The organism is Pseudomonas sp. Ma2-10, from assembly GCF_054330215.1.
Window position 1 is genome coordinate 1 of sequence record NZ_JBTEYL010000020.1, and the last position, 57,671, is coordinate 57,671.

At 59.5% G+C, this 57,671-nt stretch carries 40 protein-coding genes and 4 pseudogenes (1 of these 44 running past the window's edge); 24 read left to right on the plus strand and 20 right to left on the minus strand.

Annotation, left to right across the window (positions count from 1 at the left end):
* Positions 1–120: 120 nt before the first annotated feature.
* From glgB to ACXPVS_RS20485, 3 genes are all read right to left on the minus strand, one after another.
* Positions 121–2,352, minus strand: coding sequence for a 1,4-alpha-glucan branching protein GlgB (gene glgB, locus ACXPVS_RS20475; RefSeq protein WP_458511557.1), 2,232 nt, complete (start codon positions 2,350–2,352; stop codon positions 121–123).
* Positions 2,353–2,354: 2 nt separating this feature from the next.
* The gene (gene treS, locus ACXPVS_RS20480) at positions 2,355–5,696 is read right to left on the minus strand and encodes a maltose alpha-D-glucosyltransferase (protein WP_458511558.1); all 3,342 of its coding nucleotides are present in this window, start codon (positions 5,694–5,696) and stop codon (positions 2,355–2,357) included.
* Between the two features lie 98 nt (positions 5,697–5,794).
* On the minus strand, positions 5,795–7,789 hold the full coding sequence (locus ACXPVS_RS20485) for an alpha-1,4-glucan--maltose-1-phosphate maltosyltransferase (protein ID WP_458511559.1): 1,995 nt from the start codon (positions 7,787–7,789) through the stop codon (positions 5,795–5,797).
* 216 nt (positions 7,790–8,005) lie between these two features.
* On the opposite strand from ACXPVS_RS20485, the gene ACXPVS_RS20490 reads away from it, so the two are divergent.
* The 4 genes from ACXPVS_RS20490 (at position 8,006) to mapR (ending at position 11,606) form a co-directional block, all read left to right on the plus strand.
* On the plus strand, positions 8,006–8,182 hold the full coding sequence (locus tag ACXPVS_RS20490; protein ID WP_458511560.1) for a hypothetical protein: 177 nt from the start codon (positions 8,006–8,008) through the stop codon (positions 8,180–8,182).
* Between the two features lie 71 nt (positions 8,183–8,253).
* Positions 8,254–8,487: a DUF3203 family protein gene (locus ACXPVS_RS20495; RefSeq protein ID WP_458511561.1), complete on the plus strand. Its 234-nt coding sequence runs from the start codon at positions 8,254–8,256 to the stop codon at positions 8,485–8,487.
* A gap of 195 nt (positions 8,488–8,682) precedes the next feature.
* Positions 8,683–10,113 carry a cytochrome c oxidase accessory protein CcoG gene (gene ccoG / locus ACXPVS_RS20500; protein WP_458511562.1) on the plus strand — a complete coding sequence of 477 codons (1,431 nt, stop codon included), beginning with the start codon at positions 8,683–8,685 and terminating at the stop codon, positions 10,111–10,113.
* 83 nt (positions 10,114–10,196) lie between these two features.
* A complete protein-coding gene (mapR, locus tag ACXPVS_RS20505; protein ID WP_458511563.1) occupies positions 10,197–11,606 on the plus strand; it encodes a GntR family transcriptional regulator MpaR in 1,410 nt (469 codons plus the stop codon).
* 38 nt (positions 11,607–11,644) lie between these two features.
* Here mapR and ACXPVS_RS20510 read toward each other — a convergent pair whose 3' ends face one another.
* From ACXPVS_RS20510 to tpx, 7 genes are all read right to left on the minus strand, one after another.
* On the minus strand, positions 11,645–12,391 hold the full coding sequence (locus tag ACXPVS_RS20510; protein ID WP_458511564.1) for an SDR family oxidoreductase: 747 nt from the start codon (positions 12,389–12,391) through the stop codon (positions 11,645–11,647).
* 94 nt (positions 12,392–12,485) lie between these two features.
* Positions 12,486–14,567: a bifunctional diguanylate cyclase/phosphodiesterase gene (locus tag ACXPVS_RS20515; protein WP_458511565.1), complete on the minus strand. Its 2,082-nt coding sequence runs from the start codon at positions 14,565–14,567 to the stop codon at positions 12,486–12,488.
* A gap of 117 nt (positions 14,568–14,684) precedes the next feature.
* Positions 14,685–16,184: an efflux transporter outer membrane subunit gene (locus tag ACXPVS_RS20520; protein WP_458511566.1), complete on the minus strand. Its 1,500-nt coding sequence runs from the start codon at positions 16,182–16,184 to the stop codon at positions 14,685–14,687.
* Positions 16,181–19,288, minus strand: a complete 3,108-nt coding sequence (locus ACXPVS_RS20525; RefSeq protein ID WP_458511567.1) for an efflux RND transporter permease subunit — start codon at positions 19,286–19,288, stop codon at positions 16,181–16,183. The genes ACXPVS_RS20520 and ACXPVS_RS20525 overlap by 4 nt, the downstream gene beginning before the upstream one ends.
* Complete coding sequence (locus tag ACXPVS_RS20530; RefSeq protein ID WP_458511568.1) at positions 19,285–22,389, minus strand: MdtB/MuxB family multidrug efflux RND transporter permease subunit; 3,105 nt, start codon at positions 22,387–22,389, stop codon at positions 19,285–19,287. Before ACXPVS_RS20530 ends, ACXPVS_RS20525 begins: the two co-directional genes overlap by 4 nt.
* Positions 22,386–23,702: an MdtA/MuxA family multidrug efflux RND transporter periplasmic adaptor subunit gene (locus tag ACXPVS_RS20535; RefSeq protein ID WP_458511569.1), complete on the minus strand. Its 1,317-nt coding sequence runs from the start codon at positions 23,700–23,702 to the stop codon at positions 22,386–22,388. Before ACXPVS_RS20535 ends, ACXPVS_RS20530 begins: the two co-directional genes overlap by 4 nt.
* Positions 23,703–23,879: 177 nt before the next feature.
* Positions 23,880–24,380 (minus strand): thiol peroxidase, encoded by a 501-nt coding sequence (gene tpx / locus ACXPVS_RS20540; RefSeq protein WP_458511570.1) that lies wholly within the window; start codon positions 24,378–24,380, stop codon positions 23,880–23,882.
* Between the two features lie 302 nt (positions 24,381–24,682).
* Here tpx and ACXPVS_RS20545 point away from each other — a divergent pair, with 302 nt between their 5' ends.
* From ACXPVS_RS20545 to ACXPVS_RS20555, 3 genes are all read left to right on the plus strand, one after another.
* Positions 24,683–24,817 (plus strand): hypothetical protein, encoded by a 135-nt coding sequence (locus ACXPVS_RS20545; protein WP_458511571.1) that lies wholly within the window; start codon positions 24,683–24,685, stop codon positions 24,815–24,817.
* Between the two features lie 65 nt (positions 24,818–24,882).
* Positions 24,883–25,911, plus strand: coding sequence for an HAD family hydrolase (locus ACXPVS_RS20550; protein ID WP_458511572.1), 1,029 nt, complete (start codon positions 24,883–24,885; stop codon positions 25,909–25,911).
* A 284-nt stretch (positions 25,912–26,195) separates the two neighbouring features.
* A complete protein-coding gene (locus tag ACXPVS_RS20555) occupies positions 26,196–28,547 on the plus strand; it encodes a tetratricopeptide repeat protein (RefSeq protein WP_458511624.1) in 2,352 nt (783 codons plus the stop codon).
* A gap of 41 nt (positions 28,548–28,588) precedes the next feature.
* Here the strand turns inward: ACXPVS_RS20555 and ACXPVS_RS20560 are convergent.
* Both ACXPVS_RS20560 and ACXPVS_RS20565 read right to left on the minus strand, forming a co-directional pair.
* Positions 28,589–29,320, minus strand: a pseudogene (locus tag ACXPVS_RS20560) (hypothetical protein); the annotation flags it as partial.
* A gap of 140 nt (positions 29,321–29,460) precedes the next feature.
* The gene (locus ACXPVS_RS20565) at positions 29,461–29,955 is read right to left on the minus strand and encodes a hypothetical protein (RefSeq protein ID WP_458511573.1); all 495 of its coding nucleotides are present in this window, start codon (positions 29,953–29,955) and stop codon (positions 29,461–29,463) included.
* A gap of 254 nt (positions 29,956–30,209) precedes the next feature.
* On the opposite strand from ACXPVS_RS20565, the gene ACXPVS_RS20570 reads away from it, so the two are divergent.
* The 3 genes from ACXPVS_RS20570 to ACXPVS_RS20580 all read left to right on the plus strand — a co-directional run bounded on the left by ACXPVS_RS20570 (position 30,210) and on the right by ACXPVS_RS20580 (position 33,399).
* The gene (locus tag ACXPVS_RS20570) at positions 30,210–31,583 is read left to right on the plus strand and encodes a hypothetical protein (protein ID WP_458511574.1); all 1,374 of its coding nucleotides are present in this window, start codon (positions 30,210–30,212) and stop codon (positions 31,581–31,583) included.
* 101 nt (positions 31,584–31,684) lie between these two features.
* Entirely contained in the window at positions 31,685–32,617 is a 933-nt protein-coding gene (locus tag ACXPVS_RS20575; protein ID WP_458511575.1) for a halovibrin HvnC, read from the plus strand.
* Positions 32,618–32,706: 89 nt separating this feature from the next.
* Positions 32,707–33,399, plus strand: a complete 693-nt coding sequence (locus tag ACXPVS_RS20580; RefSeq protein WP_458511576.1) for an aspartate/glutamate racemase family protein — start codon at positions 32,707–32,709, stop codon at positions 33,397–33,399.
* A 1-nt stretch (position 33,400) separates the two neighbouring features.
* Here ACXPVS_RS20580 and ACXPVS_RS20585 read toward each other — a convergent pair.
* Positions 33,401–33,493, minus strand: a pseudogene (locus tag ACXPVS_RS20585) (GNAT family N-acetyltransferase); the annotation flags it as partial.
* Between the two features lie 87 nt (positions 33,494–33,580).
* Positions 33,581–34,021, minus strand: a complete 441-nt coding sequence (locus ACXPVS_RS20590; protein WP_458511577.1) for a carboxymuconolactone decarboxylase family protein — start codon at positions 34,019–34,021, stop codon at positions 33,581–33,583.
* 207 nt (positions 34,022–34,228) lie between these two features.
* Between ACXPVS_RS20590 and pdxR the strand changes: the two genes are divergently transcribed.
* The 4 genes and pseudogenes from pdxR (at position 34,229) to ACXPVS_RS20610 (ending at position 37,420) form a co-directional block, all read left to right on the plus strand.
* Entirely contained in the window at positions 34,229–35,662 is a 1,434-nt protein-coding gene (gene pdxR / locus ACXPVS_RS20595) for a MocR-like pyridoxine biosynthesis transcription factor PdxR (RefSeq protein WP_458511578.1), read from the plus strand.
* 123 nt (positions 35,663–35,785) lie between these two features.
* Entirely contained in the window at positions 35,786–36,079 is a 294-nt protein-coding gene (locus tag ACXPVS_RS20600) for an antibiotic biosynthesis monooxygenase family protein (protein WP_458511579.1), read from the plus strand.
* 188 nt (positions 36,080–36,267) lie between these two features.
* Positions 36,268–36,678 carry a cupin domain-containing protein gene (locus ACXPVS_RS20605; RefSeq protein ID WP_458511580.1) on the plus strand — a complete coding sequence of 137 codons (411 nt, stop codon included), beginning with the start codon at positions 36,268–36,270 and terminating at the stop codon, positions 36,676–36,678.
* Between the two features lie 228 nt (positions 36,679–36,906).
* Positions 36,907–37,420 (plus strand): annotated as a pseudogene (locus tag ACXPVS_RS20610) (ATPase).
* Between the two features lie 64 nt (positions 37,421–37,484).
* Here the strand turns inward: ACXPVS_RS20610 and ACXPVS_RS20615 are convergent.
* Positions 37,485–42,392 (minus strand): NAD-glutamate dehydrogenase, encoded by a 4,908-nt coding sequence (locus ACXPVS_RS20615; RefSeq protein ID WP_458511581.1) that lies wholly within the window; start codon positions 42,390–42,392, stop codon positions 37,485–37,487.
* A 503-nt stretch (positions 42,393–42,895) separates the two neighbouring features.
* Between ACXPVS_RS20615 and ACXPVS_RS20620 the strand changes: the two genes are divergently transcribed.
* The 7 genes from ACXPVS_RS20620 (at position 42,896) to ACXPVS_RS20650 (ending at position 50,286) form a co-directional block, all read left to right on the plus strand.
* The gene (locus tag ACXPVS_RS20620; protein ID WP_458511582.1) at positions 42,896–43,252 is read left to right on the plus strand and encodes a hypothetical protein; all 357 of its coding nucleotides are present in this window, start codon (positions 42,896–42,898) and stop codon (positions 43,250–43,252) included.
* 176 nt (positions 43,253–43,428) lie between these two features.
* Positions 43,429–44,388 carry an AAA family ATPase gene (locus ACXPVS_RS20625; protein WP_008150800.1) on the plus strand — a complete coding sequence of 320 codons (960 nt, stop codon included), beginning with the start codon at positions 43,429–43,431 and terminating at the stop codon, positions 44,386–44,388.
* Positions 44,389–44,393: 5 nt separating this feature from the next.
* Positions 44,394–45,338, plus strand: a complete 945-nt coding sequence (locus tag ACXPVS_RS20630; RefSeq protein WP_458511583.1) for a DUF58 domain-containing protein — start codon at positions 44,394–44,396, stop codon at positions 45,336–45,338.
* Positions 45,335–45,829: a DUF4381 domain-containing protein gene (locus tag ACXPVS_RS20635; protein WP_458511584.1), complete on the plus strand. Its 495-nt coding sequence runs from the start codon at positions 45,335–45,337 to the stop codon at positions 45,827–45,829. Before ACXPVS_RS20630 ends, ACXPVS_RS20635 begins: the two co-directional genes overlap by 4 nt.
* A complete protein-coding gene (locus tag ACXPVS_RS20640; RefSeq protein ID WP_458511585.1) occupies positions 45,822–46,901 on the plus strand; it encodes a vWA domain-containing protein in 1,080 nt (359 codons plus the stop codon). Before ACXPVS_RS20635 ends, ACXPVS_RS20640 begins: the two co-directional genes overlap by 8 nt.
* Positions 46,898–48,637, plus strand: a complete 1,740-nt coding sequence (locus ACXPVS_RS20645; protein ID WP_458511586.1) for a tetratricopeptide repeat protein — start codon at positions 46,898–46,900, stop codon at positions 48,635–48,637. The genes ACXPVS_RS20640 and ACXPVS_RS20645 overlap by 4 nt, the downstream gene beginning before the upstream one ends.
* Positions 48,634–50,286, plus strand: a complete 1,653-nt coding sequence (locus ACXPVS_RS20650; protein ID WP_458511587.1) for a BatD family protein — start codon at positions 48,634–48,636, stop codon at positions 50,284–50,286. The genes ACXPVS_RS20645 and ACXPVS_RS20650 overlap by 4 nt, the downstream gene beginning before the upstream one ends.
* Here the strand turns inward: ACXPVS_RS20650 and ACXPVS_RS20655 are convergent.
* Positions 50,274–50,966, minus strand: a complete 693-nt coding sequence (locus ACXPVS_RS20655) for an ATP-binding cassette domain-containing protein (protein WP_458511588.1) — start codon at positions 50,964–50,966, stop codon at positions 50,274–50,276. The genes ACXPVS_RS20650 and ACXPVS_RS20655 overlap by 13 nt on opposite strands.
* Positions 50,967–51,167: 201 nt before the next feature.
* Between ACXPVS_RS20655 and ACXPVS_RS20660 the strand changes: the two genes are divergently transcribed.
* From ACXPVS_RS20660 to ACXPVS_RS20670, 3 genes are read left to right on the plus strand one after another with little or no spacing between them, the layout of a single operon-like run.
* Positions 51,168–52,412, plus strand: a complete 1,245-nt coding sequence (locus ACXPVS_RS20660; protein ID WP_458511589.1) for an exonuclease SbcCD subunit D C-terminal domain-containing protein — start codon at positions 51,168–51,170, stop codon at positions 52,410–52,412.
* On the plus strand, positions 52,409–56,050 hold the full coding sequence (locus tag ACXPVS_RS20665) for an AAA family ATPase (RefSeq protein WP_458511590.1): 3,642 nt from the start codon (positions 52,409–52,411) through the stop codon (positions 56,048–56,050). The genes ACXPVS_RS20660 and ACXPVS_RS20665 overlap by 4 nt, the downstream gene beginning before the upstream one ends.
* Positions 56,047–56,643, plus strand: coding sequence for a glutathione S-transferase (locus tag ACXPVS_RS20670; RefSeq protein ID WP_458511591.1), 597 nt, complete (start codon positions 56,047–56,049; stop codon positions 56,641–56,643). The genes ACXPVS_RS20665 and ACXPVS_RS20670 overlap by 4 nt, the downstream gene beginning before the upstream one ends.
* A 7-nt stretch (positions 56,644–56,650) precedes the next feature.
* On the opposite strand, the pseudogene ACXPVS_RS20675 reads toward ACXPVS_RS20670, so the two are convergent.
* The 4 genes and pseudogenes from ACXPVS_RS20675 to ACXPVS_RS20690 form a co-directional block, all read right to left on the minus strand.
* Positions 56,651–56,844 (minus strand): annotated as a pseudogene (locus tag ACXPVS_RS20675) (hypothetical protein).
* Positions 56,841–57,053, minus strand: a complete 213-nt coding sequence (locus ACXPVS_RS20680) for a hypothetical protein (RefSeq protein WP_458511592.1) — start codon at positions 57,051–57,053, stop codon at positions 56,841–56,843. The pseudogene ACXPVS_RS20675 and the gene ACXPVS_RS20680 overlap by 4 nt, the downstream one beginning before the upstream one ends.
* Positions 57,054–57,316: 263 nt before the next feature.
* Positions 57,317–57,496 carry a hypothetical protein gene (locus ACXPVS_RS20685; protein WP_008157047.1) on the minus strand — a complete coding sequence of 60 codons (180 nt, stop codon included), beginning with the start codon at positions 57,494–57,496 and terminating at the stop codon, positions 57,317–57,319.
* 155 nt (positions 57,497–57,651) lie between these two features.
* Positions 57,652–57,671 carry the 3' portion of a lactonase family protein gene (locus ACXPVS_RS20690; RefSeq protein WP_458511625.1) on the minus strand. Its footprint extends 1,150 nt past the window's final position, so only the last 20 of its 1,170 coding nucleotides appear in the window; the start codon falls outside the window, past its right edge — the gene reads right to left on this strand; it ends in the stop codon at positions 57,652–57,654.

Here is a 57,671-nt window from a genome sequence, read left to right on the forward strand (position 1 = left end):
CCGGAACAATAGCTTTGCACGGCTGCGAGTTTTGCCCGCTCTGTGTACTTACCCATGACACCCTCAAAGGTTGTGTCCAACCTTTGGGGGTCAGTTCACGCAGTGGGAACGATCAGAAGCCTAACCCTCCGGACGCAGCATCAACACCGCCAGCGGCGGCAGGTTCAATGCCAACGAAAGCGCCTGGCCATGGCTCGGTTCCTCCTCGGTAAACGCCCCGCCGCTGTTGCCATAGTTCGAACCGGCGTAAGTGGCCGCATCGCTGTTGATCACCTCGCTCCAACGCCCGGCAAACGGTACGCCGATGCGATAACCCTCACGCGGCACCGGCGTGAAGTTAGCCACCACCAACACCGGCCGGCCGTCCCTGCTCCAGCGCATGAAGGCGTAGACGCTGTTGACTGCATCATCACCAATCAACCATTGGAAGCCTTGCGGCGCGTCGTCCTGATCATGCAGCGCCGGCTCTTCGCGATACAGCCGATTAAGATCGCCGACGAGTTTCTGCACACCTTTGTGTTCCGAGTACTGCAGCAAGTACCAGTCGAGTTGTTGATCGTGGTTCCACTCACGCCACTGACCAAATTCGCAGCCCATGAACAACAGCTTTTTGCCCGGATGTGCCCACATGAAACTGAGATAGGCGCGCAAGTTGGCAAATTTCTGCCAGCGGTCGCCGGGCATCTTGTCTATCAACGAGTGCTTGCCGTGTACCACCTCGTCGTGGGAGATCGGCAGGATGAAGCGCTCGGACCAGGCATACACCAGGCCGAAGCTCAGCTCGTTGTGATGATGAGCGCGGTACACCGGGTCCTGCTGGATGTAGTGCAACGAATCGTGCATCCAACCCATGTTCCATTTGTAGTCAAAGCCCAGTCCGCCCTGTTGCGTGCCCTGGCTGACACCCGGCCATGCGGTGGATTCTTCGGCAATCACCAGCGCGCCAGGGGCTTCGAGGTTGACCACGTCATTGAGATGGCGCAGGAAGTCGATGGCTTCGAGGTTTTCCCGACCGCCGTGACGGTTTGGCACCCATTCGCCGGCCTTGCGCGAGTAGTCGCGATACAGCATCGAAGCCACGGCATCGACCCGCAGACCGTCGACGTGGAAATGTTTGAGCCAGTGAAGCGCCGAGGCCAGCATGTAACCGTGTACTTCGGTGCGACCAAGGTTGTAGATCAGCGTGTCCCAGTCCTGATGGAAGCCTTCCTGCGGGTTGCCGTATTCGTACAGCGCAGTGCCGTCGAATTGCGCCAGACCGTGGGTATCGGTCGGAAAATGGGCCGGCACCCAGTCGAGGATCACGCCGATGTCGGCCTGGTGGCAGGCATTGATGAACGCGGCGAAGTCATCCGGCGTACCGTAGCGGGCACTTGGGGCGAATTGCGACAGCAACTGATAGCCCCAGGAACCGCCGAACGGATGTTCCATGATCGGCATCAGCTCGATGTGGGTAAAGCCCAGATCCTTCACGTAAGGAATCAGCCGCTCGGCCAGTTCGTGCCAGGTGTACAGGCGCGCAACTTCGCCCAAATCGTCCAACTCACATTGCCAGGATCCGGCATGCAGCTCGTAGATCGACAGCGGCGCACTCGCCCGATGACGGTCGCCCCGGGATTGCATCCACTCCTGATCCTGCCAATCGATGCTCAGCGGCGAAGCGACTTTTGATGCGGTGTCCGGCGGCAGCGAGGTGGCCAGCGCCATCGGGTCGGCCTTGAGCGGCAGAATGCCGTGGCTGCCAAGGATTTCGTATTTGTACGTTTCCCCTGCGTGCATGCGCGGGACGAAAATTTCCCATACACCCGTAGGATGACGCAAGCGCATCGGGTGCCGGCGACCGTCCCAGTTGTTGAAGTCACCCACCACCGACACCCTTTTGGCATTAGGTGCCCATACGGCGAATCGCACGCCATCGACACCGTCGACCGCCTTCAACTGCGCACCCAGGCAAGCGCTGAGATCGCGGTGATTGCCTTCGGCGAACAGGTACAAGTCCATCTCGCCGAGCAACGGGCCAAAGCTGTAAGGGTCCTCGGAAATCTGTTCGCCGCCGGCCCACCGGATTTGCAGCAGATACGGCTGCGCCCGATCGAAGTGCCCGACGAACAGACCTGGCGTCTGGGTGGCCTCAAGGTTGCCGAGTTCCTCCCCGGAGTCCTTGGCCAGTACCTGCACGCTCAAGGCGTCCGGCAAATAAGCCCGAATGAATTGCCCGCCGGCACCGTCGTCGTGGGGGCCGAGAATTGCAAAGGGGTCGTGATGTTCGGCGCGTACCAGCGCGTCGATGTCCCGCGATCTGGGCAGCAACACTTCTTTAGCGTGACCCTGTTCCTTTTTCGAGAAACTCATGACTACTCTCCACCAAGATCGGAAAAGGGTTTAAGCCCACTCAATAACCCATACAAGCCGTGCAACGGCACGGGCAACCATGTGGGGCGATTTTCTGCCTCATAGGCCACTTCATACGCTGCCTTCTCCAGGCCGAACAACGCCAGTGCGGCGTCCTCGCCTTCCGGATCTTGCCATGCATGAGCAAGACTAGCTGCCGCCAGCCGATAGGCGTCGACAAATGCTTGTCTTGCTTCATTTAAATAGCGATCAGCGACACGTTGACGAGCGGCTTTGGCATCGGCCGAGTTATCGACGTTGTGCACATTGATCGCCATCGCCGCAGCGTAGTCAAAGGAACGCAATACGCCACTGACGTCTTTGTACGGGCTGTGTTTGCCCCGTCGCTCATGCAGCGGCCGCGCCGGTTCGCCTTCGAAGTCGATCAAGTAAGCATCGCCCTTGATCACCAGCACCTGGCCCAGGTGCAAGTCGCCGTGGACGCGAATGCGCAGACCACCAACGGCTTTTTTGCCCAACGCCTGAACATGACTGAGGATGGCTTTTTTGTTGTCCAGTAAACGAGCGACCAAGGCTTTGTCTGCCGGGTTCAATTCGCTTTGATGCTGTTTGAGCAACTTCAGCGCGTGCTCCAGTTGCGCCACCACGTCCTTGGCGCAGGCCAGGGCATCTTTCTGGGTGGTGACGTTCGGGGCGAAGTCGGGGTTGTCGCTGGGCGCCGCCAGCAGCTGATGCATTTCACCAAGACGCTGACCGAGCATGCCGGCGAAGTCTCTCAGCTCACCCAAGGCGTTGTAGTGTTGCTCTTGCTCGGACATGGCGTCGGCCAGTTCGTCGCGCAGAGCCCGTTCGAGGTTGTTCTGGGTCCATTCCCAGGCGTCACCCTGATTGCTCAAATAGCCTTGGGCAATCATCAGCAGACTTTCCTCGCCCGCCGGATCGCGGCGAACGACCGAACCCAGCAGCGGCGAGATGTTGCGGAAACCGGCGAGGGTCAGGAACGCGCTCATTTCCAGTTCCGGGTGCACGCCAGACGCGATCTTGCGGATCAGTTTCAACACCAGGCTGTTGCCGATCACCACCGAACTGTTGGACTGCTCGGCGGACAGATAACGCACGTGTGATTCCCCGGTCAGACCGAGTTTCGCCAGCTCCGACGTCGGTTCGAAGCAGATATCGCCCGCCGTGGATGGCAATACGGTACTACTTTGCATGCCTTGCAATACCGCATGCACAAAGGTGTCGAGGCTGAAGGCATCGGTGATCAAGCCGACCTGACGCACGCGCCGAACCCGAGACAACGCCAGTTGCTGAGGCAACGCGGCACCCACCTGATCTTCGGAGATGAACCCGAATGGCAACTGATAACGGCTGGTCTGGCCGCCGCTGGTGACGTCGATTTCACTCAACAGCACGGGATGCAGCGGATCGCCGAAGCGCACACCGTAAGCGATGTTGACCTGTTCGATGGCCGCGTCCTTGCCGGCAAACCAGCGCCGATTCTGTAGCCAGCTCGGCAAGATGCCCTGCTCCAGCGTCCCGCAGGACGGTGCTTCGAGCAGTTCTTCCATGCGTTTTTTCAGCACCAGCGTGGTGAAGTCCGGCAGGCTTTGAGCCGGTTCCACGTGCCAGCTCGGCATCTGGTTCTCCGCCGCCAATACGAACCAATAGAAGCCGTACGGGGCCAGGGTCAGCAGGAAATTCAGCTGACCAATAGGCGGGAAGGCGTTACCGCCGAGCATCTCCACCGGCACCATGCCGACGTAGGCCGAGAGGTCCAGCTCCGCCGCTTGCGCGCTACGGGACACGTTGGCCACGCACAAGATGATTTCGTGCTTGCCGTCCGGCCCGGTGAATTCCCGGGTGTAGGCCAGGATCCGCCGGTTGCTCGGCGACAGCATTTTCAGTGTGCCGCGACCGAAGGCCTTGGACTGCTTGCGCACAGCGAGCATACGCCGGGTCCAGTTCAGCAGTGAATGCGGGTCGCCAGCCTGGGTTTCAACGTTGACCGACAGGTAACCGTATTGCGGGTCCATAATCGGTGGCAACACCAGGCTGGCCGGGTCGGCGCGGGAGAAACCGCCGTTACGGTCAATCGACCACTGCATGGGCGTGCGCACGCCGTCACGGTCGCCGAGGTAGATGTTGTCACCCATGCCGATTTCATCGCCGTAATACAGGGTTGGCGTGCCAGGCATAGAGAGCAGCAAACTGTTCAGTAACTCCACACGACGACGGTCGCCCTCCATCAATGGCGCCAAGCGGCGGCGAATGCCGAGGTTGATCCGCGCCCGACGGTCAGCCGCATAGTAATTCCACAGGTAATCGCGTTCCTTGTCGGTGACCATTTCCAGGGTCAGCTCATCGTGGTTGCGCAGGAAAATCGCCCACTGACAGTTGGCCGGGATCTCCGGGGTCTGGCGCAGAATGTCGGTGATCGGGAAACGGTCTTCCTGGGCCAGTGCCATGTACATGCGCGGCATCAGCGGAAAATGGAACGCCATGTGACATTCGTCGCCGTTCAGGCCTATGGCGTCGGTGTCGCCGAAGTACAGCTGCGTGTCTTCCGGCCATTGGTTGGCCTCGGCCAGCAGCATGCGGTCCGGGTAATTGGCGTCGATTTCGGCACGGATCTGCTTGAGGATATCGTGGGTCTCGGGCAGGTTTTCGTTGTTGGTGCCGTCGCGTTCGATCAGATACGGAATCGCGTCCAGACGCAGACCGTCAATGCCCATGTCCAGCCAGTAGCGCATCACCGACAGCACGGCTTTCATGACTTGCGGGTTATCGAAATTCAGGTCTGGCTGGTGGGAATAGAAGCGATGCCAGAAGTACTGGCCGGCCACCGGGTCCCAGGTCCAGTTGGACTTTTCGGTGTCGAGAAAAATGATTCGAGTGCCGTCGTACTTTTGATCGTCATCCGACCAGACGTAAAAGTCCCGCGCCGCCGAACCGGGTTTGGCTTTGCGCGCACGCTGAAACCAGGCGTGCTGGTCCGAGGTGTGGTTGATGACCAGTTCGGTAATGACCCGAAGGCCACGTTTGTGGGCTTCCGAGATGAAACGTTTGGCGTCTGCCATGGTGCCGTAATCAGAATGCACGCCACGGTATTCGGCAATGTCGTAGCCGTCATCGCGCCGTGGCGAGGGATAGAACGGCAACAGCCAGATGGTGTTGACGCCCAGATCGGCAATGTAATCGAGTTTGGCGATAAGACCAGGAAAGTCGCCGATGCCGTCATTGTTGGAGTCGAAAAAAGACTTAACGTGAACCTGATAGATGACCGCATCCTTGTACCAGAGCGGGTCCTTGATAAAGGTGGCTGCCTTGGGTTTCTTCGCCATTTGAAACTCCTGTTTAATTCGAAAGTCGCAGAGCCGAGCGCCTGCCTCAAACGCGATGGTTACTTGTGGGGGCAAGCTCGCGTCCACAGGTCCTGCGTTTACACAGTAATTCGCCAGATCCCGAACGGCTGATGCTCCGGGTCGATCCGCATAAATTGGTACTTGCCGTGCCAGGTCCAGCGATGACCACTCATCAAGTCTTCGCCCTGGGTGCTGGCATCGTCGGGCAAGCCCATTTCCCACAGCGGCAATTCGAAACTCGCTTCCTGGACGTTATGCGGATCAAGGCTGACGGCCACCAGAATGAAATTGCTGCCATCCGCGCTGCGTTTGCCGAAATACAGAATGTTGTCGTTCCAGGCGTTGTAGACCTTCAAGCCCAGATGCGTCTGCAACGCCGGGTTTTGCCGGCGGATGCGGTTGAGTTGGGCGATCTCGGCAATGATGTTGCCCGGTGCGTTGAAGTCCCGTGGGCGGATTTCGTACTTCTCGGAATTGAGGTACTCCTCCTTGCCCGGCACCGGTGCCGCTTCGCACAGTTCAAAGCCTGAATACATGCCCCACAGGCCGGAGCCCATGGTGGCCAGCGCCGCGCGGATCAGAAAACCGGCGCGGCCCGACTCATGCAAAAACGCCGGGTTGATGTCCGGTGTGTTGACGAAGAAGTTCGGCCGGAAGCATTCACGCCACGGTGACGCGTTGAGCTCAGTGAAATAGGTGGCCAGCTCGGACTTGCTGTTGCGCCAGGTGAAGTAGGTGTAGCTCTGGGAGTAACCGACCTTGCCCAACCGCGCCATCATTGCCGGGGTGGTGAAGGCTTCGGCCAGGAAGATCACCTCTGGGTACAGCGCTCGCACATCAGCAATCAGCCATTGCCAGAATGGCAGCGGCTTGGTGTGAGGGTTGTCGACGCGAAACAGCTTTACGCCCTCCTCGACCCAACCCACCACGATGTCGCGCAACTCGACCCAAAGACTCGGAATCGCATCGGTGGCATAGAAATCGACGTTGACAATGTCCTGGTATTTTTTCGGCGGGTTCTCGGCGTATTTGATCGTGCCGTCCGGCCGCCAGTTGAACCAGCCCGGATGCTGCTGCAGCCATGGGTGATCCTGGGAACACTGAATCGCGAAGTCGAGGGCGATTTCCAGCCCATGGTCAGCGGCTGCCGCGACAAGACGCCGGAAGTCTTCGCGACTGCCCAGCTCCGAATGAAGGGTTTCATGCCCACCCTCTTCGCTGCCAATGGCATACGGACTGCCTGGATCATCCGGCCCGGCGGTCAGGGCGTTGTTCGGGCCTTTGCGGTAACTGCGGCCGATCGGGTGGATCGGCGGGAAATACAGCACATCGAAGCCCATGTCCTGGATCATCGGCAGTCGCGAATGCACATCGTTGAAGGTGCCATGACGGGCCGGATCGTCAGTGATCGAGCGCGGAAACAGTTCATACCAACTGGCAAACTGAGCCAGGTCCCGTTCGACGTCGAGCGGGTACTCAGGGCTGATGCTCAAATAAACACGATGATTGGCCTGCGTCATCAACTCGGCGCTACGCTGGTGCACAAACAGCTCGACCTGCTCGATTTCGAGCAGGCTCGACAATTCACGGTGCAGCTCCGCCAGTTGTTCACTCAGCGGCCCTTCGGTGCGTTCGGCGGCTTGCTGGACCAGCGTTCGCCCCTCCTGCAACTCCAGGTGGACCGGCACCCTGGCTGCGTGTTTTTTCTCCAGCTCATAACAGAAGCTGGCGAACTGATCGATCCAGGCTTCGATGCAAAACACATAACGGCCCTGGCGCGCGACCCGGAACTGGCCCTGCCAACCGTTATTGCCCAAGTCGGTCATGACTTCGCTTTGCCAGGCCTCGTCACCTTCGGCGTGCCAGCGCACTCGCACGGCCAACGTGTCGTGACCGTCGGCGAACACTTTGCTGGTCACCACCACGTCCTGACCCACCACTGCTTTGACGGCGAACTGCCCACCATCGAGGGTCGGCATGGTGTTTTCGATGGCGATGCGCGGTAGCAGTAACGCCTGCGACAGCGCCATATGAGGGTTGTAGTTAAGCTCTGTGGGTTTTTCAGCAGTCATCGAGCATCTCTCCTTTACGCCCCATGGACGCTCTTGTACCTGATATTCATTGCGTAAGACTGTCCGCCCCGCAATGAACTCACTTAGGTTCCGAGCGACCGGCGCCGGTAAAAGTTCACGGGGATTTGCCTGGGCCTTCGCGGGAATCAATTCCTTTACACCGTGGTCAACACACTTAAGCACGACTTACGCCATGTGCCACTGGAGGTTGAATTTATGAGCATTCCAATCCCTGCCGAAACACCGGATCCAAACATCGACAGCCCGGCGCCGACCGAGCCTGCGCCGGTGCCTGAGCAAGACCCGCCCGGCACTACCCCGCCTCCCCGGGAGGAGCCTGCGCAAACCACACCGCCGGTGGTCGCTACAACGGTGGTCTGCGACGACCATTAATCGGTTACACAGAACGATGATCCTCGACGGTGCCCTAACACTTTAGAACCCCCAGAAAAAAGGACACCTCCATGACGGTGCGCATCGAAAACCAGACCTGCTTTTTTACCCTCGAAAACGGCGAGGAAATTCGTTTGTGTCCCGACGTCACCATCATTACCGACTCGGAAAAAGCCATGTCGGCGGTGGAGCTCAATGACCAGCGCGTCTACATTACCGAAGCAGAAGCCGACGCATTGACCGTAGCAGGCGCAGTCGACGGGCGTAAGCATTTGAAGGCCACCGACAGTGATTCGGTGATTTGACTGACCCGGATCAACAACACCCGCAGACGCTTGTTATGGGTGTCTGCGCCCCCCAGCAGCAGGTGCATCAACTTGTCGCAGGCCGCGGATCAACGCCCATCTGATCCGCTTTTTATTGCAATAGGTGAGTCTGTTATGCAAACAGATCGCCGCTCATAGTGCTCAGGCCTGATGGAGGCTGATGAGCGAAAGACCATGAGCGATAGAATCCCCGTCCGAAGTGTTGAAAGTGCACCGCTAGTGCAAAGCTACGAGCCTTCGCGTCCAAAGATGAAGGCCAAGTCCAGCGACAACCTGATTCACACCCGCAGTTTCACCGGTGTATTCCGCACCCTGCGCATGAGCGGCGCGGTTTTTTTGTTTTTGCTGTTCTTCGCCACGGTGTGGTTGAACTGGGGCGGGCGCCAGGCGGTGCTCTGGGACCTTTGCGAAAGCAAATTCCACATTTTCGGCGCAACCTTCTGGCCGCAGGATTTCATCCTGCTGTCGGCGCTGCTGATCATCGCCGCATTCGGTCTGTTTGCGATCACCGTGTTCGCCGGGCGAGTCTGGTGCGGTTACACCTGCCCACAGAGTTCCTGGACCTGGATCTTCATGTGGTGCGAGAAGCTCACCGAAGGCGAACGTAACCAGCGGATCAAACTGCAAGCCGCACCCTGGGGCCTGAACAAACTGATCCGCCGCTCGGCCAAACACACCTTGTGGTTGGCCATCAGCCTGTTGACCGGCCTGACCTTTGTTGGCTACTTCACCCCGATCCGGCCACTGGCCGAAGAACTGCTGACCTTGCAGATGGGCGGCGTCAGCCTGTTCTGGGTGCTGTTCTTTACCGGCGCGACATACATCAACGCCGGTTGGCTACGTGAAGCGGTGTGCATGCACATGTGTCCGTATGCGCGGTTCCAGAGCGTGATGTTCGACAAAGACACCCTGACCATCTCCTATGACGTCGCCCGTGGTGAAAACCGTGGTCCGCGCAAACGTGACGCGGCGCCGGCTGAAGTCGGCCTCGGTGATTGCATCGACTGCCAGTTGTGCGTGCAAGTCTGCCCGACCGGCATCGACATCCGCGACGGCCTGCAGATGGAATGCATCGGCTGCGCCGCGTGTATCGACGCCTGTGATTCGATCATGGACAAAATGGGCTACGCCCGCGGGCTGATCAGTTATACCTCGGAGCATCAGTTGCAAGGTGGCAAGGCTCACCTGTTGCGGCCACGGTTGATCGGTTACACCGCGGTGCTGTTGGTGATGATCGGTGCGTTTGCCCTGGCGCTGGTGGAGCGGCCGATGGTCTCGCTGGACGTGAGCAAGGATCGTGGCCTGTTCCGCGAGAACAGTCAGGGGCAGATCGAAAACATCTACAGCCTGAAAGTCATTAACAAGACCCAGCAACGTCAGGATTACCGTCTGGCCCTGGTCGATGGCGAAGGCTTCCTGCTTCAAGGCAAGACCGAATTGAGCCTGGCGCCGGGCGAGATTGTGGATGTGCCGGTGTCGGTGGCAATGACCACGGAACGACCGAGCAGCAGTTCGCAGACGCTCAGCTTCAAGATTGTCGACAGCGATGAAGCGCAGATTTATAGCGTGGCGAAGAGTCGGTTTGTGGCGCCGATGAATCGTTGATCCCTTAAACTGCGGTGCCCTATGGCGAGGGGCTGGCCCCTCGCCACAACAGCTAATTGAACCCATTCGATGGCGGGACTTAGATGAAGCGCTACGAAAAATTCGCCGACGACATCGCTGAGCTGATCCGCTCCGGTGTTCTCGGCCCCGGCCAGCGCGTGCCATCGGTGCGCTACGCCAGCCAGACCTACGGGGTCAGCCCGTCCACGGTGTTCCAGGCCTACTACCTGCTCGAACGCCGCGGCCTGATTCGCGCTCGCCCGCGTTCCGGCTACTTCGTCAACGCACACGCACCGAGCCCGTTCTCGGAGCCGGTGATCAGCAGCCAGGTCAACGAGTCCACCGAGGTCGACGTCAGCGAACTGGTGTTCTCGGTCCTCGACTCGATCAAGGACCCAAACACCGTGCCCTTCGGCTCGGCCTTCCCCAGCCCGACCCTGTTCCCGCTGCAGCGCCTGTCGCGCTCCCTGGCCAGCGCCGCGCGAGAGATGGACCCACGCATGGTCGTCACCGACATGTCGCCGGGCAACCCGCAGCTCCGCCGGCAAATCGCCCTGCGCTACATGGTCGGCGGGCTGATGCTACCCATCGAAGAACTGCTGATCACCAACGGCGCGCTGGAAGCGCTGAACCTGTGCCTGCAAGCAGTCACCGAGCCCGGCGATCTGGTGGCCATCGAAGCCCCGGCGTTCTACGCCTGCCTGCAAATTCTGGAGCGGCTGAAACTCAAAGCCGTGGAAATTCCTGTGCATCCGCGCGATGGCATCGACCTTGGCGTACTCGCGAAAACCCTGGCACGGCACCCGATCAAGGCTGTCTGGTGCATGACCAGTTTCCAGAACCCGATGGGCGCGACGATGCCCGAGGCGAAGAAGCAGGAACTGGTTGAGCTATTGCGCAGCCATCAAGTGCCGTTGATCGAGGACGATGTCTACGCAGAGTTGTATTACGGCCAACAAGCGCCCAAACCGGCCAAGTCTTTTGATACCGAAGGGCTGGTGATGCATTGCGGTTCGTTCGCCAAAAGCCTGGCCCCCGGCTACCGCATCGGCTGGGTCGCCGCCGGGCGTTATGCGCAGAAGATCGAGCGGCTGAAACTCATGACGTCGCTGTGTGCGTCGATGCCTGCCCAGGCAGCCATTGCCGATTACCTGCAACACGGCGGCTATGACCGGCACTTGCGAAAACTGCGTTACGCCCTGGAAGAGCAGCAAAGCGCGATGCTCGCCGCTATCGCGCGCTACTTCCCGGCACAAACCCGCGTCAGCCAACCGGCCGGCGGTTACTTCCTTTGGCTGGAGTTGCCACCGCAGATGGATTCGCTGAAGTTGTTTCAGATGGCGTTGGCGCAAGGGATCAGCATTGCGCCCGGCCCGATTTTTTCACCGACCCGGCGCTTCAGAAATTGTATCCGGCTGAATTACGGCAGCCCCTGGGATGAGACAGCCGAGCAGGCGATGGAGACGTTGGGCCGGATTGTGCGTTCGTTCTGAAGGATTGTTCCCCCCTGGGAACGAGCAACGCTGAAGGATTAACGCCCGCCGCCGAGGTCGACGAATGTCCCGGTCGCATAGGACGCCTTGTCCGACAGTAACCACACAATCGCCTCGGCCACTTCTTCCGCCCGTCCGCCCCGAGCCATCGGAATCGCCGACTCCAGCTTGCTGACCCGATCCGGGTCACCGCTCAACGCATGGAAATCGGTGTAGATGTAACCGGGGCGCACGGCGTTGACGCGGATGCCTTCGCCGGCCACTTCTTTGGACAGGCCGATGGTAAAGGTATCGAGCGCACCTTTGGAGGCGGCGTAGTCGACGTATTCGCTTGGCGCGCCCAGGCGTGAGGCTACCGAAGACACGTTAACGATGCTGCCACCCTGCCCACCATGCTTGGGCGACATGCGCAGGATCGCGTGTTTCGCGCAGAGGATCGGCGCCAGGACGTTGGTTCTGAGGATTTTGAGAATACGGAATTCAGACATTTCATCGATCCGGGATTTATGTCCGACGGTGCCGGCGTTGTTCACCAATGCCGTGACCCGGCCCAACTCAGTGTCCACGCGATGGAACAGCGCAATCACTTCATCTTCGATGCTGACGTCAGCGCGCACCGCGATGGCTTGGGCACCGAGGGCGCGGACCTGTTCCAGCACAGTTTGCGCAGCGGATTCGTCGGCCAGGTAATTGATGCAGATCCGATAGCCTTGTTCGGCGGCCAACAGGGCTGTGGCGGCGCCGATACCGCGGCTGCCGCCAGTGATGACGATGACTTTGTCCATGCGAAATTCCCCCCATTTCCAAGCGTTAGCAGTCGGGGGCAAGAATAACCGTCATCACTGGCTTTTGCATGGGCTCACATCAATCACAGTGCTCTCAACTCACCGCCAATTGCTCTGCGTGCAGAATATCTACCATGAAGCGTTCGGCCGGCAACGGGTGCCCGAGCAGATAACCCTGCAGCGAATCACAACCGAGTTGCGTCAGAAAGTCTTGCTGCGAATCGGTCTCCACCCCCTCGGCGACGATCCGCAACCCTAGCGCCTGACCGAGGGCCACGATGGCGGAAACGATGGCGGCGTCATCGCTGTCATGCTCCAGGTCGCGGACAAAACCCCGGTCGATTTTCAGTTCGTTAGCCGGCAGGCGCTTGAGGTACATCAGGCTCGAATAGCCGGTGCCAAAGTCGTCGATCGATAGGTCGACACCCATTGTCGAAAGCTCCTGAAGCACCGTCATGCTCGCATCGGCATCGCTCATGGCAGTGGTTTCTGTGATCTCGAGGGTCAGGCTGTTGGCCGGCAAATGGTGAGTGGCCAAGGCCTGGGCGACGCTCTGGACCAGGCCTGTGTGGCAGAACTGCAGGGCAGAAAGGTTCACCGCGATGCGCCAGTTGGTGTACCCGAGCACGTACCACTCGCGCATCTGACGGCAGGCTTCGTTGAGCACCCATTCGCCAATCGGAATGATCAGCCCGGTCTTTTCCGCCAGTTCGATGAACTTGTCCGGCAGCAACATGCCCTGGGTCGGATGCATCCAGCGCAGCAACGCCTCGGCACCGACCGGCCGGCCATTGTTGGCATCGAACTTGGGTTGGTAATAGAGACTGAACTGCTGCTGATCGAGGGCGAGACGCAGGTCCTGCAACAGTTGCAGCTGTTTGCGCGCGTTGTTGTTCATCGAGGCATCGAAGAAGCTATAGCCGTTTTTCCCCGCGCCCTTGGCGTGATACATCGCCGCGTCGGCGTTCATCAACAACTCTTCGGCGGTTTCACCGTTACCCGGATAAATCGCGATGCCGATACTGGCGGAAATCTGCAAATCATGTTCGGCGACCCGGAACGAACGCGCGATCAACCCGACCTGACGGGCTGCCAGGCTCAATGCATCATCCTGCTCGCCGAGTTGCACCAGCAATACGAACTCGTCACCGCCGATCCGTGCCAGGGTGTCCTGGCTGCGCAAATCTTCGCGCAAGCGCAGACCGACCTCACGCAACAACAGATCACCCATATGGTGACCGAAGGCATCGTTAACCGGTTTGAAACCGTCCAGATCGATGAACATCAACGCGAAACAACTGCCTTGCTCGCGCACCTTCGACATCGCCTGATCGATGCGATCAGCCAGCAACACCCGATTCGGCAGACCGGTCAGGGTGTCATGCAGGGCCAGTTGGGTCAGTTCACGGTTGGCCTCGGTCAATGAGTGGGCAAGCACTGCGGTGCGAGCCTCAAGGCGTGCATCGAGGATCGAGGTCAGCAAGGCAAGGCTCAACACTGCCAAGGTGGTGATCAGCACCAGATTGTCCAGGCCCTTACCGTTCAGGCCGCCGGCGGCCGCGCCACAGAAGCTGCCGTCCGGGAAACGCGCCGCCGCCATGCCGGTGTAATGCATGCCGACGATCGCAAAACCCATGATCACCGCCGCACCGCCACGGATCAGGCTGACATAAGGCGTGTGCTGGCGCAGGCGGAAAGCGATCCACAACGCGGCGCCCGAGGCGGCTACGGCGATAAGCAGCGAGGCGCCGAACAGCGTCGGATCGTAATCGATACCCGGCTGCATACGCATGGCGGCCATGCCGGTGTAGTGCATCGCGCTGATTCCGCTGCCCATGACCAGCGCGCCGAATGCCAATTGCCAGGCTGGCAATTGGGGCTGGCTGACCAGCCACAGGGCAAAGCCGCAGGACAGGATGGCAATCAACAGTGAGAGCAATGTGATGCCGACGTCGTAGCCGATGTCGATGGGCAATTTGAACGCGAGCATGCCGATGAAATGCATCGACCACACGCCAACCCCCATGGCGAAGGCGCCGCCGGCCGTCCATAGATACACGGCACGGCCCTTGGCCGTAGCGATGCGTTCGGTCAGGTCGAGCGTGGTATAGGAGGCGAGAATCGCCACAAAAAGCGAGATGATAACCAGCGTGGGGGAATAGTTACCGATGAGCATGAGACTTCTCGCGACAGCCCTCCTTCTCGGAGGGCAAGTCGAGCGATTGTACTGATTGCGCAAAAGAACGCACTGACAAAATTAGCAAAAGGCCATCAAGTCGATGAACCGTTTATTCTAAGGTTTCACATTAAGTACCGTTTTTTCGCTTACTTGCAACGCCCCATCCCAGCCACCGCCCAGCGCCGCGATCAACTGCACACTGGCAATCAACCGGCTCTGCAACAGGCTCAGCATGCTGCGTTCATTGTTCAACGCTGTGGCCTGAACGACCACCACGTCCAGATAAGCGATCACACCGGCCTTGTACTGGTTTTGGGTCAGACGCAAGGACTCGCGCGCCGCCTCCAGTGCTTCCTGGCGCACGCCCGCTTCGTCTTCCAGAACCTTAAGCTGCACCAGATAGTTTTCCACTTCACGCAAGCCATCGAGCACGGTCTGGCGGTACTTGGCCACTGTTTCGTCGTAGGCCGCTTCGCTGCGGTCAACTTCCGCAGAGCGCTGACCGCCGTCGAACAAGGTCATGGCCAATTGCGGTCCGACCGACCAGAAGCGGTTTGGCACGCTGATCCAATTGGAAGAGGTGCTGCTGCTGTAACCACCGTTCAGACTCAGGGTGAAGTCCGGGTAATAGGCCGCCTTGGCCACGCCAATATTGGCATTGGCGGCCATCACCGAGCGTTCGGCGGAGGCGATGTCGGGGCGGCGCTCGAGCAATTGCGAAGGCAAGTTCAGGGGCACCTGGGGCAACGCAGGGATGTTTTGGGTTTCAGCCAGGCTGAACTCGGCCGGCGGTAACCCGATCAGTACGGCAATGGCGTTCTCGAATTGGGCGCGCTGCCAGATCAAATCAACCATGTCAGCCTGGGTGCTTTTAAGCTGAGTCCGGGCCTGCGCCACAGCATCCTTGCCGGAGACACCGGCGCGATACTGGTTTTCAGTCATCGTCAGCGAGCGCTGATAGGCCTCGACCGTCGCCTCCAGCAGGCGTTTCTGCTCGTCGATCACGCGCAATTGCAGGTAGTTCTGCACCAGTTCCGACTGCTGACTCAAGCGCATCGCCGCCAGATCGGCAAAACTCGCCTCGGCGTTGGCGGTGTCGGCTTCAAGGCCTCGGCGCAGCTTCCCCCAAACGTCAGCCTCCCAACTGACTCCGGCCTGTGCGGTGTAAGTGTCGCGAATGCCACTGGAAGAGCTGGTCAGACTTGAACTGCTGCTGCCGGTGCCCTGGCTGGAGCGGTTTTTTCCGACGGTCAGGTCCACGGTCGGAAAAAACGCGCCACGGGCACTGCGCACCAAGGCCTGGGCCTGTCGGTACTGGGCTTCGGACTGCGCGACAGTCTGGTTGGCACTGTTGAGATGTTCAACCAGGCCATTGAGCTGCTGATCGCCATACAACTCCCACCACGCGCCGCGGGCCAGAGAATCGCTGGGATTGGCCTGACGCCAACCCGCCGCCGCCTTGTATTGCACCGGTGCAGCCGCTTGCGGGCGCTGGTAATCCGGGCCGATGGCGCAGGCGCTGAGCATCGCCACGCACAGCGCCAGGCTCAACAAACGCGAGCCTCGGGCCGTTACCAGCGGTGCAGCCTGAGTGATAAGCGAACGGTCAGTCATAGCGGAGTTTCCAGAGCAGCATCGGTACGCACCCCACGCCAGTGGTTGAATCGATGGCGCAGTTTGTCGAGATAGAGGTAAACCACCGGGGTGGTGTAAAGGGTCAGCACCTGGCTGAAAATCAGCCCGCCGATGATGGTCAGGCCCAGTGGCTGACGCATTTCCGCACCTTCGGCGCGGCTCAGCAGCAACGGTAACGCACCGAGGATCGCCGCCAGGGTGGTCATCAGAATCGGCCTAAGACGTTGCAAGCAAGCGCTGCGAATCGATTCCAGCGGCGTCATGCCCTGATGCCGTTCCAACTGCAAGGCGAGGTCAATCATCAAAATGGCGTTCTTCTTCACTACGCCGATCAGCAGGAACAGCCCGAGCAACGAGATCAGGCTGAACTCACCGCCCAGCGCGTAAATCGACAACAACGCACCGACCCCGGCCGACGGCAAGGTCGAAAGAATCGTCAGCGGATGGATGTAGCTTTCATACAGCACACCGAGCACCAGATACACCGCCACCAGCGCCCCAAGAATCATCCACGGCTGGCTCTTCTGGGTCGCGGCAAAAGCGTCGGCAGTGCCGGCCATTTTCACGATCACGTCTTCCGGCATACCCAGTCTGGCGATGGCTCGCTCGATGGCCGCGGTGCCCTGCTCCACCGCCACGCCTTCGGCCATGTCGAAGGAAATGCTTTCGGAGGCGAACTGGCCTTCGTGGCTGACGCGGTCGTCTTCCAGGCTATTTTCGTAATGAGCGATGGTCGAGAGCGGAATTCGCGCACCGTCAGCGGTGATCACCTGAACCTGTTTGAGGGTGATCGGGTCCTGGGCGTATTTCGGATTGACCTCCATGACCACCTGATACTGGTTAAGGCTGTCGTAAATCGTCGAAATCTGCCGCTGGCTGTAGGCGTTGTTCAGCACCGAGGTCACCATGTCCATGTCGACGCCCAGGCGTTTTGCCTGATCACGATCAACGATCAGGGTCACCTGTTGAGCGCCGCCCCCTTCGCGGGCGTCAATTGCGGTCAGCTCCGGCAAAGCCTTGAGTGCGGTAACGACTTTCGGATACCACTGACGCAACTCGCCAAGGTCGGCGCTTTGCAGGATGTAGGAATATTGGGACGTGGTCTGTTCACGACCGCCACCAAACTGCAGGTCCTGATCGGCCATCAGCATCAGCCGCGCACCGGCGACCTTGGGCATTTCCTTGCGCAGGCGTTCGATGACCTTTTGCGCAGACAGGCCGCGTTCCTTGATCGGTTTCAGCCGCACCAGCATGAAAGCATTGTTGGTGCCGTTGGTGCCGCCGATGAAGCCGGCGACGCTTTGCACCGCGTCATCCTTGAGCACGGCACGGCGGAAGGTTTCCATTTTTGGCTGCATCACGCTGAATGACAGTCCGTCGTCGCCGCGCACAAAACCGATCAACTGGCCCGTGTCCTGCTGAGGCATAAATGTTTTAGGAACAATGATATACAGCGCAATGTTCACGCCGACTGTCACGATCAGGCTGAGCAAGGTCAACCGCCGATGACGCAGCACCCAGTCGAGGCTTGTGGCGTATTTGCCGACCATCCACTCGTTGGCGCGCTGACTCCAGCGCTGCAAACGGTTTTCCTCACCCGGCGTATGCGGCTTGAGCCAGCGGGCGCAGAGCATCGGTGTCAGCGTCAGCGAGACCACCAGCGACACCACGATGGACGCCGCCAGCGTGATGGAAAACTCGCGAAACAGGCTTTGGACAATCCCGCCCATAAACAGGATCGACAGGAACACCGCCACCAGCGAGACGTTCATCGACAGCAAGGTAAAGCCGACTTCCTGCGCCCCGAGGTACGCGGCCTGCATCGGCGGCACGCCTTTGTCGATGTGCCGCGAAATGTTCTCCAGCACCACAATGGCATCGTCCACCACCAGCCCGGTGGCCAAAATCAGCGCCATCAGCGACAGGTTGTTCAGGGAGAAACCGTAGAGGTACATCACCGCAAAGGTGCCAACCAGAGACACGGGCACCGCAAGGGTCGGAATCAACGAGGCGCGGAAGTTACCGAGGAACAGGAACACCACCAGAATCACCAGCGCCACGGCAATCAGCAGGGTCATTTCCGCTTCGTGCAAGGTCGCCTTGATCACCGGCGACCGGTCCATCGCCAGGTTCAGTTTGACGCTGGCCGGCATCACCGCCTGCAACGCCGGTAGTTGAGCCTTGATTTCGTTTACCGTCTCGATGATGTTGGCGCCGGCCTGGCGGTTGATCACCAACAGTACCGCCGCGTCGTTGTTGAAGAAGCCGCTGTTGTAGCGGTCTTCGACGCCATCGCTGACCTTGGCCACGTCCTTCAGGCGCAGGGCCGCGCCGTCTGCGTAGTGAATGATCAGCGACTCGTAATCCTTGGCTTTTTCGAGTTGATCGTTGGCCTGAACCTGCCACAACCGCTGGCCATCTTCGACCGACCCCTTTGGCCTGCGCACGTTGGCGTTGGCAATGGCGTTGCGCACATCGTCCAGGGCCACGCCGTAGTGGCTAAGCGCCTGCGGCTCGAGTTCGATGCGCACCGCCGGCAGGGAACTGCCGCCGATTTGCACTTCGCCGACACCCCGCACCTGAGACAGGCTCTGGGACAGAATCGTCGAGGCCAAATCGTAGAGCTGGCCTTTTTCCAGCACGTCGGAGGTCAGCGACAGCACCATGATGGGCGCCTGGGACGGATTGACCTTCTTGTAGGTCGGCATGCTGCGCATCCCGCTCGGCAGCAAATTGCGCGAGGCGTTGATTGCCGCCTGCACTTCCCGCGCCGCGCCGTTGATGTCGCGGTCCAGGTCGAACTGCAAAATCACCCGGGTCGAGCCCTGACTGGAGCGGCTGCTCATGGTGTTGACCCCGGCGATGGCGCCGAAGGAACGCTCAAGCGGCGTGGCCACGGTCGAAGCCATGACCTCAGGGCTTGCGCCGGGCAGGCTCGCCTGAACCACAATCACCGGGAAGTCCATCTGCGGCAACGGCGCCACCGGCAACAGGCCGAAGCTCACGCCGCCCAGCAGCAGGATCGCCAGGCTCAGCAACATCGTTGCGACCGGGCGTTTGATGAAAGGTCCGGACAGGTTCATGGCTGTTCTGCCACTTCCACGGATTCAGACTTGCGACCCCAGCGTCGACCGAGGCGGTCGAAATACAGATAGATGACCGGCGTGGTAAACAGCGTCAGCACCTGACTCACCAACAAGCCGCCCACCATCACCAGCCCCAACGGTTGACGCAGTTCCGCGCCGGAGCCGGTCGCCAGCATCAGTGGCACCGCGCCGAATAACGCGGCCAGTGTGGTCATCAGAATTGGCCGGAAACGCAGCAGCGCGGCCTGATAGATCGCCGTTTCCGGGTCCATGCCCTGATTGCGTTCAGCGTCGAGGGCAAAGTCGATCATCATGATCGCGTTCTTTTTCACGATACCGATCAACAAAATGATGCCGATAATCGCGATCATGCCCAGGTCATTACCGCTCAACAGCAACGCCAGCAAGGCACCGACCGCCGCCGAGGGCAAGGTCGAGAGAATCGTGATCGGGTGGATGTAGCTCTCGTACAGCACGCCGAGCACGATGTACATGGTCGCCACCGCCGCCAGAATCAGCAGCAAGGTGCTCGACAGCGACGCCTGGAATGCCTCGGCGGCGCCCTGGAACTGGGTCTGCACGCCAATCGGCATGCCGATGTCTTTCTGCACCTGATTGATGATTTCCACCGCATGCCCCAGCGCCACGCCAGGCGCGAGGTTAAAGGACATCATCACCGCCGGGAACTGACCAATGTGAGAGATCGCCAGTTGGGCCTGACGCTCCTCGATGTGCGCCAGACTCGTCAGGCGCACTTGCCCGCCGTCAGTGGTTTTCACGTGAATCTGATTCAGCGCATCCGGGCCGATCTTCTCGCCGGACTGCGATTGCAGCACCACGCGATATTGGCTGGCCTGGGTATATATGGTGGAAATCTGCCGCTGACCAAAGGCGTCATACAACGCATCGGTGATGCTCGACACCGACACACCGACCCGCGACGCCGCATCGCGGTCAATCACCAGATAGACCTGCAAGCCCTTGTCCTGCAAATCGCTGGCGACATCGCTCAGCTCTGGCCGTTGGGCCAGTGCGTCCACCAGACGACCACTCCACAGGCTGAGCAACTCGGAGTCCGGCGACGACATGCTGAACTGGTATTGAGTACGGCTGACGCGGTCTTCGATGGTCAGGTCCTGCACCGGTTGCATGAACAGGCGAATACCGGTGAGTCTGTCCAGTTCCGGTTGCAGGCGTGCAATTACCTCGGTAGCGCTCAGGTCGCGATTGCTGTGGGACTTGAGGTTGATCAGCAGACGACCGCTGTTCAGCGTCGAGTTATCACCGTCGACACCGATGTAGGACGACAAGCTCTCCACTGCCGGATCTGCCAGGATCACTTTGGCCAGTTCCTGCTGACGTTCACTCATGGCCGCAAAGGAAATCGACTGCGGCGCCTCGGAAATCCCCTGAATCACCCCGGTGTCCTGCACCGGAAAGAAGCCCTTGGGCACCACCATGTAAAGGAATACGGTCAACGCCAGCGTGCCGATGGCCACCAGCAGGGTCAGCGGTTGATGCTTGAGAACCCACTTTAACTTGCGCCCGTAAGCCGCAATCATCCAATCAATTACAGCGCCGCTGGCCCGGTAGAAACGACCCTGTTCTTCCTCCTTGGGTTCACGCTTGAGCAGCCGCGCGCACATCATGGGGGTCAGCGTCAGGGAGACGACAAGAGAAATCAGGATGGCCACCGCCAGGGTGATGGCAAATTCGCGGAACAATCGCCCTACCACGTCGGCCATGAACAGCAGCGGAATCAGTACGGCGATCAACGACAGGGTCAGGGAGATCAACGTAAACCCGATCTGTTTGGCGCCCTTGAGCGCCGCATTCAGGGGGCTTTCACCCTCTTCGATAAATCGGGAAATGTTCTCCAGCATGACAATCGCATCGTCCACCACGAAACCTGTGGCGATGGTCAGTGCCATCAGGGTCAGGTTATTGACCGAAAACCCCGCGAGGTACATCACGCCGAAGGTGCCGATCAACGACAGCGGTACGGCCACTGACGGAATGATCGTGGCGCTGGCCCGGCGCAGGAACAGGAAGGTCACCATCACGACCAGCGCAATGGCGATCAACAATTCGTGCTGCACGTCGGTGACCGAAGCGCGGATAGTCTGGGTGCGGTCGGTCAACACGGTGACTTCGAGACCGGCCGGCAGGTTGTCGGTGATGCTCGGCAGCAGGGCTTTGATCCGGTCAACCACTTCGATGACGTTGGCGCCAGGCTGACGCTGGATGTTCAGCAGCACGGCCTGACTTTCGTTGGCCCACGCCGCCAGCCGTTCGTTTTCCGCGCCATCGACGATCTCGGCCACGTCTTTGAGACGCAACGCCGCGCCGTTGGCGTAGGTCAGGATCAGATTGGCGTAGTCCTTGGGCGAGGTCAGTTGATCGTTTGCATCGAGCATCGAAACCCGGGTCGGGCCGTCAAAGTTGCCCTTGGGCTGGTTAACGTTAGACACGCCGATCAAGGTGCGCACGTCGGAGAGGTTCAAGCCATTGGCTGCGAGGGCTTCTGGGTTAACCTTGATCCGCACCGCCTGACGCTGGCCGCCAGCAATGCTGACCATGCCGACACCGCTGATCTGGGCGATTTTTTGCGCCATGCGCGTGTCGACCAAGTCATTGAGCTTGGGTAGCAGCATGGTTTTTGAGGTGATGGCCAGGGTCAGCACCGGGGTGTCCGCCGGATTGACCTTGTTGTACACCGGCGGCGCCGGCAGGTCCTTGGGCAGCAAATTGGTCGCGGCGTTGATCGCCGCCTGCACCTGCTGCTCGGCGACGTCCATGTTGATGTCGAGGCTGAAACGCAGGGTCAGCACTGAAGCGCCGCCGGAACTGGTCGAGGCCATCTGGGTCAGGCCGGGCATCTGCCCGAATTGACGTTCAAGGGGCGCGGTCACGGCGCTGGTCATGACATCCGGGCTGGCACCGGGATACAGCGTCATGACGCGGATGGTCGGGTAATCGACCTGAGGCAATGCCGACACCGGCAATAGCCGATAGGCGATCACGCCCGCCAGGATAATGGCCAGCATGCTCAGGGTAGTGGCTACCGGGCGAAGGATGAACAGCCGCGAGATGTTCATGCGCCGCCCTTTTTCGCCTTGTCGGTGGTCGTCGCGTCAGGTGCCGTAGCGGCCGATTTGCCTTGCAGATGCCCGGTCGGGGTGGTCGGCACATCCTGGGTGTCGTTGACCACTTCCACTTCGCTGCCTTCCTTCAAGCGGTCGGTGCCTTCAAGGACCACGCGATCCCCTGGGGCCAGACCTTCGGTAATCACGGTGTTTTCACCGTCACTGGCGCCGACTTTCAACTGACGAATCGCGACTTTCTTTTCCCCATCCAGGGCGTAGACAAACGTGCCGTTGGTGCCGAACTGAATCGCTGCCGAAGGGGCGAGCACCACGTCTTTGAGGGTGTCGGCCAGCAGGTGGACGTTGACGAACTGATTCGGGAACAGCGCCTGATCGCGGTTCTCGTAACGAGCCTTGAATTTCAGGGTACCGGTGGCAACGTCGATCTGGTTGTCCAGGCTCTGCAAGACACCGGTGGCCTGCAACTGGGTGTCACCACGGTCCCAGGCTTCGGCGGGCAGTTTGGCGCCGGTGCGATAACGGGCCAGCACGGTGCCCAGGCTGTTTTCCGGCAAGGTGAAGGCAACGCTGATCGGTTGGGTCTGGGTGATGATCACCAGTGCGGTGGTGTCGTTGGCTGCCACCAGGTTACCGACATCCAGCTGACGCAAGCCCACACGCCCGGCAATCGGGGCGCGGATTTTGGTGAATTCCAGATTGAGTTTGGCGTCGTTGACCGCCGCCTGATTGGTTTTGACCGTGCCCTGATACTGACCCACTAGCGCTTCGGCGGTGTCCAGGGTCTGCTTGGCGATACTGTCTTCGCGATACAGGCCGCGATAGCGTTCCACATCGACCTGGGCGTTTTTCAGTTGTGCCTGGTTCTGCAGCAACGTGCCTTCGGCCTGAAGCAAAGCGTTCTGGTAAGGGCGCGGATCGATTTCAGCCAACAGTTCGCCCGCCTTGACCATCTTCCCTTCCTCAAAGGAAATTTTCATCAGCTCACCACCGACGCGGCTGCGTACATTAATGGTGTTCAGCGCCGTCACGGTGCCCAGCGCCTTGTAGTACAGCGGGAAGTCGCCCTTGACCGCTGGCGCGACACGCACTGGAACAGGCCCCGTCGCCCCGCCGAACCCCGGACGCATCCCCCCCGATCTGCCGGTATGGCCGGCAACGTCTTTTTGCCCCGCGCCCTCTTTTTGAGCAGTGCCGGCGGGCCAGAATGTCCAGCACAGGCCAGCGATGACCAACAGGACAAGCAGGCCAAACAGCCAGCTACGGGGAGTACGGGAAACGGAGGATTGCATGGAATGATCAACCATTGGGCGCGTGGGCTTCTTCTACAGGAGGCTGAACGATAAGCACTGGCGGGCATTAAGCAAAGCGGCTTTACCGGCAATTTACCTTCGGCTTACGTAACAGGATGTTTGGCCAAGACACTGAATCACAAATGAAAACGGCCTGGACAGTGCCAGGCCGTTAACACATGTAAAAGCTGCTTACTTCAGAACAGCAAGGGCTGCTTCGTAGTTCGGTTCTTCAGCGATTTCCTTGACCAGTTCGCTGTGCAGAACATTGTCGTTTTCGTCCAGAACCACGACAGCACGGGCTGTCAGGCCTTTGAGCGGGCCGTCAGCGATGGCCACGCCGTAGTTCTCGATGAACTCGGCACCGCGCAGGGTCGACAGGTTCTGTACGTTTTCCAGGCCTTCGGCGCCGCAGAAGCGAGCTTGAGCGAACGGCAGGTCAGCGGAGATGCACAGCACGACCGTGTTGGCGATATCACTGGCCTGGGCGTTGAATTTGCGAACCGAAGTCGCGCAGGTCGGGGTGTCGACGCTTGGGAAGATGTTCAGCACTTTGCGCTTGCCGGCGAAGCTCGCCAGCGTCACGTCGGACAGATTGCCGGCAACCAGGGAAAAGGCTGGCGCCTTGGAACCGGCTTGTGGCAGTTGGCCGTTGACTTGAACCGGGGAGCCTTTAAGAGTGACTTGAGCCATGATCGGAGTCCTTCTGAACGTTGTTGTAGAGAATTTTGAAGAGGCCGAAGTTAACCACGAAATGGCCCGACGACCTATGCCCAGATACAAATTGTGATGTCTTGTCGCACACATTGGATACAACCTGCCTCCACAACCGTATAGCGAGCTTGCTGCTGAGAAACGAATCAGGATTCCGGGGCCGAGTTCACACCAGAACTGCGGGAGCAGGAAAAGCGGCGGCTGTCCCCGGTCATCGACCGCTACCTGATCGACCTGATCAATGCCACCCCACGACCACGCCGAACTCCTGGACCCGCCGCATGGGCCTGAAACTGACGACCCTTGGTCCGCGCCTGCACGACCTGTTGCGCGACTGTTACAGCCATCAACCCGTCGAAGATCAGGCGCTGCCCCCCCACACGCAATCCTTGGCTACGCTGCATAGTCAGGCCTAACGCGACACAGCATCAGCTGCACCGGCACTGCGTCCACTCAATCCCGTTCACGAGAAGGAGGTCCCATGACGAACCCGATATCGTTGCGTCACCGTTACGGACTGACGTTGCTGTTAACCCTTGCACTGAGCTTGCCGGCGCTGGCCCAGCCCGGCGAGCCCCTGCCCTCGTGGAACGACGGCCCGGCGAAAAAGAACATCATCGAGTTTGTCCAGGCAGTGACTGATCAAAGCAGCCAGGACTTCGTCAAACCCGCCGATCGTATCGCCGTGTTCGACAACGACGGCACGCTGTGGAGCGAGCAGCCGATGTACTTCGAATTGCTGTTTGCCCTGGAAGAGGTCAAGCGCACCGCACCGCAGCACCCGGAATGGAAAACCACCCAACCCTTCAAGGCCGTGCTTGAAAACGATCACAAGGCCCTGGGCGAGGCAGGCATGGATGGCATCCTGAAAATCTTCGGTGCCACCCACACCGGCATGACCACCGAAGCCTTCGACGACTACGCCAAAACCTGGCTGACCCAGGCGCGCCATCCGAAAACCGGCAAGCCGTACACCGAAATGATCTTCCAGCCGATGCTGGAAATGCTCGATTACCTGCGCAGCCAGAATTTCAAAACCTACATCGTCTCCGGCGGCGACACCGCGTTCATGCGCGCCTTCGCCGAGAAGGTCTACGGCATCCCGCCGGAACAAGTGATCGGCACCACGTTTGTCACCGCCTACCAGTTCAAGGACGGCCAAGCGTCGATCCTGCGCACCACCCAACTGGCCCACAACGATGACGGCCCGGGCAAACCGGAAAGCATCGACGCGATCATCGGCCGGCGGCCGATCCTCGCGTTCGGCAACTCCGACGGCGACCTGCAAATGTTGCAGTGGACTGCCGCCGGGCCGGGCAAACGCTTCATGGGTCTGGTGCATCACACCGACGCCAAACGCGAATGGGCCTACGACCGTCAATCCCGGATCGGTCGTCTGGACAAGGCCCTGGATGAAGCAAAAACCCGCGGTTGGACTATCGTGGATATGGCCGCCGAATGGCGCCGGATCTATCCCTTCGAGGCCGCCCTACCCGAGCACGCGCAATAAAAAAGCGTACACGCAGAACAGCAAGATACGTTTGTCGCGCTTAGACCAAGGCGAACAAACCGTTCTTCGTCTGGATGAACACCACCCGCATGCACGGGTTCACTCACATTCGCCATTCGATGAACGAACAGAGTGACGCTGGCCTTAAAATCGCCGACAACACCATAAACGGCCCGAACCAGTTCTCCTGGTCGGATACCGACGCGAAAGGAACGCTGCTCAAAGGCAGGGCGCCGACTTCTGGCGGCAACCACTTCAATGTCACCCGGACGATGGAAGTCGCCATGCCGAAACATACAAATAAAGCGGTAAAGCCAAGCCCTGATTCGCCACCGACCTTGATTAACCGCTACCTGTTTCCCGTCACCCTCGGCGTCTTGCTATTGGCCGTCGCGGGCATCGGCTGGTTTCTGTTCAACAGCAAACCGGCCCCCGTGACCTATGCACCTGTCAGCACTCCGGCCGCTCAGCCGGCCAAACCGCAACCCGTCGCCATGGCGCCGGCAACAATGGTCGATGAGCAACCATGCCAAGGCTGCCACAGCGAGCAGGTCAAGGACTGGCAAGGCTCTCATCACCAATTGGCGATGCAGGAGGCCAATGCCGAGACGATGCTGGGCGACTTCAATAACGTCACCTTCAAGGCGGAAAACGAAACCACCCGTTTCTCGCGCAAGGGCGACGGGTTCTGGGTCAACGCCCCTGGTGTAGACGGAAATAATGCCGACTTCAAGGTCGCCTACACCTTCGGTATCGCGCCGTTGCAGCAATACCTGATCGAGGTCGGCGAAGGTCGGTTGCAAGCCCTCGGTGTGGCCTGGGATACCGAGAAGCACCGCTGGTTTCACCTCTATCCGGGCGAGGGTGTGAACTTCAAAGACCCGCTGCACTGGAGCAAGCCGAGCCAGAACGCCAACTTCATGTGCGTCGAGTGCCACACCACCGGTTACAAACGCAATTTCGATGCGGCGAAAAACACCTTCGAGCGTCAGTGGAACAGCCTCGGTGTCGGCTGTCAGGCTTGCCACGGCCCAGCCTCCAACCACCTGGAATGGACAGCAAAAAAAGGTGACCTGATCCATGCCGGTTTTGCCGTCGACTTGAAGGACGAGAGCGCCACCATCGAACTCGAAACCTGTGCTCGCTGCCACTCGCGTCGCGCACCACTGAGTGACGGATTCACCGTCGGCAAGCGCCTGATGGATGACTACCTGCCGAGCCCCTTGACCCGCGAGTTGTACGCGTTGGACGGCAAAATCAAAGACGAAGTGTTCGAATACGGCTCCTTCGCCCAGAGCAAAATGTTCGACAAGGGCGTGCGCTGCAGCAACTGCCACAACCCGCACAGCACCGAGCTCAAGGTGCCGGACAACGGGGTCTGCCTGCAATGCCACAACATCGCCGGCAACACTTCAATCGCGAGTGTTGACGGCACAGGCCTGCAAGCGAAGAACTACGATTCCATCGAACACACCCGCCACACCATGGGCCAACCGGGTTCACGGTGCGTGGATTGCCACATGCCCGGCAAGTTCTACATGGGTAATGACTTCAGACATGACCACAGTTTCAGCATCCCCAACCCTGAGCGGGCGAAAAAACTCGGCACGCCGGACGCTTGCCTGACCTGTCACCAAGGCAAGGCTGGCGACAAGGTCGCCGAGCAATTCCAGCGATGGAACACCCCCCTCGCGCAGGTACCGCGTTACGACGAAAGCCTGTGGCTGATTCGCAACGGTCAGCCGGGCGCGGCACAAGCCTTGTACGAGCAGCTTCAGCGCAGCAACTTGCCAGCGATTCAGCGCGCCACCCTGCTCGCCGAGTTACCGCTGTACCCAAGCGAACAGGCATTGAAACTGGCCACCACGGACTTGAGCCACCCGGCACCGCAAGTGCGCGAAAGCGCCGTTCGGGCGATCAGCGCGCTTCTGCCGCCACCGGCGCGCGCGTCGTTGCTGACGCCGTTGCTGTCTGATCCGGTGAAGGCTGTGCGGATTGTCGCGGCCCGGGATCTGCTGAGCGTGGCCCGTAATGGGTTAGGCAGCGCCCAGGTCCACTGGAATGCAGCCATCGCCGAATACGAGGAGGTCCAGAAGAGCCTGGCCGAGCGCGCTGAAGCCAACCTAAACCTGGCCATGCTCTATCAAGCCAGCGGTCGTAGCGGTGAAGTCGAAGCGCTGCTGCGCACCGCCCTCAAGCGCGATCCGGATTTCTACCCGGCGCTGGTGACGCTGGTGCAATGGCTGGAGGCGAACGGGCGCGGTCAGGAAGCTCAGACACTGCTGGAGCAGGGCCTGAAAACACATCCGGATGCCGCCCTGTTGCAACACACTCAAGGCCTGTCGCGGGTGCGCGCGGGCAACTCCGCCCTGGCCATGCCAGCCCTGCGCAAAGCCGTGCAACTGGAACCTCAGAACGCCCAGTACGGTTATGTGTTGGCGGTGGCGTTGCATGACAGCGGCAAGGTCGATGAGGCCTGCCAAGCGCTGGAGCGGCTGCTGAAAGTGCAACCGGCCAATCGCAATGCGCGGTTGTCGTTAATCCAGTACTACCTGGAAAACGGGCAGGCATCGAAGGCACAAGTGCTACTGCAAGGCTGGAAGAAAATAAACAGGGGGGATCCGGCGTTGAAATGATTGGGGTCTTTGGCTCAGACGACAACAATCTCGGTTCTGAATTACCAGGACGACCCACGCTTCGCCGCCAACTCCCGCCGACTATTTGCCCGCATCGCCTTGATCAACGACACCGTGCCCACCAGTAAAATCGCCGCGCCAAACAGGAAGTCAATGTTGTACAGCTGAAAGTCCTGCAACGGCCCGACCAGCAATATCCGGACTGCACCGATACTCACCAGCGTGGCGAGAAAATCGATGCCCGGCTCGTCGCGATAAAACACATGCATCAGCGGCAGGCACATCACCAGCAGCAACAACAAGACGATCACCTTGAACGAGCCTTTGCGCTCGACGCTGAACGCGCATTCCTGGGTGGCGTAGGGTTTGTAGTCTTCCCCGCGAACCAACGAATGTTTCTCGTTGATGTATTCGGCGCGGTTGTACTTCTGAATGGGTGTAAAGGTGTTCGACATCTCCATCACCGTGGTGATGTGGCGGAAGCGCAGGTCGATGCGCTCATTGCCCTTGAGGTAATACAGCACCGGTTTGTAGCCATAACGGTAGGTGTCGAAGGGAAACTCGGTGGCGCGTCCCTGTACGCCGATCGGTCGCGGTTCGAGCTCCGCGTACGCGCTTTTGTTCTCTGAGGCGAGGTTACGGCTCAGGGACTTGATCCTGACCTGTTCGAGGAAAATCGGCGTGGCGCCGTAGGACCATTGCAGCGGTTCCAGGCGCAGGGTCAACTGATCCTTGCCCAGCGACAGCGCATCGGCGGCGGGCGGCGTGCCGCAGGCACGGTGCTGTACATCGCCTCAATGTGGCGCGGCGGGAGGAACTGGCGACGGGCAGGACCGTCAAGGCGTCTGAAGCCACGCCGATCAATGTGGGAGCGAGCTTGCTCCCACAGGGGTCCGTGCCCGTCTTAGAGGATTCAGCTGCGCTCGCGGGGAATCAGGCTCTGCAACTGCTGCGCCAAAAAGTTCGCATCAAAGGCAAAGGTATCCGGGTCTTTTAAGCCATTGGTCTTGCGCCATTGCCAACTACTGGACGGTGGCAGGCACACCAGCGAAATGCTGCCGTAGCGCGCGGCCGTCAGACCCATCACGGCCAGTGAAATCTGACCACCGGCACCCATCACATCCGGCACTACTTCCACCGGTTTACCGGCGATCATAATGGACAGCTTTTCGGTTTTGAAGCCCGACGTTTCGACCGGAACGCTCGGCCCCGAGGCCACATAGACCTCGCGGCTCACCTCCAGCAAATTCGGCACCTGCACCGGTTCCAGCCATTGCTGGATCTGATCAAACAGTTCGCCAATGCGCGTCGCCCACACGGCCGATTGCGACTCGAACAGTTGCTTCTTGTGCGCTTCGCTTTCTGCGTAATGGCGAAGCATCTCACCCAGTTGCTGTACGTCGTCCATTGCGGTGTTCCTTTGTTGAAACGGTGCTGCGGTTTTTGAGCATGGCAGATTGAGCACTGGACTGTTCAATTAAAACTAAAACCAAAACGAAGACGGATGAACGCACGGCACGAAAAATTACGACAAACGGTACCGAATACACAACTTATAAGGCTTTACCTGTCAGATGTGCCAGTAGCCAACTCGCTTGAGCCGGTGTTTGATAGACCCACCACCTACATAAAGGAATGGTGAGCATCTCAAGGAGACAGGTGATGGGCAATCAAACCAACAGCAATGCTCTGGTCCTTTTCCCGGTGATCATCCCAGGGTGGAAAACACCGGTCATTCATGATTCCAATCCACACGGGGGCATTCCCCTTTCCCTTTTCAACGAACATCTTGAGGGTCTCTTATGCATTATGGACCCTTGGCTCAATGCGGCGCCCAACGACCGCGTCGATCTATTCGTCGTCGGCAGAGCAGCGCCCATCACGGGCAAAAATATTGAGGCGGGCAAGGAAAACGATCGTATTCAACTGTACATCCCTCGAGGCATCCTTCACGACGGTGTCAACGAGATCTTCTACAAAGTTCGCAGGATTGGTCAAACAACACCCGAAGAGTCCCTGAAGTTAAACGTTCTTTACCACACCTTTGCCCCAGGAGAACCCGGCCATTCGGCGAGCAAGGTTCAGATCTCCGCCGATGTGCAGACCCACGGCGTGGATAAAGCCCAGGCAGAGCACGGTGTGGTGGTCGGGTTCGACTATCCCAACAGACGCGCCCATGACGACATACGACTGACCGTGGGCACCGCCTATGTTGATCATAACGTTTCTCCCGGCGAAGCCCTTCCAGGCCGTCCGGTTGTAACCGAGACGCTCTACACCGCTACGTTTGAAAAAACCGGCGACAACCCGCGCACCCGCTTCTGGTTCATGGTCACTGATCAACTAGGCAATACATCAGGCATGTCCGCGAGTATCGAAGTAGACGTACACCTGAAAGAAGAACAACTCGATCTGAAGCCACCCAACGTGCTGGAAGCCAAGGAGCAGAACGGTACTGTATTAAACTTCGAAAAAGACTTTTACGACGCCACGTCCGCCACCGTCGAAGTTGCTTTTACCGGCTCCGTCCGCGGACAAACCGTCAAAGTCTATTGGCTCGGGCGAAACTCGACGTATGGCAGCGAGGTACAAACTGTCTCCTTTGCAGGGCAGCGCTTGAGATTCCTGATTCCCAGGCTGGAAGTTGTCGATTGTATTGGCACCGGTGCGCAGGTCAGTTACACCGTCCGGCTGCCAGGCACGACCAATAATTTATCTTCTGAAGCGTTACGCATCAGGGTCACCCACCAAAAGCATCACCTTCCAGAGCCCACGCTTTCCTCAGACAAACTTAACATCAGGGCGTATTACCCCACATTGGATGGCGATTACAAAGTGCGCCTTGCCGTGTTTGGTAAAGTCACTCGTTACAGTGAAGAGTTCAACATTATCCAGCCGTCTTACACCAATATAGCGGTCCCTCGATCATGGCTGACTGAAAACAGCGGCCTCCCGGTCATGTTCAACTGCACGCTTAAAAAGACCGGCGCGAATGAACCGACTATTTTCTCATGGGGTTTGAGGATTACGTTGTAGTCCTCACTTATGCAGATCCATCTTAGTTAAGTCGCGCAAAAAAATTAAACGCGCTATTGAAGCCGCGCCACTTCGGCGACAGCTTCCACCAAGGGATTGTCATGCTTAAAATAATCGGATCTTTTTTATTTGCTTTAATAGCGGGCTGCAGCCATTTCGATCGACAGTCAGAAAATGAAATAGGGGCCATCAACAACGCCAGCACGCTAAATGGGACCACTGTCGCAACACAACTTAATACGTTTTACCGCAGAAAATTTGCCAACTGCAACAAATCCGATTCACAACCTGCGTTCCTGTGTTCGGGCATCACACTCAGGGTGACAGTAAAAGACCCGAACAACCGATATAAAGTATGGGACCCCAGCCCCACGTCGATAAAAAGTGGTGGTGTTTCATTCTCCTATCTAAGAGCAGATACCCACTTTGGACGACTGGCCTGGGGCTACGGTAATGGTTTTATCCTGTACCCCATCTTTGAAGCACCCGCCGACAAGATCGACCTGGATTATTTGTGCTCGTACCCGATGGATGCGTGGACCTGGACCCGAAACGAAACGGCAGTCTGCGTCGCCCATCCTTCTTATCCCGTTCAAAGCCAGATTTGCCATAACGCCAGCGTGACCACTGCTGAACAATGGAAAGCCGTATGGGATTTACCCGGTGGTACTCCAAACCAGCGCTCATGTGGTTTCGACGTCAAGGATAATCGCAACGCATTGGCGGGCCCCGCGTTCTATCAGTCTGTCAGAGCGAAATCCCTGCTGGGTGCCAAGGGATTCAGCGAGCATAACGAAATACTGATCAAAACCTGGACAGCAGGTCGCCCAAACACATTACCGATCATGGCGTTCTTCTTTGTTGCTGGTGGGACAAACGCGGGTCTTGCCGACGCTCAGTACAATCAAAGAGATTTCTATAACTCAACCAACCCGAAAATCGTGGTACCGATCATTCGGCTCACCCCCCCCGAAAGTGCGACCGGCACCGCCTCCTTTGCATACGTGGCCGCAGATCAAGTGGTGACCCAATAAGTATTAACCACTGGTACGCAGCACCAAAGAAACCGACACTCCCCTGCCCGCCTGTCACGTCAAGCAGGCCACTTCATCGGGAGATTGCAATGCGCACCATTGGCCTTATCGGCGGCATGAGCTGGGAGTCCAGCGCCGAGTATTACCGTCTCATCAATCAGCAGGTACGCGACCAGCTCGGGCCGCTGCGTTCGGCGAAATTGCTAATGTACAGCGTCGACTTTGGCCCTGTCGAACAGGCCCAGCACGCCGGGCGCTGGGACGATGCTGCGGCGATTCTGATGGAGGCTGCGCGCAGGCTGGAAGTCGGCGGTGCCGATTGCGTGGTGCTGTGCACCAACACCATGCACAAAGTGGCCGGGCAGATTCAGGCCGCGATCAGTATTCCGTTTCTGCACATCGCCGACCCGGCGGGTCAAGCTGCCGTCGAGGCCGGCGCGCTGAAGATTGGATTGCTCGGCACAGCGTTCACCATGGAACAGGATTTCCTCAAGGAGCGTCTGACTTCAATGGGGCTGACCGTATTGGTGCCGGAGGCCGATGAACGTCAGGCCGTCCACCGGATCATCTATGACGAGTTGTGCGTCGGGGTGGTCAGCGAGGCGTCACGCAAGGTCTATCAGCAGGTCATCGAATCACTGACCCGACGTGGCGCCCAGGCGATCATCCTCGGCTGCACGGAAATCGGCCTGCTGATCAAACCCGAGCACAGCGAACTGCCGCTGCTCGACACCACCGAACTGCATGCGCGGGCGGCGGTGGCGTTCGCGTTGAGTGAGTGACTCAACCGGCCTTGGGTGTGCGACGCAGGCGCGCCATGCTCAAGGCATCAACCCATCCGCCATCACGCACGGCGTAGTCTCGAAACAGCCCTTCGGCACCGGGGCACCACACGCTCGTTGTCCGACCCCCGACCCGTGCGCCAGACCTCGCCTGACGTGACACTCGGGCCGGAAAATCGATTCAGCCTCCAGGGGTTTGCCGAAAACTCACCGCCAGTCGATTCCAGCTGTTGATGGTGGTGACCGCGATGGTCAGGTCGACCATCTCGCCTTCGTTGAAGTGCTCCCGGGCCTGCGCGTAGACCTCGTCCGGCACATGGTTTTCAGAGAGCAAGGTGACGGCTTCGGTCCAGGCCAGCGCCGCGCGTTCTCGCCCATTGAAGAAGCCGCTGTCGCGCCAGACCACGATCGAATACAACCGACGGTCAGTCTCGCCCAGGCGCCGGGCATCCACCGAGTGCATGTCGGTGCAAAAGGCGCAGCCATTAAGTTGCGAGGCACGAATCTTGATCAAGTGCAGCAACGCCGGCTCGATGCTGAGGTTACTGGTCAAGGCCTCCATGGCAATCATCGCTTTCATCGCTTTAGGCGATGCGCTGTAGTAATCCAGGCGGGCGTTCATGGAGTGACCTCGTGGATCGAATGTGTGCCCCCCAAGGTAGACGTTGATACGCAGGCGTTACAGATCCAATTCTGCGAAATACCCGTGGACCATTCAGGCACCAGACCAATCGGAGGTTTTTCGCCCACGCAACTTTTGCGCAGGCGCTCATGCGGGTAATCTGGCCCGACGCACACGCGCCTCAATCGCCCCAGGAGCCTCGCCGGTATGGAACTTCACGTTGTCATCAACGGCCGCAAGGACCTGGCAGGCCAGTTGTACAACCAACTGCGCAGTGCCATCGAATCCGGCCGTCTGGCAGCCGGGACGCAGTTGCCGCCCAGTCGTTTACTCGCTGAACAACTGGGTATTTCCCGAAAGACCATTTCCGACACCTACACGCAACTGACCTACGAAAACCTCCTCACCGGGGTCATCGGCAAAGGCACCTACGTCAACGCCCGACCGGCGAAAGTCACCCGTAAACAGAGCCATTCGGAGTTGGCCAGTGCCGAGGTCATCGAGTCCTGGCGCAACCTGCCGGTGTTTCTGCGCCATCCGACGCTGGAAGGCTCGTTGCGCTATGACTTCATCGGCGGCGCCACCAGCAAGGGCCAGTTCCCCCAGGATGACTGGCGGCGCTGCACCGCTCATGCCTTGCGCCAGATTTCTGCGTCCAAGGGTTTCTACAGCCTGCCCGAAGGGCTGCCGGCGTTACGCAACGCGATCGCCCGGCACATCGCGTTTTCTCGCGGGGTCAATTGCCAGGACGAAGACGTGGTGGTGTGCAACGGCGCGCAACAGGCACTGGACCTGATCTCCCGGGTGCTCATGCGTCCTGGCAGCATTGTCGCCATGGAAGACCCCGGCTATCCGCCCGCACGCCTGTTGTTCGGTACCCACGGCGCTACGGTGATCGGCGTCCCGGTGGATGCGCAAGGCATTCAGGTGGACAAGATCCCCCTTGGCACCCGGCTGATCTACGTCACGCCGTCCCACCAGTTCCCGCTCGGCATGCCGATGAGCCAGGCGCGCCGGGTGGCGCTGCTGGAGCGGGCCCATGAGTTGGGCGCGATCATCATCGAGGACGATTACGACAGCGAATTCCGCTACGAAGGCCGGCCCACCGACTCGCTGCAAAGCATGGACGAACGCGGCATCGTCGCCTACGTCGGGACCTTTTCGAAAACCCTGCTGCCGGAGTTGCGCCTGGGTTATGCGATCCTGCCGCCGGCCATACTCGAAGCGGTCATTCGCGCCAAGCAGCTCACCGACTTGCACACCTCCACCCTGCCCCAATGGGCGCTGGCCAAGTTCATCGCCGAAGGCTGTCTGCTCAAGCACATCCGGCGCTGCCATACGATCTATGCCGGACGCCGTGAGCGGATCCTCCAGCGCATGGCCGGCGATCTTTCACCGTGGCTAGAGGCTGTCCCGACCACCGCCGGGTTCCACATGGTGGTTATGTGCAAAGTGTCTATCGATATTCCATTGGTGATCACACTTGCAAAGCAGGTTGAAGTCGGGGTGTATCCCATCGACAGCTTTTTCTATCAACAAGCGCCGCAAGCGGGGTTTTTCCTGGGTTTTGGCGCCATTGAAACCCTGGACATCGACATCGCCCTGGACCGCCTGCGGGACATTTTGCAGCAGGTCGCCTGATAGATTGGTCTGCGTTTTTATCCCGCGATTGGCTATTGGTGGTCCGGGGATGCAGGCCTATCCTGCATAAGCGTTATCCCTCAATGAGCAGGATTCGTCCGGCCTGATTCAGGAGTGTGAGCAATGTCCTACGAAGTGATCAATACCGTTAAGGTGCAGGCCGCCGCCGGCCGCTCGGACGAACTGGGCAAGCAACTGCAAAAAATTGTCGACACCCTGCGCGAACTACCGGGCTGCGATTCCTATATGGTCGACCGCTGCCCCGAGGACGACAACCGCTGGACGGTCAGCGCCCACTGGCAATCGGAAGCGGCCATGCAAATGCATTTCAACTGCCCTGAAGTACAAGGCTTTATCGGCCTGATCGACAGCCGCCTGGCCAACGCCGTCGATTTCAACAGTTTCCCTATCGTTTAAAAATCAGATCGCCGTCTTCGGCCACTCCTACAGGGCAATGGGTACCCCTGCAGGAGTGGCTGGAGGCGGCGATCTTGTTTTTCCAACGCGCATGATTGGTCCCCTCGCCTTCACGATAATTGGCTGTTTGATTGGCCTTGGTCGAGACTTACTGTGGTCCCTGACGACTAACCAAGCAGGTGATACCCATGAAAGCCTTCCGCTGCTGTGCTGCTCCCCTCACTGCCCTGGCGCTGACCTTTTCCGTCGCGGCATTCGCCCACGACCCTTCGGAAAAAGTCACCATTGTGCAGGACGAAATGCTGCAAAACGTGCCAGGCAAAAAAGCGTTGATGATCGAAGTCGACTACAAACCCGGCCAATCGTCCATCGCCCACAAGCACGAGGGCACGGCCATGGCCTACGTCCTTTCGGGCTCGATCATTTCTCAAGTGAAAGGTCAAAAAGCGATCACCTACAAGGCCGGTAAATTCTGGTACGAACCGGCGGGATCGGAACATTTGGTCTCCAAAAATGCCAGTGCAACCAAGCCTGCCAAACTGTTGGTGTTCATGGTGTTGTCCCCGGACGAAAAAGTATTGATCCCCTTGGAAAACTGATAGCTGAACTCGCAGCCATACATAATCAGGCCTGAACTACGAATTCGGGCCTCTTTATTTCCGGGCGTCATTAACTGGAGAGGTTAAAACCAAATAAAACTATGGATCACACAACACGCAAAGGTGCTGGCCATTCCAATCAGTCGAGACAGGTTTAACCTTGAATCACCGCCACCTGTGTCCGGCATATTAACTTTCCGACTCAAGTTGTTTCACGGGAGAAACACCATGAAACTTGCACTTGTCAGCACCTTGACGATAACGGCTCTTTTAACAGGCTGCTCAATACCCACTGCACCGAAGGCTGTTTCTTCGCTCGACGGCATCTTCACCGAGCCGGTGGGTCGCAGCAGCCGGCACTGGTTTTGGCCAGAGCCTGCTGGTGCAGTCGATTCACGATGCCTACGTCGCCACCGCCAAACCGGACGTGGTCGCCGTCGTTGACACACGCAGCCAACTGATGACGTCGCGCAGTTCGGATATCAGCGCGAATGTCAGCGCCGCGTTCTACGATAGCCATTTCAACTACATCGGCACTGCACAAGGTCATGACGTTAAAAAACTGAGTCCGTTATGGGCGGACTATAAACGCAGCGAAGAAATAGTTGCCGATATAAATGAACAACAGAAGGTGCAAGTCAAGGCCCTGCAACAATTTGATCAGCCGCTCAGTAATTTATTGACCCGACCGACAGATAAAGTGTCGATGCTCAATAACACTATGGGCATAAAGTTGCAGTAAAGATCGTTCAGACAAAAAAAAGCCCCGCCTCTTTCGAGACGGGGCTTCTTCATTCAGCGCCTGATCAGGCAACCGGCTCCAACTCAGCGCCGGCAGTGACAGCGGCAGTAGTAGGCACTACCGCTTGACCACTCAACGCCAGATCCAGCAACTCACGGTTGGCCACCGCATACATGGCGTAATCAGTACCGCTGGCGGCACGGATTTCTACCAGCATGGCGCGCCAGCGTTCGATCATGCCTTCGTGCTCTTGCATCCACAGCTCCAGACGGGTTTCCACGTCCTGGGTGCCGTCGCCCTGTTGCAGGACGGAGATGGTGATTGCACGTTGTTGCCAGTCGACATCATCGCGGAACGCTTCACGGGCCAGGGCCTGCCAGTTGTTTTCAACCGGCAGGGCGCTGATCTGTTGCAGGTACCAGGTGATGTCCAGCGCGCTGCCCACGGCGAAGTAAGCCTTCGCCACGTCGGCTGCGTTCTGACCGGTCACGTCGGACGCTTCGATGATCGGCAGCAGGGTGTACAGGTGAGTGGTGCCTGCAACCATGCGCGCCAGCAACTCAGGAACGCCAGCCGCAACGTACGCCTGATAACGGGTCTGCCAGCCTTCGCGGGTCGGGCCTTCCAGCAGTTCGTCGAGCTTGAGCCCCAGCGCTGCCAGATGTGGACCGAAGTGCGCGACGTCACGGGCAGCGTTCTGCTCGTTGCGACGGCTGCGCAGGAACCAGCGCGTAGCGCGACGGCCCAGACGCATCAGCTCATCCATCAGTTCCAGTTGCACGTCAGCGCAAACCTGGTAGTCCAGGGCTTCTATCTGCCGGAACCAGTGCGGGAGGTGGAAGATATCCCGAACAATTACATAGGCACCCGCTACATTCGCCGGGCTCATGCCGGTCGACTCTTTCAGTCGTTGAACGAAGGTGATGCCCATGTGGTTGACCAGATCGTTGGCGATCTGGGTGCTGACGATCTCGCGCTTCAGACGGTGACGGCGCATGGCGTCGGAGAACTTGCTCACCAGGCTCGGCGGGAAAGCGGTTTCCATGTCGCGTGTCAGGTAATCGTCGTCCGGCACCTGAGAATTGAGCAGCGCTTCCTTGAGGTCGATTTTGCTGTAGGAGATCAGCACCGACAGCTCTGCACGGGTCAGGCCATGGCCCTCCGCGAGGCGCTCGTTGATCGCTTCTTCAGATGGCAGGAACTCGATGGCACGATCCAGCTTGCCGCGGCCTTCCAGATCGTTCATCAGACGTTTGTATTCGGCAAACCGCTCGAAGGCACGGCGTGCCGCCAGAGACAGCGCCTGAGTCTGCTTGTAGTTGTTGCCCAGAACCAGGTTGCCGACTTCGTCGGTCATGCTCGCCAGCAACTGGTTTCGTTGCTTGTCGGTCATGTCGCCGGCATGAACCACTTCGTTCAGCAAAATCTTGATGTTTACTTCATGGTCGGAGCAGTCCACACCACCGGCGTTGTCGATGAAGTCGGTGTTGGAACCGCCGCCATTGAGGCCGAATTCGACACGACCCAGCTGCGTCATACCGAGGTTACCGCCCTCGCCCACGACTTTGCAGCGCAGTTCGTTGCCGTTCACGCGCAGTGCATCGTTGGCCTTGTCGCCGACATCGGCGTGACTTTCGCTGCTGGCTTTGACGTAAGTACCGATACCGCCATTCCACAACAGGTCCACAGGTGCCTTGAGCAAGGCATTCAGCAGCTCGGTCGGGGTCAGCTTGTCCGCCTGAATGTCGAAGCGCGATTTCATCTGCGGGGAAATCGCGATGCTTTTCGCGCTACGGGAGAAGATCCCGCCGCCTTCGGACATGATGCTGGTGTCGTAATCCGACCAGGACGAACGTGGCAGGTCGAACAGGCGCTGACGCTCGACGAAGCTGTTGGCCGGCTCGGGGTTCGGGTCGATGAAAATGTGCAGGTGGTTGAACGCTGCGACCAGTTGCAGCTTGTCGGACATCAACAAGCCGTTACCAAACACGTCACCGGCCATGTCGCCGACACCGACCACGGTGATGTTGTCTTCCTGGACATTGATGCCGCGTTCGCGGAAGTGACGTTGAACGCCAACCCACGCGCCCTTGGCGGTGATGCCCATTTTCTTGTGGTCGTAACCGGCCGAGCCGCCCGAGGCGAACGCATCGCCGAGCCAGAAGCCGTAGTCGATGGCAATGCCGTTGGCGATGTCGGAGAAGGTTGCAGTGCCTTTGTCCGCAGCCACTACCAGGTACGGGTCGTCGTCGTCATGACGCACGACGTTGGCCGGCGGTACCAGTGCACCGTCTTTCAGGTTGTCGGTGATGTCCAACAGCCCCGAGATGAAGATGCGGTAGCAGGCGATGCCCTCAGCCGCGATCTCGTCTCGACCGCCACCCAGTGGCAAACGACGCGGCAGGAAGCCGCCCTTCGCGCCAACCGGCACGATGACCGAGTTCTTCACTTGCTGGGCTTTTACCAAGCCCAGGACTTCGGTTCGGTAGTCTTCTTCACGGTCAGACCAGCGCAGACCACCGCGAGCAACGTTGCCGAAGCGCAGGTGCACACCTTCGACGCGTGGCGAGTAAACGAAGATTTCGAACTTCGGCACTGGCTTCGGCAGCTCTGGAATCTGGTGCGGGTTGAACTTGAAGCTGAAGTAGGACTTGTTCTGACCGAGCGCGTCGGTCTGGTAGAAGTTGGTCCGCAGGGTGGCCTTGATCAGGTCCAGGTAGCGACGCAGGATACGGTCTTCGTTCAACACCTGGACGTCGTCCAGCGCACTCAGAATCGCGTGTTCCAGGCGTTGCTGCTTGTCTTCCAGATCGTCAGTACCGAGCTTGCGAGCCAGGTAGAAACGGGTTTTGAACAACCGGGTCAACTCGCGAGCGATGTCGGTGTGGTTGTTCAGGGTGCTGGCGATGTAACCGAGGTCGAAGCCCAGGCGAATCTGCTTCATGTAACGGGCGTAGGCTCGTAGCAGCGCGACATCGCGCCATGGCAGACCGGCGGTCAGTACCAGGCGGTTGAACGCATCGTTCTCGGCATCGCCGCGCACGATGTGGACGAAAGCGTCCTGCAAGGTGTCATTGAGTTGCTGGATGTCGAGTTCCAGGCCTTCAGCAGCGGTGAACGCAAAGTCGTGAATCCAGAACTCGCGGCCACTGTTGTGACGCAGGCGATATGGGAATTCACCCAGCACGCGCAGGCCAAGGTTTTCCAGGATCGGCAACACGTCAGACAACGCCAGCGGGGTATCCGCGTGATACAGCTTGCAGTGCAGTTCGCGCTGACCGGAGGCCTGACCCATTGGCTGATAGAAGCTCATCACCAGCGGATTGGATTCTTTCAGGCTCAGTAGGTGCTGCATGTCGACCACAGCCGAATGCGCGGCGAAACGCTCGCGGTAACCGGCCGGGAAGCCTTTCGGGAAGTCAGCCAGCACGTTGGTGCCTTGGGCTTCGCCGAAGCTTTCGACGACCAGACTCGCGTAGTCGTCCTGCCAGCTGCGGCAGGCCTGTACCACTTCTTTTTCCAGCAGCACCGGGTCGATGTCCAAACGGTTTTTCGGATCGACACGCAGAATCAGTTGCACGCGGGCCAGCACGGACTCGGAGAAGAAGGTCCAGAACTCGCAGTCCGAGGCTTTCAGGCGATCCATCAGCACTTGCTGGATCTTCTGGCGCACTTCGGTGGAGTAGATGTCGCGCGGCACGTAGGCCAGGCAGTAGCAGAAACGGCCATACGGGTCTTTGCGCAGGAACACGCGAATCTTGTTGCGCTCCTGGATCTGCACGATCGACATCACGGTGGCAAACAGTTCGTCGACCGGGGTCTGGAACAGGTCGTCGCGCGGCAGCACTTCAACCACCTGAGCCAGTTCCTTGCCCAAGTGAGCCTTGGCCTGGAAGCCGGAACGGCGTTCGATTTCTTCGACCTTGCGGCGGATGTACGGGATGACCCGCACGCTCTCGCCATACACCGAGGAGGTGTACAGGCCCATGAAACGGCATTCCTTGATGACGTTGCCGTCGGCGTCGATTTCACGGATCGACACATAATCCGGGTAAGCCGGACGGTGCACACGGCTTGGGTGCGCAGCCTTGGCGAACGACAGCAGGGTCGGTTCGCGCAGGTAGTTCACGGCGTAGTCTTCGATGCGCAGGTCATCGTAGGTCAAGCCGGTGCGCAGCAATTTTGTCAGGCCGAGGAAAGAGTCCTGATCGTAGACGATATGGCCGCCGTCGGCTTCATCGCGAACCACGAATTCTTCATAGCCCAGGAAGGTGAAGTGGTTGCCCACCAGCCATTCCAGGAAGCTTTTGATTTCGGTTTTTTCTTCAGGATCGACAGCGAACTGGCTGTTGTCCAGGCCGGTGAGGATTTCCTGGACCTTGGCTTTCATCGGTTCGAAATCGGTGACCGCGACGCGGACTTCACCGAGAACCTGTTCCAGTTCCTTGCTCAGGACATTCAGTTCGGCCGAGTTGGCGCAACGGTCGATCTCTAGGTACATCAACGACTCTTGCAGCACGTCGTCGCCCTGGGTGCCTTTCGGCAGGACTTCCAGCAGCTCGCCCTTGCTGCCGCGACGCACGCTCAGCACAGTGGTTTGCAGGGTGTGGATGCTGTAGCCGCGACGGTTCAGCTCGGTGCGCACCGAGTCCACCAGAAATGGCAGGTCGTGGTGCAGCACTTCGACCGCGGTGTGGGTCGACTGCCAGCCGTGACGTTCGTAATCGGGGTTGTAAACGCGCACTTGCGGTTGCGCGTGATCGAAGCGCTCAAGCAGGCGCCACGCAGAAAGGGTGCAGCCGGCGAGGTCGGACAACCGACGCTGGGTCAGCTCGTCCAGGGAAATGATGCCGAAAAATTGTTCCGCGAACAGCGCCACTTGTGGCAGTGCCTGTTCACTGATGTGCTGCGCCAGTGCCGCTTGCAGTTGGTGCTGGAAGTCGGCTTTGCTGGCTGCGGTGAAGAACGCCATCTGTGGTACTCCGCTTGGGCTTGTTATTGATGGAAGCGTCGCGTGCAAACCCCTTTGGGGGTGATCCGTCACTCTGTTCCTGATTCTCGGGCAGAGGAAACAGGATGACAGGTGGGTGAAGCTGGACGAGACACTCAGGTCACATTCACCGTCCATGAATGGGCATCTGCAAAAACGACTGGGCAAAGTGCAGCGCAATGCCTTTACAGGTGCTCATCCGTTGCGCAGCTTAACCAGTGCGGCAAGGCCCGTGCTTGCAGCGCTGCGACATATTCGGTCATCGGTACGCAGCTTGCGCCTTGTGCATCGAACAACACTAGCAGTCGCACGGTAAAACGGGGGGATTAAGCCCGGTTTTGCGCCACATCAGTACCAGAAATGACCAGCAACACCCTGGATGATCACGACACACCCTCTAACACTCAGGCGAGCAGAAATTCCCGTCTGCTGGCAGAATCGCCTTTTGTTCGTCTTCACAACGCTCGTCGAGCCAGGAATTCCCCATGCAAATGACCACCGCCCTCTTGATCGTCAACCCATGCGATGACGAAGAAGACAACATGGCCATGCTCTGCTGCCACAGCGATCAGGGCGATATGTTCCTGATGACCCGCTACCCGGACGAGGACGCGCTGGACATCACCCTCGACGGCGAACCTTCGACGCTCGACGGCGTAAAAGTCACCCTCAGCCCCACCCGCCTGCTGATCGAAATCGCTGCCGCTGACGCCGATGCGCTGAATGGTGATGATTCGCTGGAAATCATTCACAGCACTGATGCAGCGGAGTTGGCTGAAGTCGAAGAAACGTTGCAGAACATCCTTAAAGGCACTGGCACTTATATAAGCGAACTGAGCTGACCCCTCCCTTCCCTTCCGGACACAGATCGTTCCTACGTTCGGCGTGGGAACGAACGTTAATCCGCAGATTGCACAAAATGCCGTTAGTCGCCGCCCCCCGCGATAGATTAAAGTAACGCCCCAAGCCCTGGCGTTATTCGAACGTCTTCGGTCACCCTTTCCAGGAACAGTCATCGATGGAACATCGTGAAGCGCTGCTAGCGCTGCGAACCTTTCTTTCAACGCAGATTCTCGGCCAGGAAAAACTCATCGAGCGCTTGCTCATCGCCTTACTCGCCGACGGCCACATGCTGGTCGAGGGCGCCCCGGGCCTGGCCAAGACCAAGGCTATCAAAGAACTTGCCGAAGGCATCGAGGCACAGTTTCATCGCATCCAGTTCACTCCCGACCTGTTGCCGGCCGATATCACCGGTACGGAAATCTATCGCCCGGAAACCGGCAGTTTCGTGTTCCAGCAAGGTCCGATCTTCCACAACCTGGTGCTGGCGGACGAAATCAACCGCGCCCCGGCCAAGGTTCAATCCGCCCTGCTCGAAGCCATGGGCGAGCGCCAGGTCAGCGTCGGGCGCAGCACGTATGAGCTGTCGCCGCTGTTCCTGGTGATGGCCACGCAAAACCCGATCGAGCAGGAAGGCACCTATCCGCTGCCCGAAGCGCAGCTCGACCGCTTCCTAATGCACGTAAAAATCGGCTTCCCAGACGCCGCCGTCGAACGACGGATCCTGCAACAGGCCCGTGGCGAGGCGTTGAATGGCGAAACCAAGCCCGAGCGCCGAGTCAGCCAGCAGGCGATTTTTGCCGCGCGCAAGGAAATCCTCGGCTTGTACATGGCCGACGCCGTGGAGGAATACCTGGTGCAACTGGTCATGGCCACGCGCACCCCGGCCAAGTTCGACCCGGAGATGGCCGAGTGGATCGCCTATGGCGCCAGCCCGCGCGGCTCGATCGCCCTCGACCGTTGCGCCAGGGCCCACGCCTGGCTGGCCGGTCGCGACTTCGTCAGCCCGGAAGACATTCAAGCGGTGCTGTTCGATGTGCTGCGTCATCGCATCATTCTTTCTTTTGAAGCCGAAGCCGCGGGCATCGACCAGGACAGGGTGGTCCAGCGGATTCTCGACGTCGTAGCCGTCGCTTGACCCCGATGAACGCCCTCCTGCCGCCCGAGCCGGGCATCCGTGTCAGCCTCGCCGAGCTGATCGAGATGCGCCATCGCGTGCGTGAAGTGCAACTGTTTTCCACCCCAAGCCAGCGCAGCCCGCTGATCGGCTTGCACCACTCCAAACTGCGCGGGCGCGGGGTGGACTTCGATCAGGTGCGGGTCTATCAGGCCGGCGATGACGTGCGAAGCATCGACTGGCGCGTCACCGCCCGCACCCAGGAACCCCATACCAAACTGTTCCATGAAGAGCGCGAGCGGCCGATTTTCATCATGGTCGAACAAAGTCGCCGGCTGTTTTTCGGCTCGGGACTGATGTTCAAATCGGTGCTCGCTGCCCAGGCCGCGAGCCTGATCGGCTGGGCGGCACTGGGTCATAACGATCGAGTCGGCGGACTGGTGTTCGGCAACAACGAACACTATGAAATCAAGCCACGACGTAACAAACAAAGCCTCCTGCAATTGCTCAACCGTCTGGTGAGGGTCAATCAGTCGCTGCACACGGAAAGCGAGCCGGACCGCGACGCCTTCAACATTGCCCTACGCCGCGCCCGGGAAGTATTGCGTCCCGGCAGCCTGGTGATCGTGATCTGCGACGAACGCACCCTGACCGAGGGCGCCGAACAACAGCTGAGTTTGTTGTCGCGCCATTGCGATCTACTGCTGCTGCCGGTATCCGACCCACTGGATCACGCCTTGCCCGCCGCCGGACTTTTACGTTTCGCCGAACGCGGTGCGCAACTGGAACTCGACACCCTGAATTTCGAGTTGCGCCAGACCTATCGTGCCCAAGCCGAAGTCCGCATCGCTCGCTGGGAGTTGCTGGCGCAGAAACTCCGGGTATTGCTAATGCCCCTGAGCACCCAGAGTGAGATGGTTGAACAGTTGCGCGAGTACCTGAACCCACAGAAACCGGGGAAAGCTCGATGAGCAGCCTCGATCAACTGCAACCGCTGATCTCCCCGCCACCGATCGAGTTCTGGCCACCGGCACCGGGCTGGTGGCTGTTGCTGTTGTTACTGCCACTCATCGGTTTCGGTCTGTGGAAGGTAAGGCGCTTGCTCTCGAACAAACGCCCGATTGTGCGCGCCGAACAACCGCTGGACCCGGTACGCCTCGCCGCGCTGGCCGAACTCGCGCGGATGCCCAAACCCTACGACGGCGCTCCGGCCGGTGCTTGGCTGCAGCAACTCAACGGTTTGCTCAAACGCCTGTGCCGCAACCATTACCCCTATAGCCAGAGCCATACCCTCAACGGGCGAAAATGGCTGGCATTTCTCGACAACCGTTGCCCGGCTGCCGGCCTGACCCGCTGGATGGTGCTGGTCGAAGGCGCCTACAAACCTGAATGCAAACTCGACGACAAGGCCATCGCCGGCCTGACGCAGGCTGTCGACACCTGGATTCGTAAACATGTTTGAGTTCGCCTGGCCGTGGATCTTTGCCCTATTGCCGCTGCCTTGGCTGATGCGCATTGTGTTGCCTGTCGCCGACAGTGGCGAGCCGGCGCTCAAAGTCAGCTTCCTCGGCGACCTCGAAGGCCTGGCCCGCCGCCGCGCCCGGCCCAACCTGCCGGCCTGGCGCCAACAGGCACCGTTCATTCTGCTGTGGCTGTTGCTACTGATTGCGACGGCGCGCCCGCAATGGCTTGGCGAACCGCTGCCCATCGCCGCCAGCGGTCGCGATCTGCTGGTCGCGGTCGACGTGTCGGGCTCGATGGATTTCCCGGACATGCAATGGCAGGACGAAGAGGTCAGTCGACTCACGCTGGTTCAGCAGTTGCTCGGTGACTTCCTTGAAAGTCGCGACGGCGATCGCGTCGGCCTGATCCTGTTCGGCAGTCAGGCGTATCTGCAAGCACCGCTGACGTTCGACCGGCACACGGTACGCGTGTGGCTCGACGAAGCGCGGATCGGCATCGCGGGCAAGAACACCGCCATCGGCGATGCCATTGGCCTGGCCCTCAAACGCCTGCGCCAACGCCCGGCACAAAGCCGTGTACTGATTCTGGTCACTGACGGCGCCAACAACGGCGGCCAAATCGACCCGCTCACGGCTGCTCGGCTGGCAGCCAGCGAAGGCGTGAAAATCTACCCGATCGGTATCGGCGCCGACCCGGAGCAAAGCGGCACTTTGGGTTTCCTGGGGGTCAACCCAAGCCTCGACCTCGACGAGCCCTCCTTGAGGGCGATCGCCGAAGCCACGGGCGGCCAGTATTTTCGTGCCCATGATGACAAGGAGCTGCACGCGATCACGGACACCCTCGACACACTGGAACCGGTGACCCAGCAACCGACTCAGGCTCGCCCGGCTCAGGCGTTGTACCACTGGCCTTTGGCGATCGCGTTGTTATTGAGCATGTTGTTGGTGGCTCGCGAGCGCTGGCCTGACAACCCGTTGCAGCGACTGTTTACCAAGGATCTGTTTTTACAAACGCCACTGCCCGACTGGCGCCAGCGGCTTAAACGCCTGCGTCTGCGGAGGCGCCGATGAGCGCACTCTGGCCATACTTGTTCCGCCCCTGGTGGTTGCTGTTGTTGCCACTGCTCGGCGGGTTACTCTGGCAACTCTGGCATCGGCAGAAGCGCGCCGGGCGCTGGCAGATGATTCTGCCGCCGGCCTTCCATGCGGCATTGCTCAGTGGTGGCAATGGTCGCGACAGCAAATTGCCGTGGGTCATTCTTGGATGTGCCTGGGTACTGACCGTTCTGGCGCTGCTCGGGCCGAGCTGGGAACGTGTCGAGCAAGCCAGCCAGAAACCCGCCGACCCGCTGGTCGTGATCCTTGAGCTGACCCCGCAGATGCTCGCCACCGACGTACCACCCAACCGACTGGAACAGGCCCGGCGCAAGCTGTTCGACCTGCTGGAGAACCGCCGCGATGCCCAGACCGCGATCGTCGTCTACGCCGGCAGTGCTCACACGCTGGTGCCACTGTCGGATGACCTGTCGACCAGCCTCAATCTATTGAATGCCCTCAAACCTTCGCTCATGCCCGAAACCGGACATCGGGCCGATCTGGCGGTGGCCAAGGCCCTTGCGCTGCTGGATCAGGGCGCCCTCGGCGAAGGGCGGATCCTGCTGATCGGTTCAACCTTGACCGAACAGGAACGCGAAGGGATTCGACAGGCGCTGGGCGGCAAGTCGACACAATTTCTGATGCTCGGTATCGGCACAGCCGAAGGCGCGCCGATCACCCGGGAGGACGGCAGTTTTCTGAAGGACGACAAGGGCGCGATTCTGGTGCCACATCTGGACGAACCCAGCCTGAAAGCCTTTGCCAACGGTCTGGACGGACGTTATCGCCACGCGCGCCTGGACGATGCCGACTTGCGCGCACTCGGCTTGCTCGAGGGCCCCCACGCACTGCGCAACGACGGCCAGACCCTGCGCCTCGACACGTGGGCCGATCAGGGTTACTGGTTATTGTTGCCGTTGCTGCTGCTGGCGGCGTGCGCCGGTCGGCGCGGCTGGTTGTTCTGTCTGCCATTGCTCTTGCTGTTGCCACAACCGAGTTATGCCTTCGACTTCAACGATTTGTGGCTGCGACCCGACCAACAGGGGCTGATCTTGCTGAAGCAGAAGCGTCCAGCCGAGGCTGCACAGCATTTCGAAGATCGACAATGGCAAGGTGTGGCGCTCTACGAAGCAGGCGACTACAACGGCGCCGTCCAGCGGTTCGCCAAAGGCAGCGACGCCCACGCCCACTACAATCGTGGCAACGCCCTGGCCAAAAGCGGTGAGCTGGAAGCCGCGCTGGATGCCTACGAACAAGCGCTGGAACATCAACCGGATTTGCGTCCGGCCCTGACCAACAAGGCGCTGGTGGAAAGTCTGCTCAAGCAGAAAAACACACCACCGCCCATTGCCCCAGACAAAAACGCCGGCAACGAGACCGAGCCTCCCACGCAAGAGCCGCCGCCGGGCGCGGCCACGCAATCGTCAGATAAAGGTGAACCGAAAACCGACGGCCAACAAACCACGAAGGATTCCGAGCAGCCACGTACAACGCCGCCGAAAACCGGCACCAATGAAGTCCCGGGCAGCGAACTGGGGGATGAAGACAGCACCCGACCACCGATGCGCCCGGCCAGCGACAGCATCGATGGTGAACAGCGCCAGGCACTGGAGCAATGGCTGCGCAAGATCCCGGATGATCCGGGTGAATTGCTCAGACGCAAATTTTGGTACGAACAGCAACAACATCAGGATCAGGAAAAAACTCGATGACCCGCTTCACCGTTTTCTTGCTCGCACTGCTGCCCGCCCTGTTGCTCTGTACTGCTCAGGCACAGGCAGCCGGGCTGTTCGCCAGTGTCGACCGCAGTCGCCTGAACAGCGGCGAAACGATTGAACTGACCCTGGAAACCAACGACGTGACGCAGTTCGGCAAGCCTGATCTGACCGCGCTGGAGCCGCTGTTCGAAGTGCGCGGCACCCGTCAAGTCAACCAACTGACCACCCTGAACGGCGACAACCGTGCGACCACCCGCTGGATCATCACCCTGCTGCCTCGGCAGAACGGCAGCGTGGTTATCCCGACACTGCAACTGGGTGACGTGCAGAGCCAGCCCATCACCGTGCAAGTGGTCGAGACCGAAACCCAAGACAGCCCGACCAAACGGGCCCCGGTGTTCATCGACGCCAGCCTCGATCACAACAGCGTGTACGTGCAAGCCCAGGCGATCCTGACCTTGCGCATCTACCATTCGGTGTCGCTGTACGACGACAGCAGCCTCCCTCCCTTGCAGATCCCCGATGTGCGCATCGAGCAACTGGGCGAGGCGCGCACCTACGAGAAAGACATCAATGGCCTGCGCCACGGCGTGATCGAGATGCGCTACGCGATCTACCCGCAACACAGCGGTGAGTTGATCATTGCGCCGCAGATATTCAATGCGGTACTCGTGGACGCACAGCCCGCCCAGGACGCCGCCGCGCAGGCACCGAAATCCGGCAAACTGATGCGCGTCAGCTCCGCCGAGATTCTGCTGACGGTCAAAGCCAAACCCATCACCTACCCGGCCGACATGCCATGGCTGCCGGCCCGCAGTCTCAGCCTGAGCGAAAGCTGGAGCCCGGAACCGGATCACGCGCAGGTGGGTGATTCGTTGACCCGCAGTCTGACGGTGAAGGCTGAAGGCCTGTCCAGTTCGCAATTGCCGCCGCTGCCGGCCACCGACGGCAACGGTTTGCGACGCTACCCGGATCAACCGGTGCTGGGCAACCAGAACAGCGAGCGCGGGCTGATCGGCAGCCGCGAAGATCGTGAGGCCCTGGTGCCAACGCGCAGTGGCGCAATCGAGTTGCCAGCGGTCCAAGTGGTCTGGTGGAACACCTTCGAGGACCACCTGGATCACAGCAGCCTGCCGGCCCGAACCCTGTCAGTGGCGAATAATCCGAGCCTGATGGCCGACACCCCGGCCGGCACGCCACAAGCCATTTCCGCTGCCGACAACGAAGCCCTCTGGTGGTGGAAACTCAGCACCCTGATCCTGGCCGGCACCACCCTGCTGGGCTTCGGTCTCTGGTGGCGCGCCCGCTGGCAACCGGCGATCCTGCGCGCGGCGCAGACCGGCCCGAGTCCACGCACCGTGCTCGACGATCTCAAGCGCGCCTGTCAGGCCAACGACTCCCACGCCACCCGCCAGGCCCTCGACGCCTGGGCCCGGCAACAACCGGAAACCCTGGCCGAGATGGCGGCGCGTTTTGTGCCGTTGTCCGACGCCCTCGACGGCTTGAACGGCGCGCTCTACAGCGAAACCGGCCAACATTGGCAAGGTGACGATCTGTGGCGGGCGATCAAGGCGATTCCGATTGCCGAGCGGGTTCAGGACCCGGTGGGTGACAGCGGGTTGCCGCCGCTTTATCCAAAGTAACGGCCCGAGCTGTCGTCGAGATGGAACTCGACGTCCAGATGAATGGCCTGTAAAAAAGCGCCGTCGTGGGAGACGACGATCAACGCCCCTTGGTACTGATTGAGCATCTGCTCCAGCGCAATTCTACTGGGCAAGTCCAAATGGTTGTCCGGCTCGTCCAGCAACAGCAATTGCGGCGGCCGCTGTGCATATAGCTGCGCAGCCAGTGCTATTTTCAGGCGTTCGCCACCGCTCAACTGACAGGTCTTGAGCATCGCACGTCCCGCATCAATGCCCATCTGCGCCAACCGGGTTCGCGCCTCGGCGATACGTTGTTGCTGCTGCTCCTGGGCCACCTGTTGATTGAGGCGCAATTTTCCCTGACTGTTTTCACTGCGCTCTTTCTGGGCGTTGGTGATCAGCTTGGTCTGATTGCCGTCGCGGGCCTGACGGTCGCCACGCGCATTACGCCGCTGCTGACGCTGCGCCACGGCGTAAACCCGCCCTTCACGGCGAACGATGCCGCTGGTGGGCAGTTGCTCCCTCGTCAGGAGCCGGCCAAGCAAGGACTTGCCACAGCCATTGGCGCCCACGATGCCAGTGGCCCTGGTATTGAAGGTGTGGTTCAAGTGATCGAACAGCACGCGCCCGCCGGGCAGGTTGAACGACACTTGATCAAGTTGAAGTAACCATTGGGTCATGACGCCTCCTTAAACAATAAAACTCCTTGATGCGACGCAACAGCGTTCGACTGCCCTCTACCCTACTGAAATTACACCCTCCAATCGACAGGCAATCTTTCAAGGCATTCAGCATCCCCGGTCTTTTGCCAGTAAACTCCCTCCCCTTTCGCCGCCATTATTTTCCTCGCGGCCATCACCTTATTTCCTACGGAGTTCGCCTTGCGCCTGTTTCACACCTCCGACTGGCACCTTGGGCAAAACCTGCACGGCCAGGAACGCGATTTCGAACATGCCTGCTTTCTCGAATGGCTGTTGCGCCAACTGAAGCTGGACCAACCTGATGTGCTGCTGATCGCCGGCGACATCTTTGACACGGTCAACCCACCGGTCAAAGCCCAGGAGCGTCTCTACGACTTCATTGTCAACGCCCATGAACAGCAGCCGAAGCTGACGATCGTGATGATCGCCGGCAACCACGATTCCGGCTCGCGCATTGAACTGCCCGCGCCGTTGATGCGGCGTTTGCGCACGCATGCGCTGGGTCGAGTGCTGTGGCTGGATGACGGTCAACTTGACGCCGAGCGCCTGCTGCTGCCATTGCCGGATGCCAAGGGCCAAACCGTCGCCTGGTGCCTGGCGCTGCCGTTCCTGCGCCCCGCCGAAGTGACCGGCGCGCACTTGGGCGACAACTACTTGCGCGGTATCGGTCAGGTTCACGAATGGCTGATCGAAGCGGCTAATGCCAAACGCAAGCAGGGCCAGGCACTGATCGCTATCAGCCACGCGCACATGGCCGGCGGCTCCGTGTCGGAAGACTCCGAGCGCAGCCTGATCATCGGGAACGCCGAAGCGCTGCCCGCCAGCCTGTTCGGGCCGAGCATCAGTTACGTCGCCCTCGGTCATTTGCACAAGCCGCAGAAGGTCAATGGTGAAGAGCGTATCCGCTACAGCGGCTCGCCCATTCCGCTGTCGTTCTCCGAAATTGGCTATCAGCACCAGATTCTCGACATCAAACTCGAGGGTGAAGCCCTGGTCAGCGTCGAACCCAAACTGATCCCCCGGGCAGTGAATCTGCAACGCATCGGTCCCGCGCCATTGGCGGAAATCCTGCTGCAACTGGCCGCCTTGCCGAACATCGACCTGCTGGCCGATATCCAGCGCCAGCCGTGGCTGGAAGTTCGAGTCCGTCTCGATGAACCGCAACCCGACTTGCGTTATCAAGTGGAAACCGCCCTGCAAGGCAAAGCCGTGCGTCTGGTGCGGATCGCCGCTGAGTATGCCGGCAATGGCAGCCGCGATGGAATGGATGACGGCACGACCTTGATCGAACTCGACCAGCTCACGCCTCAGGAACTGTTCAGCCGCGCCTGGCAGGACAACTACGGCAGCGAGGTCGACGAGCAAACCCTCAAGGACTTCGCCGAGTTGCTGCGAGACGTGCAGATGGAGAGCGAACAACCATGAAGATCCTCGCGATCCGCCTGAAAAACCTCGCCTCCCTGGCCGGGCCATTTGAAATCGACTTTACCGCTGAGCCGTTGGCCAGCGCCGGTCTGTTCGCGATCACCGGGCCGACCGGCGCCGGCAAAAGCACCTTGCTCGACGCCTTGTGCCTGGCGCTGTTCGGTGCTGTGCCTCGACTGAGCAACGCTCAGGTGTCTGCCAAAGCGCCAGACGCCGACGGCGAGATCAGCACTGGCGACCCCCGCACGCTGCTGCGTCGCGGCACGGGTGAAGGTTATGCCGAAGTAGATTTCGTTGGCATCGATGGCCGTCGTTACCGCGCTCGCTGGGAAGCGAATCGCGCCCGCGAGAAGGCCGGCGGCAAGCTGCAAGCCAGTCGTCAGAGTTTGCGCGACATCGATCTGGATCAACTGCTGGCCAGTCAGAAAGTTGAATTCAAAACCCAGCTCGAAGCCGTACTGGGCCTGAACTTTGAGCAATTCACCCGCGCGGTGCTGCTGGCCCAGAGTGAATTCAGTGCTTTTCTCAAGGCTAACGACAACGAACGTAGCGAACTGCTGGAAAAACTCACCGACACCGCGCTCTATACGCGCCTCGGCCGCCGGGCGTTCGACAAAACCAAAGAGGCTCGCGAAGCCCACAAACTGTTGCAAGACCAGGCCACCGGCGTGACGCCGTTATCGCCAGAAGTTCGAGCAGAACTCGATGAACGCTTCAGCGAGGCTCAGCAACAACTCAAGACCCAGCAAGCACAACTCAAGCAATTGGAACTGCAACACACCTGGCTCAAGGATTTGCGTCAGTTGCAGGACGAACAACAGAGCGCCACCGAACAGCTGCAATCGGCCCGACAGCACTGGGAAGTTCTGGCCGGCGAACGGTTGAAGCTGACTCGCCTGGAGCAACTGGCCCCACAACGGCACCAGTTCGCCCGCAAGACCGAACTCACCGCCCAACTCGCACCGCTGGCCGTGCAAATTCAGCAGCACACCCAACAGCAAACCGAGCTGCAGGAGCGCCAGGCGCAACTCGAACACAGCCTGAGCGCGGCGCAGACCGCGCGGGTCGAAGCCCAAGGCCAACACGCCTCCAGCGCCCCGCTGCTACGTCAGGCCTTCGAAGCGCAAAGCACCCTCGCCCGCCTGGTCAAAGACGCCAGTCTCAGTGCCGACCTCAAGCAGCAGGCGGATCTGGCCTGTACTCAGGGCCAAAACACGATCCAAGGCTTGCTGGACCAACAGAAACAGGTCGCCGAACGTTTGCAGCGGATTGCCGGGGAGCTTGAGCAAAGCAGCCCTCTGGCGCCCTTGAGCGATGCCTGGAACGCCTATCGTGATCGCCTGCAACAGCTGATGCTGATCGGCAATCGCCTGAACAAGGGCCAGGCCGAACTGGCCGCCCTGGAACAAAGCGCCGCTCGCGCTGCCGAGGATCTGGCCACCCAGTGCCAGAGCCTTGAAGTGCTGTACAAAGAGGCCGGCGCCGAACCGGAAGCGGTGGCCGAGCAGATTCAGATTCTCGGTAGTCTGTTGCAAGACAACCGCAAGCAGCAGCGGGCTTTTGAAGCGCTGACGCGACTGTGGGCCAGTCAGCAGGAACTGGACAAGCGCGCGGCCGAACTCCAGCAACGCCAGCTCACCGCTCAGCAAGAACGAGAACGTCTGACCCAGGACGGTGTGAAAGCCAAGAGCGAATTGGTCGTTGCCGAACAAACCCTGACCGTCACCCGCGAACTGCTGGAACGCCAGCGCCTGGCCCGCAGCGCCAGCGTCGAAGAACTGCGCGAGCAGTTGCAGGACGATCAGCCGTGCCCGGTCTGTGGCAGTCCCGACCATCCCTATCATCAGCCCGAAGCCCTGCTGCAAAGCCTTGGCCGGCATGATGAAAGCGAACAGGCCAACGCACAAAAAGCCGTCGACCAGCTGAAAGAAAAGCTCACTGAGCTGCGCGCTGAAGTGGGCGGCGTGATTGCGCAGCAAAAGGAGTTGCTGCAACAGCAAGAACACCTTGCGACCCAACAACAGAGCCTGGCACCGAGCCTTGAAGCACATCCGTTGTCTGCCCAACTGCTCACGCAGGATGCGCTCAAACGCGATGCCTGGCTGACGCAGCAAAGCAGTCAGCTAAACCAAAGCATTACTCAGGACGAACAACGGCAAACTGCCCTGCTCACCCTGCAACAAGACGCCGCGCGCCTTCAACAACAACTGCGTAGCGCTGAAGCGGCGAGCCAGCAAGCGGCCCAACACCTGGCCAACCAGCAACGTGAATTGAGCAGTGATCGACAGCGTCTGGACGAGGAGTTGACGGCGTTCAGTACCCTGCTCCCGGCCGATACGCTGCAAGCGCTGCGCAACGAACCGGCCGCGACCTTCATGCAACTGGACCGGCAGATCGCCCAGCGTCTGGAACAACTCGACCAGCAACGCGATGAGCTCAGCGAAGAGCAACAACGGCAGCAGACGCTGGAGAAAGAACAGGACCGCCAACTCACTCGCCTCCAGCAGTTGGAAACGGCCCAGCAACAGTTCACCGCCCTAGCCGACCAGCAACAGGCCTGCCAGCTAAAACTTACGCAATTGCTCGGCCAACACACCGGTGCCGAGCAGTGGCAGCAGCAACTGGATCAGGCTGTCGAACAGGCGCGCAATGCCGAAACGACGGCCAATCAGCAATTGCAAACCGTGCGTACGCACCTGGTGCAACTGGGCGCCGAACTCAAGGCCCAGCAGGAGCGCTCACAGGCACTGGACACCGAAGATCACGAGCTGAGCGGCAAGATTGGCGACTGGCGCGCATTGCACCCGGAACTGGATGACGGTGGTCTGGAAGATCTGCTGAGTGTCGACGACCAGCAGGTCAGCGAACTGCGTCAGCAACTGCAGCAAAGCGAAAAAGCCATCGAACAAACCACGGTCCTGTTACAGGAGCGCGATCAGCGTCTGCTCAATCATCAAGCACAGCACAACGCCAATCTCGACGCCGAACAGCTGGCGACAGCGCTTGCCGAGTTGCAAAACCTGTTCACCGCCAGCGAACACCGTTGCGCCGAACTGCGCGCCGAACAGGCTGAGGATCAGCGTCGGCAAAACGCCAACCAGGCCCTCGCGCAGCAGATCGCCGATGCTTATACCGAATACCAGCGCTGGGCACGTTTGAATGCATTGATCGGTTCGGCCACGGGCGATACCTTTCGCAAGATCGCCCAGGCCTACAACCTCGACCTGCTGGTGCATCACGCCAACGTTCAGTTGCGGCAACTGGCGCGGCGCTATCGCCTCAAACGTGGTGGCAGCATGCTCGGTTTGTTGGTGATGGACACCGAGATGGGTGATGAACTGCGCTCGGTGCATTCGTTGTCCGGCGGCGAGACGTTCCTGGTGTCGCTGGCCCTGGCCTTGGGCCTGGCATCAATGGCATCGAGCACGCTGAAAATCGAATCGCTGTTCATCGATGAAGGCTTCGGCAGCCTCGACCCGCAATCCCTGCAACTGGCCATGGATGCGCTTGATGGCTTGCAAGCACAGGGACGAAAAGTCGCGGTGATTTCACACGTGCAGGAAATGCATGAACGGATTCCGGTGCAGATTCAGGTCTGCCGTCAGGGCAATGGCCTAAGTACCCTGGAGGTGAAATGAATACGCTGTATTCCTTCCGCCGCTGCCCCTACGCGATGCGGGCGCGCATGGCCCTGCGCTATTCAGGGGTTGCGGTGAACATTGTCGAGGTCAGCCTGAAGGCCAAACCTGCCCAAATGCTGACGCTGTCGAGCAAAGGCACGGTGCCGGTGCTGAGCGTCGACGGTCAGGTGATCGATGAAAGCCTGGCGATCATGCGCTGGGCGTTGGCGCAGAGCGATCCGCAGGATTGGTTGCTCAAGGATGATCCTGTCGGGCAGCAACACATCGCCGGGTTGATCGAAGAAAACGATCAGGTGTTCAAGGTGCACCTGAATCGCTACAAGTACGCCGAGCGATACCCCGAGCAGCCAATGGCGTTTTATCGCGCCGAGGGCGAGGTGTTTCTGCGCAGGCTCGACGAGTTGCTGGAGGGTCGTGATTACTTGCTGGCCGAGCATCCGTGCCTGGCGGATGTGGCGCTGATGCCGTTTGTGCGGCAATTCGCTCATGTGGATCGCGAGTGGTTCGGGCAGTCGCCCTATCATCGTTTGCAGGCCTGGTTGCAGCGGTTTCTGGAGTCGGAGCTATTTACTGGCGTGATGCAGAAATAACACCGACTCACGCCAACACTGCACACATTTCTAACGCCGAGCAATCCAGGTGGAACGGCCCGAAAAAACTGCCGTGGCGTTTGATCGGCGGGTTGCTGGCGAGCAGCCCCAGTGCCTTCGCGGTTTCAATGTTACGAGCAAGGAAGGTCCATTGGTCATGAACACCAGGAAGGCGATGACCCAAAGCCTGTGCCCTTTCATTCCCCGGCAACGCCTACGAGTTCAGCCTGATCGACCACCGCATTGTGCGAACGGTGTTCAAATTGGATGCCGGGGTGAGCGACTTGAACCGGCGCCTCAAGACGTTGACGCGATTGAGACGAGAGGCTGACAACCAGCACCAAGGCTACGTAAAGACCGATAGCCAGATAAGCGCCGTGTTTGGCAGAAGTGATGATTGAGCTGGCCATGATGTTCTCCGCTGGCACGTTTCGACGCCCACAGAATTGATCAAAAAAACGGTGATAACCACTCAGGGTTATCCATAGTAACCATCAACTTCGTTAATCATTAAACCAAGCTATCTCAGTCTTCTATAAAACTCATCATGCGTTCGCGGGCCGCATCCGGCTCGCCTGCAACGGGCCGGGCCGGGCTGGGCTGGGCTGGGCTACCGAAAGAATGGGGGTGGAATAGAGAAATAGAAGTACACGCGTTATGCAGGGTTCAACGTTCAGGCTTGAGTCTTGTGATCCAGAGCCGCGTAAAAGTTGGCGCTCTGTTGCAGGTATTTCTGGGTGTAGCTTTGGGCGTGGGATTTTTTGTCGCTGATTTCAACGCTGGCGCTGGCTGGCAAAGCAACGGTGGCAGAGATAGCGGAAGCAGCAATTACGGAGAAGAGATTGAAGTTCATGGCGATGTTCCTCGGATTCAGTTGGCTTGCTTGCCCGGTGGGGCCGTGAAGTAAACTTAACCTTCGAGGTTGGCACATTGAAATCTTTTGTAGCGTTAGCAAATATCAGCGTTATTAATAGAAGGATGCAGGCCCCTTCAACCGGGGCCTGCGGCCTATTGACGCACCAGGAACT

Coding starts and splice junctions, on each gene's coding strand:
- ACXPVS_RS20680 (WP_458511592.1), bottom strand. CDS start 57,053: ATGGCCAGCTCAATCATCACTTCTGCCAAACACGGCGCTTATCTGGCT.
- ACXPVS_RS20565 (WP_458511573.1), bottom strand. CDS start 29,955: ATGGACGACGTACAGCAACTGGGTGAGATGCTTCGCCATTACGCAGAA.
- ACXPVS_RS20575 (WP_458511575.1), top strand. CDS start 31,685: ATGCTTAAAATAATCGGATCTTTTTTATTTGCTTTAATAGCGGGCTGC.
- pdxR (WP_458511578.1), top strand. CDS start 34,229: ATGGAACTTCACGTTGTCATCAACGGCCGCAAGGACCTGGCAGGCCAG.
- ACXPVS_RS20590 (WP_458511577.1), bottom strand. CDS start 34,021: ATGAACGCCCGCCTGGATTACTACAGCGCATCGCCTAAAGCGATGAAA.
- ACXPVS_RS20615 (WP_458511581.1), bottom strand. CDS start 42,392: ATGGCGTTCTTCACCGCAGCCAGCAAAGCCGACTTCCAGCACCAACTG.
- tpx (WP_458511570.1), bottom strand. CDS start 24,380: ATGGCTCAAGTCACTCTTAAAGGCTCCCCGGTTCAAGTCAACGGCCAA.
- ACXPVS_RS20535 (WP_458511569.1), bottom strand. CDS start 23,702: ATGGTTGATCATTCCATGCAATCCTCCGTTTCCCGTACTCCCCGTAGC.
- ACXPVS_RS20570 (WP_458511574.1), top strand. CDS start 30,210: ATGGGCAATCAAACCAACAGCAATGCTCTGGTCCTTTTCCCGGTGATC.
- ACXPVS_RS20490 (WP_458511560.1), top strand. CDS start 8,006: ATGAGCATTCCAATCCCTGCCGAAACACCGGATCCAAACATCGACAGC.
- ACXPVS_RS20545 (WP_458511571.1), top strand. CDS start 24,683: ATGGGCCTGAAACTGACGACCCTTGGTCCGCGCCTGCACGACCTGTTG.
- glgB (WP_458511557.1), bottom strand. CDS start 2,352: ATGAGTTTCTCGAAAAAGGAACAGGGTCACGCTAAAGAAGTGTTGCTG.
- ACXPVS_RS20620 (WP_458511582.1), top strand. CDS start 42,896: ATGCAAATGACCACCGCCCTCTTGATCGTCAACCCATGCGATGACGAA.
- ACXPVS_RS20525 (WP_458511567.1), bottom strand. CDS start 19,288: ATGAACCTGTCCGGACCTTTCATCAAACGCCCGGTCGCAACGATGTTG.
- ACXPVS_RS20670 (WP_458511591.1), top strand. CDS start 56,047: ATGAATACGCTGTATTCCTTCCGCCGCTGCCCCTACGCGATGCGGGCG.
- ACXPVS_RS20665 (WP_458511590.1), top strand. CDS start 52,409: ATGAAGATCCTCGCGATCCGCCTGAAAAACCTCGCCTCCCTGGCCGGG.
- mapR (WP_458511563.1), top strand. CDS start 10,197: ATGAAGCGCTACGAAAAATTCGCCGACGACATCGCTGAGCTGATCCGC.
- ACXPVS_RS20580 (WP_458511576.1), top strand. CDS start 32,707: ATGCGCACCATTGGCCTTATCGGCGGCATGAGCTGGGAGTCCAGCGCC.
- ACXPVS_RS20635 (WP_458511584.1), top strand. CDS start 45,335: ATGAGCAGCCTCGATCAACTGCAACCGCTGATCTCCCCGCCACCGATC.
- ACXPVS_RS20685 (WP_008157047.1), bottom strand. CDS start 57,496: ATGAACTTCAATCTCTTCTCCGTAATTGCTGCTTCCGCTATCTCTGCC.
- ACXPVS_RS20485 (WP_458511559.1), bottom strand. CDS start 7,789: ATGACTGCTGAAAAACCCACAGAGCTTAACTACAACCCTCATATGGCG.
- ACXPVS_RS20550 (WP_458511572.1), top strand. CDS start 24,883: ATGACGAACCCGATATCGTTGCGTCACCGTTACGGACTGACGTTGCTG.
- ACXPVS_RS20530 (WP_458511568.1), bottom strand. CDS start 22,389: ATGAACATCTCGCGGCTGTTCATCCTTCGCCCGGTAGCCACTACCCTG.
- ACXPVS_RS20645 (WP_458511586.1), top strand. CDS start 46,898: ATGAGCGCACTCTGGCCATACTTGTTCCGCCCCTGGTGGTTGCTGTTG.
- ACXPVS_RS20555 (WP_458511624.1), top strand. CDS start 26,196: ATGCCGAAACATACAAATAAAGCGGTAAAGCCAAGCCCTGATTCGCCA.
- ACXPVS_RS20600 (WP_458511579.1), top strand. CDS start 35,786: ATGTCCTACGAAGTGATCAATACCGTTAAGGTGCAGGCCGCCGCCGGC.
- ACXPVS_RS20515 (WP_458511565.1), bottom strand. CDS start 14,567: ATGCTCATCGGTAACTATTCCCCCACGCTGGTTATCATCTCGCTTTTT.
- ACXPVS_RS20605 (WP_458511580.1), top strand. CDS start 36,268: ATGAAAGCCTTCCGCTGCTGTGCTGCTCCCCTCACTGCCCTGGCGCTG.
- treS (WP_458511558.1), bottom strand. CDS start 5,696: ATGGCGAAGAAACCCAAGGCAGCCACCTTTATCAAGGACCCGCTCTGG.
- ACXPVS_RS20510 (WP_458511564.1), bottom strand. CDS start 12,391: ATGGACAAAGTCATCGTCATCACTGGCGGCAGCCGCGGTATCGGCGCC.
- ACXPVS_RS20640 (WP_458511585.1), top strand. CDS start 45,822: ATGTTTGAGTTCGCCTGGCCGTGGATCTTTGCCCTATTGCCGCTGCCT.
- ACXPVS_RS20520 (WP_458511566.1), bottom strand. CDS start 16,184: ATGACTGACCGTTCGCTTATCACTCAGGCTGCACCGCTGGTAACGGCC.
- ACXPVS_RS20630 (WP_458511583.1), top strand. CDS start 44,394: ATGAACGCCCTCCTGCCGCCCGAGCCGGGCATCCGTGTCAGCCTCGCC.
- ACXPVS_RS20650 (WP_458511587.1), top strand. CDS start 48,634: ATGACCCGCTTCACCGTTTTCTTGCTCGCACTGCTGCCCGCCCTGTTG.
- ccoG (WP_458511562.1), top strand. CDS start 8,683: ATGAGCGATAGAATCCCCGTCCGAAGTGTTGAAAGTGCACCGCTAGTG.
- ACXPVS_RS20495 (WP_458511561.1), top strand. CDS start 8,254: ATGACGGTGCGCATCGAAAACCAGACCTGCTTTTTTACCCTCGAAAAC.
- ACXPVS_RS20625 (WP_008150800.1), top strand. CDS start 43,429: ATGGAACATCGTGAAGCGCTGCTAGCGCTGCGAACCTTTCTTTCAACG.
- ACXPVS_RS20655 (WP_458511588.1), bottom strand. CDS start 50,966: ATGACCCAATGGTTACTTCAACTTGATCAAGTGTCGTTCAACCTGCCC.